The organism is Nocardia sp. NPDC050718, assembly GCF_040654235.1.
In the GTDB taxonomy this organism is placed as follows: domain Bacteria; phylum Actinomycetota; class Actinomycetes; order Mycobacteriales; family Mycobacteriaceae; genus Nocardia.
Genome location: NZ_JBFAHQ010000006.1, coordinates 56,256 through 99,027 on the forward strand (window position 1 = coordinate 56,256; position 42,772 = coordinate 99,027).

The window sequence follows — 42,772 nt, forward strand, 5'->3', positions numbered from 1 at the left end:
CGGATCATCCGGTCGAGAATGTAGGTGCCGGTGAGCATTCCGGCGCAGGCGTTGGACACGTCGAAGGTTATCGCCGCGTCGGCGCCGAGTGCCTGGGCGATCGTCGAGGCGAACGAGGGCTCCATGTACATGCGGGTGCCCTGGTTGCTGCGGGTGATCGAACAGGAGATGATCACGTCCAGTTCGCTCGCGGCGTAGCGCGACCTGGTCAGGCAGTCCTGCGCGGCGTGCACGGCCAGCGCGAACGAGTCCTGCATGGCGTCGGGCGCGGTGTCGCGCACGCGCCGTTCCTTGATCCCGGTGATCCGCTCCAGGTCGAACGAGGGCGGTACTTTCAAACGGGAAATCAATTCGGCGGTGGAGACGATATTCGACGGAAGATATGCGCCGATCGACTCGAAACGTGAATGCAACACGTGAACTCCTCCAACGTCTGTAAGTGCGCCTGGGATCATTTCCGACCGTCGGTGGGACGGAACCCTACCGGAGAAAAAGCATTCGCCCGGAAGCGATCTGAACGGCTGTGGACGGACGCACGACCATCGATGCACCTATGTGTGACCGAAAGTCTTGGCTATGTGGCTATCGCTGGAGAAGTGACGTCGACCAGCGGTGATGCAATCGTTTACGGCGTATGGGCCGAGGGTGGCTATCGCTCCGGTGCGCGGTCGCGGGCGGGTCGGGTGCCGCGTCGGCGAGGGTTCGGAGTGAGGGACCTCACGAATGAACTCCGGACGGAATGTATCGCCGGGACCACACCTTTTGTCACCGGGGCAAAATGGCGGCCGGTAAGTTTGTCGCGAGAGGAAAACCCGCCGCGCCGACAAACTCTGTGGCCCAGCACACCATCGGCGGCGTAGCCTCGTCGGCACCGTACGGGCGCGGCCCGGTGGCAGCTGTCCTGACCATCGGCCGCGCGATCAGGAAGGGGCTGCCGCGTGACCGGGTCGCTGCCACAGGTCATCGTTCTTCTCACCGGGATCCAGGCCGCGGGGAAGTCGACCATCGCGCAGATGCTGGCCGAGCGGCTACCCCGCTCGGTGCATGTGCGCGGGGATGTCTTCCGGCGCATGGTGATCAACGGCCGCGAGGAGATGGCGCCGGAACCGTCCGAGGAAGCCGTGCGGCAGTTGCGCCTACGGCACCGGCTGACGGCGGCGACCTGCGACGAGTACTTCCGGGAGGGCTTCACGGTGCTGGCCCAGGACGTCGTCCTCGGCGAGCACCTGCCGGAGCTGATCGAGCTGATCCGGCATCGGCCTCTGCTGGTCGTGGTGCTCACGCCACGGCCGGACGCCATCGCGGCCAGGGAGGCGGCCCGGGGCAAGGACGCGTATCACCGGTGGACCATCGACCTGCTCGACGATGGTCTGCGCAACCACACGCCCCGGCTCGGGCTCTGGCTCGACACCTCCGAGCAGACGCCGGAGCAGACCGTCGAGGAGATACTGGCGAGGGCGTGGACCGAGGCCGCGGTCGGCTGATCAGTGGGCGGCGGAGCGCAACCCCGCCAGCCGCCGATGCGAATCCAGCCGTGCCGTCCGATCGAAAGTGCTCGTGTGGACGAGGATTTCCTCGGCGCCGGTCTGGGTAATCAGTTGTCCCAGCGAGTCGGCGACTTCGGCTTCGGAACCGTGGATCTGGTCGTCGAGTGCCCGCTCGAAGAGCTCACGCTGCCGGGCGGTCATCGTCGTGGCGTCGATCTCCTCGGGGGAGAGCAGCGCCGGGAACTCGCCCCGGGTGCGTGCGTACGCGCTCGACCACGCCTCGGGGAGCAGGAGCCGGTGTGCCAGCGCGGTCGTGTCGGCGATCATCACGGTCGCCGACACGATCACATAGGGCTGCTCGGCTCGTGCCGACGGCCGGAACTCGGCGCGGTAGCGCTCGATCGCCCGCACCATCGCCGCCCGGTCGCCGACCTGCGCGATGACCAGCGGCAGCCCGAACCGGGCCGCCCGCTCGGCGCCCGAACCGGTCGCCAGCACAAAGGTCGGCAGGTGCGCGCCCTCGGCCGATCCGGCGTGCACGCCGAAGCGGCCCGCGTCGAAATAGTCGAGCAGTTCGCCCAGGTCGGCGTCGAAATCCTCGGCGTCGGCCCGATCGTGGGCGAGCGCCCGGCGCACACCGTCGGTGAAGCCCACCGAGCGCCCCAGACCCATATCGATCCGCCCGGGGAACAGCGATGCCAGCACACCGAACTGCTCGGCGACGACCAAGGGCTGATGATTGGGCAGCATGACACCGCCGGTCCCGACCCGGATCCGAGCGGTGGCCGCCGCGACCGCCGCGACCAGCACCGTCGGGGCGGTGCCTGCGACACCGGGCACGCTGTGATGTTCGGCGACCCAGAACCGGTGATATCCCCACCGCTCGGCCAGCTGGGCGAACTCGACGGTGTCGCGCAGCGCGTCGGCGTGAGACTGGCCACGCCGGACACGCGAGCGATCCAGGATCGAGAGGCGGGTCGCCTCGGGTATCGGGGTCATATCCCTGTCAACGCCGCGTGTCGCGGGGGATTCCACGGCGGGTCGCGGCTTCGCAAGATTCGATCGGCACCAACGTTGGACCAACCTTGCCCACCCATAGTGTCTGGCGACCCCGACAACCGAGATCTTCCCGAGGAGTGCACCATGCCTTACCAAGCCGGGTCCGGACGCCGTGAGCGGCCTCCGCACGTTCATGCCGCGAACCACCGTCATCGAGCCATCGACACGACCGAGGACGCCCGTCACGTGCTGCAACTGCTGACCGCCATGCACGGACCCGTCGTCCTGTACCTCCCGCCCGACTCCGACGGTCACACCCCGATCTGTGTGCGCCGCACCGACTTCCACGCCGGCGACGGCGACGTCCTGGCGGGCCAGACCGCCTGGCACACGGAATTCTGGCTGGCCGAACGCTTCCACGTCGGGCTGGAGGACCTCGACGTCGGCATCGATGTCCGCAGCGCGCCCGCCGCCGATCGCCGGAGTGCCTCGCTGGAATCCTCGTGCGGCTTCCGCTTCACCCTGCGCATCGAGAGCGCGCAGGCGACGACGGACCTCGTCGAGGAGGCCTCCTAGCACTGCGACGACCGACGGGGGGTTGTCGGTGGGTGTGGTTACCCTGCCGGGATGGTCGGACTGGACCCGGCGTTGCGCCGGTTGACGCGGGATGTGGGAAAGCTGCTGCAGCCGTATGGTTTTCGTGGATCGGAAGCCAGATGGACGCAGGTGGCGGCGGGTGGGGTGGCGTCGGTCGGCCGCGGCCGGGTCCAGCGGAGCTGGACCGACGGTCAGCAGGAGGTCCGATTCGGGCTGGAGGTGAACGCGACGCCGACGGCGTGGTGGGAGTTCGGCGACTGGTGCAGGCAGCGGCTGGGTGGTCCGCCCACGACGCTCGCGGACGCGACCGGGCCCGGACTCGTCGAACTGCGGGGGATACCCGCCGAATGCACCGAACCGTGGTCGCTGCGCGTCGATCCCACGGTCGACGGACAGCAGGTACGGCAGTCCGACATCGAGGCGCTGCGCGCGGAACTGCCCCGCCGGGTCCACGTCTACGCGCGCCGGGCACTGCGCTTGCTGGAGCCGGACCGCTATCTGGACGAGTTGCTCGCCGACCCCGATCCGGGGCTGCGCACCTGGGAAGCGGTCGTGGTGTTGCTGGCCGAGCGCGGCCCGGGGGACCGGCTCGACGAGGCGCTGGCGCGGTACGAGACGTGTCTTCGGGCCGAGGACGCCCAGCTGGCGCCCGTGAATGCCCTTGCCTACGTGCGTGATCGCGTCGCCACCGCCTGAATGCCGCTGTCGCCGAGTCCCTGCGACCTGTCGGGTGTACCGGTAGCATCGCTAACCGAATCGGAAGGTTCAGTCCAGCAGTATGTTTCGATGCGATCGCCTGCATTGGGGTCCGGGAAACACCGGTGATCGAGAGGTTCATGGTGGAATCGGTAGCGAGTCGGTTGGTAATCGATACAACAGGGGAAGACATCCAGGGGGAGAGCGCGCGCATCCGGGAGCAGGGCCCGGCGGTGCTGGTCGAGCTGCCCGGCGGGGTGCCGGCGTGGTCGGTCACCGACCAGGCGCTGCTGGAGAAGCTGTTGACCGATTCGCGGGTCTCCAAGGACGCCTCGCAGCATTGGCCGTCGTTCGTCGCGGGCGAGATCCCGCCCGACTGGCCGCTGTTCCTATGGGTCGCGGTGTCGAACATGTTCACCGCCTACGGCGCCGACCACCGCAGGCTGCGCAGGCTGGTGGCGCCCGCGTTCACCGCACGCCGCACCGAGGCCATGCGCGAGCAGGTCGAGCGGATCACCACCGACCTGCTCGACGCGCTGGCCGAGACCCCGCCGGGTGAGGCCGTCGATCTGCGGGAGCACTTCGCCTATCCGCTGCCGATCCAGGTGATCTCGGAGCTGATGGGCGTGCCCGAATCGCTGAACCCGGGCCTGCGGACGTGTGTCGACGGCATCTTCGACACCACGCTCACCCCGGAGCAGTCCCAAGCCAACTACCTGGAGATGTACCGGATCCTCGGTGAGCTGGTGGCCTTCCGCCGCGAGCACCCCGGCGACGACATCACCAGCCTGCTCATCTCGCAGCGCGATGAGGACGAAGGCGGCGCGCTCACCGAGGAAGAACTGATCGGCACCCTGCTGCTGGTCATCTCGGCCGGTCACGAGACCACCGTCAACCTCCTCGATCAGGCGATCATCGCGCTGCTCACCCGGCCCGCGGTGCTCGCCGAGGTCACGGCGGGCACGATCACCTGGGCCGACGTCGTCGAGGAGACGCTGCGCTACGAATCGCCGGTGGCGCACCTGCCGTTGCGGTTCGCGGTGTCCGACATCGACATCGACGGCGTCCACATCGCCCAGGGCGAGGCGATCCTGGCGAGTTACGCGGGCGCGGGACGTGACCCCAAGCGGCACGGCGAGACCGCCGACGAGTTCGATCCGACCCGGGCCGACAAGTCCCACATGGCGTTCGGCTACGGCGTGCACCACTGCCTCGGCGCGCCGCTGGCCCGGCTCGAGGCGCTGGTCTCGCTGCCCGCGCTGTTCGAGCGTTTCCCCGCGATGAGTCTGGCGGCGCCGGTCGGCGAACTCGGCACCGTGCCCAGCTTCATCTCCAACGGGCACAAGCACCTGCCGGTGCGCGTGCACGGCGAGTAGCCGGCGCTGGTCCCTGCTCGGACACCCGAGCAGGGACCACGCTCACCGCGTCGGCGTCGCGAGCGGCGGCGTCCTCGGGAATCGCACCGGCAGGGCGGCCAGCGCGCGGTGGAACGGCCCGGGACGCCAGACCAATTCGGCCTCGGGCACCGCCAGCTCCAGTTCGGGCAGGGCGTCGAGCAGCTGATCGATCGCCTCCTGCGCGATCAGGTAGGCGGGGGACTTGGCCGGGCAGCCGTGCGGGCCCGTGCTCCACGCCAGATGCGCCCGGTTGTCCAGGAAGTCACCGCTGCCGATCGAGGGATCGTTGTTGCACGCGGCCATGCTGATCACCACCGGCTGGTGGGCGGGCAGCCACACATCGTCGACCAGGATGGGCTGGCGCGGGTAGGTGGTGCAGAAGTTGGCCATCGGCGGATCTGTGTAGAGCACCTCGTCGAGCGCGTCGCGGGTGGACAGGCTGCCACCGAGCAGGCTGCCCGCGAAGCGGTGATCGGTGAGCATCAGCCGGATCGTGTTGAGGACCAGGTTGAGCATCGGCTCGATCCCGGCGCCGTACATGGTCAGCAGCTGGTTCATCAGCTCTTCGTCGTTGAGCTGCTGCGGGTGCTGCACGAGCCGGGTGGTGATGTCGTCGCCGGGGGTGGCCTGTTTGAGCCGCACCAGGTCGTAGAGCGCGTCCTCGAGCATCTGCGCGCCGCGCACCGCGGTGTCGCCGCCCTCGAACATCTGGGCCATCCCGGTGGCGACCCGTCCGCCGATCTCCTCGGGGACGCCGAGCATGGCGTTGATCGTCGCGAAGACGACCGGGAACGCGTACTGGCTCAGCAGATCCGCCGTGCCGTCGGCACAGAAGCCGTCGATCACCGGCATCGCGATCTGTTCCACGGTCCGGTGCAGCCGATACAGGTCGACGCCCGCCAGCCCGGCCACGGTCACCTGCCGGTACCGGACGTGTTCGGCGCCGCTGGTGCGAATCGCGTTGGGGCGGTAGCGCATCATCGGATACACCGGGCAGTCGACGGGGATCTCGCGCTGCCACATCCGCGGATCCGCCGGGAAATGATCGGGATCGTTGAGAATCTGTACCGCCGTGCGATAGCCGATCACCAGGGTGGCCGGCACACCGGGCACGAGATCCACCGGCACCAGCGAGCCGTAGCGGTGCCGCATGGCGCGATAGGCGCTCTGCGGGTCGGCCGCGAATTCCGGCGAGTACAGCGGGACGCGATCCTGGCCGTCGCGCGAGTCCGGTGACACCGGGCAGCGGGCCGGGGCGAGGTCGAGCGGAACGTCGAGCGGCACCGCGGGTTCTCCTCTCGGTGGTACCAGGAAGGGCGTCGGGTCGGCCGTCACGCGGGCGACCGATCGCCGCGGCGCGGTGCCGTGCCCAGTTCGCGGCCGACCCGGGCCGCTAGCTCGTTCATCCGGTGCGCGACCAGGGCTAGGTCGACGTCGCTGCTCGTCGCGACCCCGAGCAGGGTGCCGGCGCCACCGGCGGTGATCAGCACCATGCCCTCCTCGTACTCGGTCATGTTCTGGCGCACCGGATTTCCGGGCTTGCCGCAGAACTCGCCGAGCGCCTTGCCCAGGGACCGCAGTCCGGAGGCGGCGGCAGCGAAACGCTCGGCCTCGTCGCGGGTGACACCGGCGGAGTGGGCGATGCGCAGCCCGTCGTCGGACAGCAGCACCGCGAAGCGCACACCGTCGAGCTCGAGGTCGTCGAGTAACCAGGCGAGCCGGTTGGTGCTGTCTGCGAGGGGAGTGCTCATCGGATGTCCTGCCCTTCCGTCGATTGCGCGGCCGCGGCGCGGCCGTGTCGGGAACCGCTGTGCCAGGCGGCGGCGAGTTCGGGCCTGCCCGGTGTGTCGGCGGTGTTCGCGCGGTCGTCGAGCGGGGCGACGTCTCGACGCCTGCGTTTGGGGAGCCCGCCGGTGGTCCGGCTGTCGGCGAGATCGTCCGGCGCCGGCGCGGCGGGCAGCGCTGCGGCGGGCCGGTGCCGACCGGTCGTCTCGGTCGCGGCGGCGAGCGCGGGCTGTTCGCGCACCACGGGTTCCGGGTCGATGGGGCGTGGCTCGGCGACGACGAGCAGCGCCGCCGGGATGAAGACCATCGCCCGCGTTCCGCCGTAGATGTTGGGCCCGTCGACATAGGCGGCGAAGCCGTAGCGTCGGGCCAGCGCGGCGACACCGGGGAACCCGACGCGGGGTGACGGGCCGAGCGAGTTGATGTCGACGGCGCGCTCCCCGGAGAGCACCTGACGCGCCTCCTCCATCTGCTCCTGGCTCATCCGCACGCCCGCGTCGTCGATGATCAGCGTGACGCCGTGATGCCCCTCCTGGAAGGAGATGTCGACGAACGAGGACGGCGGCGAGTAGCGCAGCGCGTTGTCGAGCAGCGTGGCCACGGTGTGGACCAGCGGTTCGACGGCCCGGCTCACGATCACCTGATCGCAGTTGCCCGACCGGATCCGCAGGTAGTCCCGCACCCGGCTGGTCGCGCCGCCGATCACCTCGTCGACGGTCTGCTGCGGCCAGCGCCTGCCGGGCAGGCCGCCGGAGACGATGACGTAGGACTGCGCCTGCCGGATCATCTGCTGCACGGTGTGGTCGATCCGGCTCAGGATCGCGTAGACCTCGTCGTTGCGGTTCTCCCGCAACGCGTTGCTGACCACCTGGCCGACATCGGCGCCGAGGCTGACGACGGTGGTCCCGAACGAGCGGACCGCGCTGTTGGTCGCCGCGCGCGCGTCGCCGGCGACCTGTGCGCGGGTCGCCGCCTCGGCCGCCTCGACCCGCGCGGTGGCCCGTTCCTCGGCGGCCGCTTCGACGGCGGCGGTGGTGTCGTGGCGGACCTGGCGCAGGTCGGCGGCATGACCGACCGCGATCCTGGCCACCTTCTGCGCGAACGGCGAATCCTGGAGCAGGGCGGGAACTTCCGCGGTGACGATCGGTTCGGTGTGCTGGCGGATCGCGTCGGTGATGCGCGGCAGGGTGAGCTCGGCCAGCCGCGTCATCGCCTCCTCGTGGGCGTAGAGCTCACGTTCGGCCGCGTCGAGGCGATGGCGGACGCGGCGTTCGTTGCGCAGCGCCAGGACCGCGACGGTCACCGCGCCCAGGAGCACCAGAGTGGCAAGAGAGAACAGGAGCACCGCGATTGTCGGAGTCATCGGTTCCTTCGTCGTCACCGACCGAAGAGCCCACGTGGCCGGCACCCCGCCGGTCTCTCCGGCGAGCCGCGTCGCCGACGTTCACTGTCCGAAGTGGTTGTACCGCTGCACCATTCGAGACGAACATGTGCGAACTCGGTTCCTGCCCGAGCTCGCTGCCCTGCGCTGTCCGGCGATCCCGGACACCCTAGCAGTGCTTTGTTGGACTATCGAAATGTGTTGACGGCGGCGGGTATTCAGCGCACCGGCCAGATCGGCAGGCGCAGTGCGGCAGCGGCCGTGGCGGGTACCACCGGACGCTCGGGTGCGATCGGCGCGATGCGCTGGTAGGGCGCTCCGGCCGGTGGCCGCGGGTCGGGCTCGCCGTTGTTGGGCCACAGCGCGGCCGCGCGCTCGGCCTGGGCGGCGATCGTGAGCGAGGGGTTGACCCCGAGATTGGCCGAGATGGCCGACCCGTCGACGATGCTCAGGGTGGGATAGCCGTGCACGCGGTGGAACGGGTCGATGACGCCGGTCGCCGCGTCGGCCCCGATCACGCACCCGCCGAGGAAGTGCGCGGTGACCGGAACGCCGAACACGTCGGGCCAGGTGCTGCCCGGGGTGGCGCCGAGTTTGCCCGCGACGCGGCGGGTGGCCTCGTGGCCCGCCGGGATCCAGGACGGATTCGGCTCGCCGTAGCCCTGTTTCGAGGTGAAGCGGCGGCCGAACAGGCCGCGCCGGGTGTAGGTGGTGATCGAATTGTCCAGGCTCTGCATCACCAGCAGGATCAGGGTCCGCTCGCTCCACCGGCCGGTGCGCAGCAGACGCGGCGTCAGCAGCGGATGCCGCAGGGCGGTGAGCAGGACCCGGGCCCAGCGCGGTGCGCGATGACCGCCGTCGACGAGGTAGGTCTGCAACAGGCCCATCGCGTTGGACCCCTTGCCGTAGCGCACCGGCTCGACGTGGGTGTCCGGGGTCGGATGGAACGAGGAGGTGATCGCCACGCCCGTGGTGAGTTCGCGCTCCGGGTCGACGGTGGTCCGGCCCGCGCCGAGAATGGCCTCGGAGTTCGTCCGGGTCAGCACGCCGAGCCGGTCCGACAGGCCGGGCAGGACGGCCTGGTCGCGCATCCGGAACAGCAGGTTCTGGGTGCCCCAGGTGCCCGCCGCCAGCACCACCTGCCGCGCCGACAGCGTGCGGCGATGCTTGCGTACCCAGGCGCCGGTGCGCCGGGTGTCCACGCGCCAGCTGCCGTCGGGTCGCGGGCGGATCGCGTCGACGGTGGTCAGCGGAAGTACCTGCGCGCCCGCCTGTTCCGCCAGCCCGAGATAGTTCTTGACCAGGGTGTTCTTCGCGCCGTGGCGGCAGCCGGTCATGCACTCGCCGCACTGGAGGCAACCGGTGCGGTCGGGTCCGGCGCCGCCGAAGTAGGGATCGGCGACGGTGCGGCCCGGCTCGCCGAAGTACACGCCGACCGGCGTCGGGACGAAGGTCTCGCCCACGCCCATCTCCTCGGCCACCTCCCGGATGACGGTGTCGGCGGGGGTGAGATGCGGATTGGTGACGACCCCGAGCATCCGGCGGGCCTGGTCGTAATGCGGGCTGAGCTCGTCGTCCCAGTCGGTGATGGCGGCCCACTGCCGGTCACCGAAGAACGCCGCTCCCGGCTTGTAGAGGGTGTTGGCGTAGTTGAGTGAACCACCGCCGACCCCGGCGCCCGCCAGAATGAAACAGTCGCGCAACCGATGCACGCGCTGGATGCCGAAACAGCCCAGCCGCGGGGCCCACAGGTAGCGGCGCAGATCCCAGTTCGTCGCGGCGAAATCGGCATCGGCGAAACGGCGGCCCGCCTCGACGACCCCGACCCGGTAGCCCTTCTCGACCAGCCGCAGCGCGGTGACGCTGCCGCCGAAGCCGGAACCGACGATCAGCACGTCGAAGTCGAACCCGGCCGCGGTGCCGTCGGTGGTCTGTTCCAACACCGTCCAGACACTAGGGCCCGGATGTCCGCGGAATGGAAACGTCACAGGTCGTTGGACGAATTCACCATGGCGGGCCGGCCGATCTGTCACGTGGAACAGCGCGCGCGGCCACCGCGCGATGGACGGTTCTCCTATTCTGGGGAGCGCTTCAGCTCCCGGGCGTGAAAGGGGGAGGTCGAGGAATGCCGCCCAAAGGAACCCACCGACGGAAGCAGCCCGGTCAGCTTCGCCGCCAGCCCTCGCAGGATCGCGCGAAGGAGACCCGGGATCTCATTCTCGACACCGCCGCGGAACTGTTCGGCTCGCTCGGTGTCGCGCAGACCTCGACCAATCGCATCGCGGCCGAGGCCGGGGTCAGCATCGGCACCCTGTACCGGTACTTCGCGGACCGCTCGGTCATCGTCGACGAACTGCTCGATCGCCTGCTGGCCGATCTCGAACAGGGCTTCACCGCCCGGGCTTTCGAGTTCTCGGGCTCGGGTGGCGACGCCACGGCCGAATACTGCACGCGGATCGTCAGCGAGATCCTCGGCATCTTCAGCGACATCCTGGTCGCGAATTCGGCGTTGCTGCGGGCCTTGATCGGCGGCGTGCAGTTCTACAGCACCGGGCTGCCGCAGTTCGAACAGCGGCTGCGATTGCTCGTCAAGGTGGTGCTGATCCAGGGACTCGGGCCCGCCGATGACGGCTACCTCGACACGGTGACCTTCGTCTTCATCAATACCGGTTTCGCCGCCGTGGTGCGGGCCGCCGCGGTGGAGGTCTCCGCGCCGGAGCGCGCCGACGCCATCGCGATGACGGCGCGCATGATGGGCACCTGGCTGGCGGCCGAGGTCGCCGAGCGGGACCGGGCGGACGCTCAGGCCGCGCGCATGGCGCGATAGACGGCCGCGCCGACGAAGGCGCCCAGCTCGTCGGGCTCCCACCCGGATCCGTCGGTGAACAGGGTCCGCACCGCGCCCTCGCCTGCCGAGACCCACAGTTCCACCAGGGCGGGGAGCTTGTGCTCGGCGTCGGCGGTGCCCCAGGCGTGCAGCGTCGGGCGCAGGAGTTCGGTGCAGCGCGCGATCGCCAGGGTCCGGCCCCGGCCGAAGGACGCGGCGACCGCGGGATCGGGATTGCCGTAGAGCAGCCGCCACGCGGCGGGCCTGCTCGCCACCTTGTGCAGCAGCGCGCGGTAGCCCTCGACGAAGACGGTCTCGTCGGCGTCGGTCGTGCGCGGCGGCAGGACATCGAGCACACCGGAGACCAGGAACGCCTCCTCGCGCTCGATCAGCGCGTCGATCAGCTGGACCCGGTCGGGGAAGCAGGCGTAGACGACCGGCCTGGTCACGCCCATGTGTTCGGCGATCGCGCCCATGGTCACCGCGGCGATGCCCTCCTCGGCCGCGATCGCCAGCGCGGCGTCGAGGACCTGGGGGCGCCTGCGCTCGGGCCCGAGATGTGCCGCCCGTTCTCGCCGCTGAACGGCCGACTCGCTTCCCATCGGTCCACGATAGCAACCGCCGACAGGTTCCTACACTGTTGTAGAAAAATGCTACATTGATGAATGAAGCGCCCGACAACGCTGGACGCCCGCACGAGGAGCCGACGATGCCCCAGGTCCTGTTCAACCCGAAGAACTGCGATTTCGCCCAGTTCGACCCGGAGACCCGCAGGCTGCTGCACGCGGTCGTCGACTGGTTCGAGGCCCGCGGCAAGGCCCGGCTGCTCCAGGACGACAAGGAACAGGTCTGGCCCGCCGACTTCCTGGACTTCGTGAAGCGCGAGCGCCTGTTCGCGACGTTCCTCACCCCGGCGGCCGAGGCCGACGGCGATCCGGACAAGCGCTGGGACACCGGCCGCAATGCCGTGCTCAGCCAGATCTTCGGCTTCTACGGCATGACCTACTGGTATGTCTGGCAGGTCACCATCCTCGGGCTGGGCCCGATCTGGCAGAGCGGCAACGCCGCGGCCAAGAAGAAGGCGGCCGCGCAGCTCGATTCCGGCGAGATCTTCGCCTTCGGGCTCTCGGAGAAGGAGCACGGCGCCGACGTGTACTCCACCGACATGATCGTCGACCCGCAGCCCGACGGCGGGTACTCGGCCACCGGTGGCAAGCACTACATCGGCAACGGCAACCTGGCCTCGATGGTGTCGGTGTTCGGGCGCCGCTCCGACAAGCCCATCATCGACAGCGCGAAGGCGCTGACCAGCAAGCCGACCGAAGCGGATTACGAGGGGTATCTGTTCTTCGTCGCCGACAGCCAGCACCCGGCCTACAAGCTCCAGCGCAATGTGGTCAACAGCCAGATCTACGTCGCGGCCTTCGAGCTGGACAACTACCCGGTCGCCGAGGCCGACATCCTGCATCGCGGCGAGGACGCGTTCCACGCGGCGATGAACACGGTGAACGTGGGCAAGTTCAACCTCGGCTTCGGCGCCATCGGCGCCTGTGAGCACTCCTTCTACGAGGCGATCGACCACGCGGAGAACCGGATCCTGTTCGGGCACAAGGTGACCGAATTCCCGCAGGTGCGTTCGCTGATCGCCGACTCCTACGCGCGCATCGTGGCGATGAAGCTCTACAGCGAGCGCGCGATCGACTACATGCGCTCGGCCTCGCCGCAGGATCGCCGCTACCTGCTGTTCAACGCCATCGAGAAGATGTCGGTCACCCGGCAGGGGCAGCGCGTCATCGAGGATCTGGCCGACGTCATCGCCGCGCGCGGCTTCGAGAACGACATGTACTTCCCGGTCGCCATGACGGCGATGTTCGGCCTGCCGCGACTCGAGGGCACCGTGCACGTGAACATGGCGCTGTCGCTGAAGTTCATGGCCAACTACATGTTCCATCCGGCCGACGCGGGACTGGCCGCGCTGCAATCGATTCCCGGCGCCGCGGTAGCCCCCACCGGTGCCGCGCGGGCGGTCACCGGCGCGCTGAGCTGGTCGAGCCGCAAGCTGGCGCCGCGACTCGGCGCGGTGGTCAAGCCGCTGCGCGCCGAATTCGCCAGTGCCAGTTACGCTCCGGTGCCGACCCGGCGCGACACCGCCGACGACGAGTTCCTGTTCCGGCAGGGTCCGAGCAGCGGCCTTGGCCGGATCCGGTTCGCCGACTGGCGCCCGGTCTTCGAGAGCTTCCGTGCCGTGCCCAACGTGGCGGTGTTCCTCGAGCAGGTGCTCGCGCTCCAGGGCCTGCTGGCCGCCGCGGCGCCGACCGCCGCCCAGCAGCAGGACGTCGACTTCCTCTTCGCGCTCGGCGAGCTGTTCACCGCGGTGCCCTACGCGCAGCTGATCCTGGAACAGGCGCGCATCGACGGCACCGACCCCGCCGTGCTCGACCAGATCTTCGACGGCTTCGTGCGCGCCTTCTCCGCGAACGCGGTGACCCTGCACAACAAGCCGACCGCGACCCCCGCCCAGCAGCGCCGCGCCCTCGACCTCGTCCGCAGGCCCGTCCACGACGGGACGCGCTTCGACCGAGTGCTCACCGAGGCCCGCGCACTGGCGGGCACCTACCGGATGAACCCCTAGCCGGAAGGCGCTGTCCGCGAACGTGAATTATGTTGCTGTGCAACATTATTGCTAGGGTTCGTGGTGGTGGTGTGGCCGATGGATCCCGCAGACCCGTTGCGCCGCACCACCTCTGGGGAGACAAGGATCAGGAGCCGGTGGGGACCGGGTCCCAGTGCCGCAGGATCCAGCGGTTCTTGCCGAGGGCCTTGGCCGTGTAGAGACAGTTGTCGGCGGCGGTCATCAGGTCGCGGGGCTCGGCGCCGGCGATCCGGGAGACGATCGCGCCCAGGCTGATGGTGATCTCGATCTCGTGGTCGGCGACGACGAAGGGTTCGTCGACGGCGGCGTGCAGCAGGTCGACGGTGCGCTGGATGCGCGCCGCGTCGGCCGGGGGCGGCAGCACCGCGATGAACTCGTCGCCGCCGATGCGGGCGAGCAGATCGGTCTCGGGATCGAGGCAGGCCTGCAAGCGGGCGGCGACCTCGATGAGCAGGCTGTCGCCGACGGTGTGGCCGAAGGCGTCGTTGATCTCCTTGAAGCCGTCCATGTCCAGCGCGCACACCGCGGCGACGTCGTCCGGCGCCGCCGCGGTGATCAGCGTGTCGAGATGGGCGAGCAGGTGCCTGCGGTTGGCCAGCGCGGTGAGCGGGTCGTGGTGGGCCTGCCAGTGCAGGCGCTCGGTGGTGGTGCGGCGCTCGGTGGTGTCCTCGCCGAAGCCGAGCAGATAGAGGCCGCCGGAGGCGGACACGCATCGGGTCACCGTCCAGCTGGCCCAGCCCTCGGTGCCGTCAGGGCGCTCGTACTCGCCTTCGATCCGGATGGTGCCGGTCTCGGAACGCTCGAGTTCGCCGTGGACGCGTTCCCTGGCGTGGTGCACCTCCTCCTCGGCCAGGTCGAAGCCCGAGGTGCCCTGGAGTTCGGCCAGTGTCTTGCCGGTCAGCCGTTCGAAGGCGGGATTGGCGTTGATGATGTTGCCGTGCGCGTCGCCGATGGAGATGGCGATGGACGCGTGCCGGAACGCCGTCTCCAGCCCCTCCGTGGCCGGGGCGGCCGCGTCGGCCAGCGTGCGGGCGAAGCCCTGCCCGAAGCCGCCCGCGACGATGCCGAATGCCGCCGGGCCCGCGCTCGCCGCCTCGCTCATCGCCTGCAGGATCGGCATCGACCGGGCGATGGCCACCGGGTCGGCGCAGCCGAGGTCGTGCACGGCGGCCCCGGCCCGCTGGGCGACGACGGGGTCGGGATGTCCGGTGGCGAGGGTGGTCAGCAGCCGCTCGGTCCATGTCTCGAGCGCGGTCACGAGGCACTCCGGCGGTGCGGCGTCGACAGTGGCGGTCAGCTGCGCGGCCCAGCGCGCGGCGAATGCGCGGGACATGTCGGCTGACCACCTCCTGACCGAGTGGGATCGGCTACCAGCTATGGGCTGGCAATCGAACCTACCACCTGCGGAAAGTGCCGAGGCCGAGGTTGGCGAACTCCAGGTCGATCGTCCGACAAGTTCGCCCGGACGGCCGGTCGACCGCCGGTCGGCGGCCGCCCGGCGGAGTGCCCGGTACCGGTCGGATCGGTATCCGATCAGCCCAACCGGCGCAGGGCGCGCTCGGCCGCGTTGACGCCACACATGCCGTGCGCGCCCGGTCCGGGCGGGGTCGCCGCCGAGCACAGGTAGTGGCCGGGAATGCCGATGTCATACGGCTGCAGGGTCTTTCGTGGGCCGAAGAGCAGCTGGGGGATGTCCTTGGCGCCGGTCATGATGTTGCCGCCGACATAGTTGGCGTTGTAGCCGGCGAACTCCGTCGTGGTGCGGGTGGTCGAGCCGACCACGCGGTCCCGGAACCCGGGCGCGAAGCGTTCGATCTGGGCGATGATCGCCGCGGTGGCGTCTCCGGTGTAGCCGTGCGGGACGTGGGCGTAGGTCCACACGGGGTGCACCGAGCCCACCGACCGCTGCGGATCGGCGAGATACTGCTGACCCACCAGGACGAACGGGCGCCGGGGCAGCCGACCCGCGTGGATGTCGCGTTCACCCGCGGCGATCTCGGCGAACGAGCCGCCCAGATGCACAGTGCCGGCGCGCCGCGCCGCCTCGGCGGTCCACGGGACGCCGCCCTCGACCGCGAAGTCGACCTTGAACGCGCCGGGCCCGTAGCGGAAGCGCCGATAGGCTCGGGCGATCCGGGGCGGGAGGCGGTCGCCGACGATCTCGGCCACCGCCGTCGGCGCGACGTCCCAGACGGTGATGTCGGCGATCGGCAGATCGGCGAGCGAGCGCACCCGCACGCCGGTCTCGATCTTGCCGCCGTGGTCGGCCAGCGCCGCCGCCATGCTGTCGGCGATCCGCTGTGATCCGCCGACGGCCACCGCCCAGCCGTAGCGGTGACCCGCGGTCAGGATGCCCAGCCCGATACTGGCGCTCAGCGGCCGCTCGAGCGGATGGAACGCGTGCGCGGCGACCCCGCCGAACAGCGCCCGGCCCGGCTCGGTGCGGAACGCCTTCGCCAGCAGCGCGGCGGGCGCCGTCGCGGGAATCCCGAAGCGCGCCAAGCGGAGTGGATGCCGGGGCAGCCGCAGCAGCGGCCGCATGATGTCGGTGCCGGTCTCGTCGTAGCCGGCGACCGTCCGCTCGAACAGGGTGCGCCACAGCCGTTCGTCCGCGCCGAGGCCCGCGGCGGTCTCGGTGACCGACCGGTGCAGGACGCCCGCGCTGCCGTCGTCGAGCGGATGCACGCACTCGAGGTCGGCCCACGCCCAGCGCAATCCGTATCGCTCCAGGTCGACGCGTCGCAGGAACGGCGACCCCACGGCCATCGGATGGATGGCCGAGCAGTGGTCGTGCAGCAGGCCGGGCACGATCGCCTCGCTCGAGCGGGTGCCGCCGCCGATCGTGTCGGCGGCCTCGACCACCGTCACCGTCACGCCGGCCATGGCCAGGGTGACGGCCGCGGCCAGGCCGTTGGGGCCGCTACCGACCACTGTCGCCGTTGTCATCGACTCGTCCTCTCCTACTCGGCCGACTGGGCCACGGTGTCGTGCTGCGGGGCGATCGTGGTGACGTCGTCGCGTCGCCAGGTCACCCGGTGCGGGATGGGGCCGTCGGGCAGCCACGGCAGCGCCGCCACCGCGTCGGCGACCTCCCAGGTGCCGCGTTCGAGGACCCCGAGCGCGGCGTCGACCACCAGGTACCGCTGCGTGCCGCGGTGGATCGGCTGCGACTCCACCCACACTACGATCCATTCTCCCGGCGCGAACCCGACCCGGGCCTGCACCGCGGCGATCAGGTCGAGACCGTGCAGGTGACCGTCGCCGAAGTTGAACCCGATCAGTGAGTTGCAGGCGAACTCGGCCTCGCGCACCGTCCAGCTGTCCAGCGCCGGAATGTGCTTGTACAGCAGGGAGAACAGGCCGCGGCCCTGACTGTGCATCGACCGCCAGGCGATGGTCTGCTGCATGGTGATCTCGGCGACCGCCGCCGGGTAGCCCATGGCCAGCAGCTGGTCGATCTGGTTGTCGGCGGGCCGGTGCGCGATGGTGTTCAGCTTCGCCTCCGCGCCGGGGGCGAAGGCCCACAGCGCCGAGGCCCAGTTGCCCGCGTACTGGCGCATGGACGGCAGGAACGAGACCAGATCCGGGCGCAGATTGCCCAGCACCGGGAAGAACGCGAGACCCGCCGCGATCGCCACCGTCAGCCACGGGGAGGACATGTCGAACACGCCGTAGCCGTCGGCGTTCGGGAACCCGAGGAACAGGAACACGGTCAGGTAGGCGAACAGGATGTTCCACTCCAGCGGCACCGCCAGCGGGAAGGTGGAGGTGATGAACAGGTGGAAGATCACCATCATGGCGACACCGGCCAGGTTGAGCCAGTGGTTGGTGGTGAACAGCAGCACGATCGGGGTGACCACCTCGACGGTGGTGCCGCCGACGTGGGCCATGAACGAGGCCAGCCCCGACGGGCGGATGTCGTGCGGGAAGTCGCGGTAGTGCGCGCGCTTGAGCGAGCGGAACGGCATCGCCGGGCTGTTGGACACCATCGGCGGCACCACATTGGTGAAGTGCTTGCCGAACTTGGACACCCCGGCGCCGACCCACACGATCACGATCAGCAGCTTGGCCGCGATGATCATGTCGGTGAACGGCAGCACCGCGAAGAACAGCAGCGCGGGCAGGTACTGCTCGCCCCGGGCCGCCAGGAAGATCGTCTTGTCGCGCAGGCCGCACAGCACGTACAGCACGATCGGGGCGACCAGCAGGGCGGGAGCGACCAGCCCGGACGTGTTGTCCGGCAACGCCGCCAGCAGCGAGGCGGTGGTCTTGCCCGGTGCCAGCAGCGCCACCAGCAGGGACGCGAGGAAGCCGAGGTAGAGGGCCACGTCCAGCAGGGTGCGCGAGTCACCGTCGGTGAACGGCACCCGATGCCACGGCCGCAGGCGGATGGCGCCGCGCCGGGCGAAATACAGCGCGCCGCCGGTCATCGGCTTGAACTTGCCCGCCAGCGGCCCCCACGAGCCCGCGACGCCGATGGCCTCGAGCAGGACCGTCCACAGCACCAGCTTCTGGTAGACGATCGGCTGGTTCCACCACTGCGCGACATCCCAGAACGGCCCTGTGCCCGAGGTCGCGGTCGCCAGCACGACCCCGCCGAGGACATAGACCACCAGCAATTTCAGGATGTAGATGGTGTGGATCATCTTCGGCGTGCCGAAGCCGTATTCCGCCCAGTGCAAGGCCAGCGTCCGAACACGGTCGCGCAGTGGCAGATCCAGAAATGTCTCCGTATCCACCGGCGGGAAATCTCCCGTCTTGAAGCCCATGGCCCGATTCCTTTCTTCCCGCTCGCGGACGCGGCGGACCGCGACCGAAAGTCCGACTTTCGTTCGAATTGATGTGTGGCGCAGTGGTGTTCAGACGCGCGTAGCGAGTGCCCGCAATTGCTTCTTGTCGATCTTGCCGACCGGATTGCGCGGCATCTCGGCCGTGAGCACGATCGCGACGGGCACCTTGAACGCGGCCAGTTCCGCCCGGCAGTGCTCGGTCAGCTCCGCGGCGGTGATCCTGGCCCGCGGCGCGGCCACCACATGGGCCACCGGTACCTCGCCGAGCACGGCGTCGGGTACCCCGACCACCGCGGCCTCGTGGACCGCCGGGTGCCGGTAGAGCGCGTTCTCGATCTCCTTGGGGTACAGGTTCTCCCCGCCGCGGATGATCATGTCCTTGATCCGGTCGACCAGCACCAGGTAGCCGTCGGGGTCGAAGTAGCCGACGTCGCCGGTGTGCAGCCAGCCGTCCACCACGGTGGCGGCCGTCTCGGTGGGTTTGCCGAGATAGCCCCGCATGACATTCGGTCCGCGGACGACGACCTCCCCGGGTTCACCGGGCGCCACCAGCGCGCCGTCGGGGTCCATGATCGCCACCGCCTGGCCGGGCAGCGGCAGCCCGACCGTGCCCGGTTTGCGCTGTCCCGCCACCGGATTCAGGGTCGACGCGCAGGTGCCCTCGGACAGGCCGTAGCCCTCCACGATCGGCACGCCGTAGCGCTGCTGGAAGCGGTCGATGAGCTCGGCGGGGGTGGGCGCCGCGCCGCAGATCGCCAGTCGCAGCGAGGACGCGTCGGGGCGCTCGCCCTCGGGCTGGGCCACCAGCATCGCGTAGATCGCGGGCACCGCCGAGAAATAGGTGGGCCGGATCCGTGCCACGGCGTCGAAGAATCCCGACGCGGAGAACTTGCCGGCGACGGTGGTGCGGCCGCCCGCCAGCAGCGGCGACAGCACGCTGACCACGATGCCGTTGACGTGGAACAGCGGCAGGATCAGCAGGCTGTGGTCGCTCGCGTCCAGGCCGAGCGCGCCGATGATCATCGTGCACATGGCGGCCAGGTTCTCGTGCCCGAGCAGCACGCCCTTGGGCCTGCCCGTGGTGCCGCTGGTGTAGATGATCAGCGCCAGGTTGTCGACGGGCGCCGCGGCGGCGACCGGGCCCGCGGACCGGGCGAGGTCGTCGACCGCCAGGGTGACCCCCGCGCGCCCGGGTTCGCCGATCACCACCCCGGCGCCCGAATCCTCGATCTGGTACCGGATGTCGTCGTCGGTCAGGCCGGGGTTCACGGGCGTGACCGCGGCGCCGAGCCGCCAGGCGGCGAACAGGACCACCACGAGCTCCACCCGGTTGGGCAGCACGACGGCGACGACATCGTCGGCCCGGACACCCGCCCGGTGCAGGATCGACGCGGCGGCCTCGACCCGCGCGTGGAACTGCGCGTTGGACAGCGTGGTCGAGTCGTCGGCCAGCGCGGGTCCGTGCGGGTCGGCGGTGGCTCTGACCTCGGGCAATTCGGCGATGTGTCGCATGATTCCTCACCGGAGACTGATGTGATCTGGATTACATGTCTCAAGGTAGGGCGCGGATCCGGCGCCGCCTACGGGCCCGCAGCCCAGCAATGCGACGCGGTGTTGTGCCCCGGGCACAAACGGCGCCGTCCGCCCCGGCACCGGGGGTACTGTCTGCGCCCATGGCCCCTGACAACGACCCCCTCGTGCGGACGGTGGCGGGCCGGATCAAGGCGGACCTGGACCGGCTGGCCCCGACGATGACCTCGATGTTCACCGAGGTCATCCCCGAATTCCGGCACGACGACGAGGTGCGCAGGCTGATGGTGGCCAGCACCGAGTCCAACCTCGCCGCCATCCTGGACATGCTCACCCTGGCCATCGGCATCGACGACGTCACCGTGCCGCCCGCCGCCGCCGAATACGCCCGCCGCTTCGCCCAGCACGATCTGTCGCTGGAGGCGCTGCTGCGGGCCTACCGGCTCGGCGAGCACATGTTCGTGCAGTGGACGATGACGCTGCTGACCGAACTGAACCCGCCCACCGACATCGCTCTGGCCGCGGCCGCCCGCATCGCCGACATCGTCAACAGCTATATCGACCAGGTGATCGAGGGCCTGATCGACATCTACGAGAGCGAACGCCGCCGCTGGGACGCGCGCACCGACGCCGCCCGCGCCGCCCAGGTGCGCGCGGTGCTCGACGCCGACGATCTGGACCTGGCCTCGGCCGAGCAGATGCTGGGGGTCTCGCTGCGCGGCTGGCAGCAGTTCGCGGTGCTGTGGACGCCACCGGGCACCCGCGATCCCGGCGCGATCCTGCGGGCGGGCATCGCGCTGATGGCCGCCGCGACCGGCAAGACCCCGATGACCGTCGAGGTCGACGACTACAGCCGCTGGGTGTGGATCTCCTCGGCCGGGAAGCCGGTGCTCGACACCGACGGGCTGGTCCGCGGTCTGCGCGCGCAGCCGAAACTGTCGGTGGCGCTGGGGGATCCGGCCACCGGTCTGGACGGCTTCCGGCAGACCTGCCGCGACGCCCAGCGGGCCCGCACCGTCGCCCTGGCCACCCGGACGCACGGGCTCACCGGATACGCCGACGTGGCGCTGTCGGCGCTGTTCACCGACCGGGTGCCCGAGGTGCAGGAGTGGGCGAGCCGGGTGCTGGGCGGGCTGATGGGGAAGGACGAGACGGCCGCGCGGTTGCGCGACACCGTAAGGGCGTTCCTCGACGCGCGCGGCAGCTACACCGATGCCGCCGCCCGGCTGCACGTGCACAAGAACACCGTGCACTACCGGGTGCGCAAAGCCGAAGAGCTGCTTGGTCATCCGCTCACCGAGCGCAGACTCGACCTCGAGGTGGCTCTGCGGGCCTGCGCTCAGCTGGGTCTGCCGAAGTCGTGATCCGGGCGTGATCCGCTGTGAATGCCCACAGCGTTGGGCCGATCCGCGGGCGGATTCGGTCAGGGGCGCCGATGGTGGAGGGATGGGAACGCGATTCCCCTAACCGAACGACGCACTACTGGAGTATCGGAATGAACGCACCGGACGACCATCGGAAAAGAACAGCGCGGGAATGCCTGCCGAGCGCCACGCGCCGGAATATCGACTCCTATATCCGGTCGGAAGTCGCGAGAATTCACGAGAATTGGCTCGACGACGCCGAATTCACGACATCGGCCGCCGATCGCGCCGCCCGCGTCGACGCCGAGGCGGCCGAGCTCACCGGCCGGGTGGCCGTCGCCGAAGCGGCCATCCTCGACGACCTGCGGGCCGACTGGCGCGCGATCCACGGCAGCGGGCTCCCCGCCGCCCGGACCGTCGCGGCCCTGCGCGGCACCGCGCGCGAGGACGCCCGCCATGCCGTGCTGTGCGAACACCTGTATCCGCGGGTGTCGCACGAGATGCTCGCGGAGCGCCGCCGCGCCGAATACGCGGCGGCCGACCGTCGCCTCAACGCCGCGGTCCACACCGACCTGCACCGGTGGCGGCGCCGGGCGGTCCACCCGACCGCGCCGACCCGCGCGATCGTGGCCAGGACCTGGGGCACCATCCGGTCCGCGGAGTTCCTGGTCCTGGCGCACGCTCTCGTGCAGACGCGCGTCGAGGACGGGCTCCCGGTGCCGGTGACACCGCTGGATCCGCTGACCGAACAGCTCACCGACGCGATTCGTGATCAGTTGATGGCCGACGGTCTGCTGCCGGTCTGAGGGTTCGCCGGGATCGGGCGGCGGGCTCGAGTTACCGTGACCACACCACGACGAGGTGGTGTGGGGAAAAGGAGGCATCGCGGATGCCACGTCTCGATATCGGTGGAACGTCGATCGCCTACGACGAGGCGGGATCGGGGCCACCGGTCGTCTTCCTGCACAATCTCGGCGGCGATCGCACCATCTGGCGGGCACAGTACGACGCGCTGCGGTCCGCGCACCGGGTCGTCGCCGTCGACCTGATCGGCTACGGCGAATCGGAGGCCCCCGACGCGGGGTACACCCTGGAGAACTACCTCGCCATGGTCGAGGCGGTCTTCGCCGAACTGGATCTGCGCGAGGTGACGCTGGTCGGGCACTGCTTCGGCAGCGCGCTGTCGCTGCTGTTCACGCAGGCGCGTCCGGACCTGGTGCGGTCGCTGGTGCTGAGCAGCCCGCTGACCCCCGCCACCGTGAAGCCGACCAGGACCGGCTGGGCCGCGCTGCTCGGCAAGCATGTGCGCCTGGACTCGCTGCTGTCGATGGTCCGCATCCCGGGTCCGCTCGCCGGGCTCATCGTCGCCGAGCAACTCGGCGCGGGTGGCGCCCACACCGACGCGACCGCCCGGCATCTGCGGGCGAGCTGGACCGAGCCGCGCAGGCTGATGGTGACCGCCGCGATCGCCCGCGAGATCCCGCGCCTGGCCACGCTCGACGAGTTCGTGCCGCCCGAGGATTTCCCGCCGATCACCACGATCTGGGGCGCGCGCAACCGGGTGCTGTCGGCGCGCGCGGGCGCGGAGCTGAACCGGACGCTGCGGCCGGTGCGCGAGATCGTCGTCGACGATGCCGGGCATCTGGTCATGGTGGAGGCGCCCGAGACGGTTACCGCCGCGGTGCTGTCGGCGATCGAGCACGCCGACCAGCAGGGCTGAGGAGTTTCGCCGGTGGCAGCGCCACCGGCGAAGACCCACTGACTCAGGCGATCTCGGCGGGCGCGGACAAGGCGGCCTGCATGGCGACGCCGTCCACGTAGGTGTGCTTCTCCTTGACCGCGCCGTCCTCGACGAGCACCATGTCCGCGATATCCACGTCGACGGTGCCGCCGGTGACGGAGGTGCCCGACAGCTTCCAGCGCACCACCCAGAAGTCGTCGCCGACGCGCAGGTCGACCTGGGTGAAGGTCAGGTCGGGGACCAGGGCGAAGGTTTCCGCCGCGGCGACGCGGATCTCGTCGCGTCCGTGCGCGGGCGCGCCGCCGGAATGCAGGTGGAAGATCGAATCGGTGGTGTGCAGAGCGACGATGCGATCGGGGTCGCGGTCGGCCCAGCAGGCGTGGTAGCGCTCGAACAGATCCTTGGTGGCATCGGACATGTGGCCGGCCCCTTCCGAGATACAAACAGGATGACTGTATGTTCCCGGAGCGGGGGTGCCCGGTCAAGGGGGCGAAGGGCCTCGATCCGCCATGGCGGCGGTGCTGCCCTAGACTTCGACGTCGCCATGAACCCTGATCGCCGAACCCAAGCCGAGCGCTCGGCCGCCACCCGCGCCGCGGTCGTCCGCGCCGGGCGAGAACTGTTCGGGCAGTTCGGATACGGCGCGGTGAGCACCATCGCGGTCGCCGAGGCGGCGGGGGTCAGCCGCGGCGCGCTCTATCACCAGTTCGCCGAGAAGAAGGATCTGTTCGAGGCGGTCTTCGAGGACCTCGAACGCAGCCTGGTGGAGGTGATCGCCACCGCGGTCGCCGCGGCGCGGGCCGCGGATCCGATCGCGAGCCTGATCGTCGGCTGCCTGGCCTGGTTGCAGGCCTCCACCGCCACCGAGGTGCGGCGGATCGCGCTGCTCGACGCACCGGCGGTGCTCGGGTGGAGCCGGTGGCGCGAGATCGAGTTGCGGCACACCATCGGCCTGGTGGAGAACGCGCTGGCCGGGGCGATGGCCGCCGGGCGGATCAGGAAGCAGCCGGTGCGGCCGCTGGCGCTGGTGGTGGTCGGCGCGCTGGACGAGGCGGCGCAGTACCTGGCGAACTCCGACGATCCCGAGGCGACGACGGCTGTCCGGGGCGTCATCGAGCAGCTCATCTCGGGCCTGGCGGTCGACTAGGGGAGTGCCGCCCCGGGGGTTGATAGGTTAGCCTTGCCTAATGGCTATCGAGACTGTGTCCCGTCCGACCATGGTCTACGCGCCGCTGCGGGTCCGCCGCGCGGTGCGGCTGACCCCGCGCATGGTGCGTGTCACCCTGGCCTGTCCGGACCCGGCCGCCCTCGGGGACACGGGACCGGATCAGTACACGAAGCTGTTCTTCCCGCTGCCCGGTCAGCGGCGTCCCGTCGTCCCGCCGCCGCTCGACGACGCGGGCAGCGTGATGAGCTGGTACCAGCGGTATCTCGCCATGGCCGACGAGATCCGCCCGCCGATGCGCACCTACACCATCCGGGCGCAGCGGCCCGAGATCGGTGAGCTGGACATCGATTTCGCGCTGCACGCCGAGCACGCCGGACCCGCGTCGGAGTGGGCGACGACCGCGGCGCCCGGCGACGAGATCGGCCTGCTCTGCCCGCCGCACGCGCTCTACACCCCGCCGCCGAATCCCGCCTGGCAGTTGCTGATCGGCGACGAGACCGCGATTCCGGCCATCGGCGCGATCGTCGAACGCCTCGACGCGGGCGCGGCGGTCCTGGCGTTCATCGAGGTCGCCGGTCCCGCCGACGAGCAGCGGTTCGACACCCGCGGTGACGTGCGCGTCCGGTGGGTACATCGCGGTGATCGCCCGCACGGCGCGGCCGTGGTGGACGCGGTGTGCGCCGCCGAATTCCCGCCGGGCGCACCGTACGCGTGGATCTCCGGCGAGGCCGAACTGGTGAAGCTCACCCGCCGCAATCTCGTGCGCGACCGCGGCATCGACAAGCGCGCCATCACCTTCACCGGGTACTGGCGGCAGGGGCGCACCGAGGAGGACAACGGCCGCGAGAAGGTTCGTCGCGCCGCCGCCGGGGAGCCGCTCGTCGACGAGGAGTGATCCCCGGCCGTTCGGCCTGTGATGCCACTAATAGTTATTGCACTAACTATTAGTGGCATAATAGTGTGTGGACGAAGGAAGGCGGTGGATCATGCAGGAGCTCGACGACCCGTTGCGGCTCGACCGGCAGGTGTGTTTCGCCCTGGCGGTGGCCAACCGATCGGTGCTGGCGGTCTACCGTCCGCTGCTCGAACCGCTCGGGCTGACCCATCCGCAGTACCTGGTGATGCTTGCCCTGTGGGGTGAGGCGCCGATGTCGGTCAAGGCGGTCGCCGAGGCGATCCAGCTCGACTCGGCGACGCTGTCGCCACTGCTCAAGCGGCTCGAATCCGCCGGCTTGATCACCCGCCGTCGCGATCCGCACGACGAACGGACCCTGCACATCGATCTCACCGAGGCGGGTCGCGACCTGCGCAGGCAGGCCGAGGAGATTCCGCCCGCGGTCGTCGAGCGGCTCGGCGTGAGCCTGGCGGACCTGGAAGAATTGCGCGATGTCCTCGGCCGGGTCAACGCGGCCGCGCGGCGCGCATCGGATGTGAGGGAGCACCAATGACCGCCTCGACCCCCAATCTCTGGCAGCGCGTGCGCTACGTCACCGGCGGCACCCTGCCGCCGGAGATGGCGGACTGGGTCCTCGCCGATCTGACCGGTCCCGGCGCCACCCGCCGCTACCTGATGCGCTTCCTGCTCCCGGTGCTGCCGATCCTGTGCCTGTTCCTGCTGGTCCCCGGCCCGCTCTGGATGGGCCTGTCGATGATGGCGCTGCTCTACCTGCCGCTGGTCTACTTCACCGTCGCCCTGGTCTACGTCTACCGGCGGCACCGCCTGGTCAGCCACGGCTTCGACCCCGAACTGGCCGACGAGGCCGAACGCCGCCGCGCCGACGCCGAGCGCGCCGCCTACGAGAGCCGTCACCAGCGCGGCTGAGCGCCGCGTCAAGCCTGGGGGAGACCCTGGGAGATCGCGGCGAGGGTTTCGACCACGGGTTGATCCGGGTCGACGGTGACACCCTTGCCGCGCAGGAAGCCGTCCAGGAGCTGGCAGACCGAATCGGTGCTGCGCTCGATGAATTCCCTGGTGGCGGCGGGATCCGGCGTGCCGGGCACGTCGAGCCAGAGATCGGTGACCGCGACGAGGAAGCCGACGATGCCACGCGCGAGGTGCTCGACACCATCGGTGTCGAGACCGACCGTGGCGAACAGCGTGCTGGTGCGTTCGGCGAGATCGCCGGACAGGCGCCTGCCCACATCGAGCGGGCGGGCCGTGCCGTCGCCGGTCGGGACGCTCTGGGTGATCGCGACGTAGCGGAACACGTTCGGGTAGGTGAGCACGACCTCCGTGGCCGCGGTCAGGAACTGGTGCACGGTCGTCCGGCGGGTCTGCATCATCAGCGACAGATCCGGCGCCACCGCCCGGTAGATCTGATCGACCAGCCAGTCCGCGACGGCCCGGTCCAGGTCGGACTTGTCGGTGAACATGCGGTACAGCCGTGGTTTCGCGACGCCCACCTCGGCCGCGATCGCCCCCATCGTCACCTGCGCGCCGTCGCGGCCGATGGCGCGGATCGCCCCCTGGACGACATCGTCGCGCGAGAGGATCCGCGCGGCCGAACGCCCCGATGTCATCGACATGTCCCTGTTCTTCCGCGTCGCCCCAAGCCGTATCGGCAGCATACCGGCAGTTCCGGTGGTGATTGCCCGGTCGTGCTTGACAGGGTCGCCACCGGCCCGGGAAACTCTCCACCGGTACCAGCGGTACCGTGTAAGCGAACTCGGAGTACAACGTGCAGTGGCGCACGCGTCCAGAAGGAATTCCCATGGCGGCTCACCTCGACCATCAGCCCAGTGTCCGGCCCGAACCACGGCGACAGCACCGGGTCAGCAACGGTGAGATCGAGCTCGCCGTCTTCGAGTACGGACGGCCCGACGGTGTACCCGTGGTACTGGTCCACGGCTGGCCGGACACCCACCACCTGTGGGACGGCGTGATCGCGCTGCTGGCGGACGACTACCGGGTGCTGGCCTACGACACCCGCGGGTACGGGGAGTCCAGCGCGCCGCGCCCGGTGTCGGCGTATCGCCTGGACCGGCTCGCGACCGACTTCTTCGCCGTGATCGATCAGCTCAGCCCGGAGCAGCCGGTGCACGTCGTCGCGCACGACTGGGGCTCGGTCCAGGTCTGGGAGGCGGTGTGCGAGCCGGGCGCCGAGGAATTCGTCGCGTCGTTCACCTCGATCTCCGGCCCCAACCTCGACCATCTCGGCACGTTCCTGCGGGCACCGCTGCGCAGGCCGACGCCGCGCGCGGTGTGGAACACACTGGCCCAGACCCTGTCCTCGGCCTACACCGGGTTCTTCATGCTGCCGGTGCTGCCCGGCCTGTTCTTCCGGGTGGCCGGTTCGGCGCGGCTGTGGCGGCTGTTCCTGCGCCTGGTCGAGGGCATCCGGCCCGAGCAGGTCACCGTCGCCGACAGTCTGCGCCGCGACATGGTCTCGGGCCTGCGCTTCTACAAGGCCAACATCATTGCGCGGATGGTCGCGCCGCGGGACCGCCGCACCGCCGTGCCCGTCCAGCTGATCGTCAACACCCGCGACATCGCCGTGCGTCCGGCCGGCTACGACGGCTACGCGGACCGGGCCGACGAGCTGGTCCGCTACGACCTGCCGCGCGGCCACTGGCTGCCCTTCGCCGACCCCGGCGCGATCGCGGACTACGCGGAGAAGTTCATCGCCGCGCACTCGACCGACACCGGAAAGTAGTTCTCCCATGACCGATTTCGATCTCGTCATCACCGGCGGCACCTGGTTCGACGGCACCGGCGCCCCCGCGCAGCGCCGCCATCTCGGCATCACCGACGGCGTGGTGCGGCGGGTCTCGGCCGAGCCGCTGCCCATCGGACCGAACACCGAGGTGATCGACGCCGACGGCAAGTGGGTGCTGCCCGGCTTCGTCGACGTGCACACCCACTACGACGCCGAGGTGCTGATCAAGCCGGAGCTGTCGGAGTCGTTGCGGCACGGTGTCACCACCGTCGTCATCGGCAACTGCTCGCTGTCGACGGTGCTGGCCTCCAACACCGACTGCGCCGACATCTTCAGCCGGGTCGAGGCGGTGCCCCGCGACGCCGTCTACGACACGCTCGACCGCACGCGGACCTGGTCGGGTCCGGCCGAATACGCCAAGGCGATCGACGAACTGCCGCTCGGGCCGAATATCGCGGCGTTCCTGGGGCATTCGGATCTGCGCACCCATGTGCTCGGCCTCGGTCGCGCCGTCACCAGGGACACCAAGCCGACGGCCGCGGAGCTAGAGCGGATGCGGGAGCTGCTCGGTGAGGCGATCGCGGCGGGCTTCCTCGGCCTGTCGTCGATGTCGAACCCGCTCGACAAGATCGACGGCGACGAGTACCGCTCCCGCTCGCTGCCCTCGACCTACGCCCGCGGCAAGGAGGTCCGCGCGCTCAACCGCGTGCTGCGCCGCCACCGCCGCATCCTGCAGAGCGCGCCCACGGTGAGCCTGCGCCCGAACATCGCGAAGTTCTTCCTGGCCAGCGCCGGGATCGGACGTCGTCCGCTGCGCACCTCGCTGCTCTCGGCCGCCGACTCCAAGGCCTATCCGCCGCTGGTGTGGTTCATGCTGACGGTCGCGCCGCTGCTGAACCGCTTCGCGCGCACCGACTTCCGCTGGCAGCACCTGCCCGTGCCGTTCACGGTGTACGCCGACGGCATCGATCTGGTGGTCTTCGAGGAGTTCGGCGCCGGTGCGGCCGCGCTGCACCTGAAGGACCAGGTCGAGCGCAACGAACTGCTGCGCGACGAGTCCTACCGGCGCTGGTTCCGCAAGCAGTACGACAACAAGTTCACCCCGCGCATCTGGCACCGCGACTTCTTCGACGCCGAGATCATCGCCTGTCCCGACACCGCCGTGGTCGGCAAGACGATCGGCGGGGTCGGCGCGGACCGTGGGCTGCATCCGGTCGACGCCTACCTCGACCTGGTGGTCGAACACGGCTCCGCGCTGCGCTGGCGCACCACCATCGCCAACGACCGGCCCGGCTACCTGAACAAGCTCGCCGCCAGCAGCGGGGTGCAGATGGGCTTCGGCGACGCGGGCGCGCACCTGCGCAACATGGCCTTCTACAACTATCCGCTGCGCCTGCTGGAACGCGTGCTGCGCGCGCAAGAAGCGGGGAAGCCGTTCCTCAGCGTGGAGCGGGCCGTGCACCGGCTCACCGGTGAGCTCGCCGACTGGTTCCGGATCGAGGCCGGTCACCTGCGCGAAGGCGATCGCGCCGACCTGCTCGTCCTCGACCCCGCCGGCCTGGACGCCCGGGTGCACGAGCTGCACGAGGCGCCGCTGCCGGAATTCGGGCTGGACCGGATGGTCAACCGCAGCGACGACGCCGTCCTGGCCACCGTCGTCGGCGGCAAGCGGGTGTTCACGCGCGGCGAGTTCGCCGACGGGCTCGGCGCCACCTGGGGCGCCGGCCGTTTCCTGCGCGCCGGTACCCCGGCCGCGGAGGAGGTCCGATGAAGCTGCCCCGTCGCCGCCGGAGCGCACCCGCGCCGGTCGCGCTGCACGCGCGCAATGTGCGGTTCGACTGGACCGACACCGCCCTGCGGTGGATGCCGGACGAGCCGGTCGCCTCGCACGTCGTCAACTCGCTGAATCTGCTGCTGCCCGAAGGGGAGCGGATGTTCTGCGCGGCCTACAGCGAGGCGCTGCCGTACGTGCGCGACGCCAAGCTGCGCGAGGACATGCTCGGCTTCATCGGCCAGGAGTCGATGCACGCCGAGACGCACCAGAAGGTGCTGGCCGGGGTGCTCGCCGCGCACGGCATCGATACCGCGCCGTATGTGCGGCAGATGGAATTCGTCTTCCGCAACACCCTCGGCGCCCGGGACGCGGGGACCGCGGCCACCGAGGTGCGGATGGTGGAGCGGTTGACCTTCATCGCCAGCCTCGAGCACTTCTTCGCCTGGCTCGGTGACTGGATCCTCAACGCCGACTTGGAGAAACACCACGCCGATCCGCGCATGCTCGACCTGTTCCGCTGGCACGGCGCCGAGGAAGTGGAGCACCGCAATGTCGCCCACGATGTCGCGATCTACTTCGGCGCGGGCTATCTGCGGCGCGCGGTGATGATGATGATCGTCATCCCGATCCTGCTCGTGCTGATCCTGCGCGGCACCCGCTACCTGATCAACCAGGACCCCGGCATGCCCGACATCGGCTATCCGATGCTGCTGTGGCGGATCCTCGGCGCCATGCGGCGCGGTGCGCTGCCGCGCCTGCGGGCGCTCGCGCTCAGCGCGCTGTCGACGTTCGATCCGCGCTATTCGCCGAACAGTGTGGGCTCGACCGAGCAGGCGATCGCGTATCTGGCGAAGTCGCCCGCGGCCAGGGCGGCGCACCCGTGACCGGGCCCGGTGTCCCCGCCACGCTGCCGCCGGACCTGTACGGCAAGCACGACCACGACCCGACCACCCGGGTGATCGACCGGATCGCCACCGCGAAGGTGAGCCTGTCGACGCTGATCAACCGGCGCAGGCTCGAATCCGGCGTGGACGACCGCCGTTTCCCGGTCGTCGTGACCGAGCGGACGATCGTCGCGGCCGACGCCGACGTGGTGAGCCTGCGCCTGGAGTCCCCGTCGGGGCGTGCCCTGCCGCGCTGGCAGCCGGGCGCGCACATCGACCTGGAACTGCCCTCGGGGCGCGTCCGCCAGTACTCGCTGTGCGGCGATCCGGCCGACCGCGGCGTCTACCGGATCGCGGTGCGCCGCATCCCCACCGGTGGTGGCGGGTCGATCGAGGTGCACGACGACCTGCCGGTCGGCGCGGAGCTGACCGTGCGCGGTCCGCGCAACGCCTTCCCGTTCGCCCCGCCCGGGCGCGGATCCACCGCGCGCCGACTGCATTTCGTGGCCGCGGGCATCGGCATCACCCCGATCCTGACCATGGCCAGGGCCGCCGACCGGCTCGGGGCGCCGTGGACGATGGTCTACTGCGGGCGCACCCGCGCGACCCTTCCGTTCCTCGACGAGATCGCCGAGTTCGGTGACCGCGTCACGGTGCGCACCGACGCCGAGCACGGCATCCCCACCGTCGCGGAACTGCTCGCCGGTGTCGACACCGACACCGCGATCTACTGCTGCGGACCGACCGTCCTGACCGCCGCCCTGCTGGACGCGGTCAGGCAGCGCGACGGCATCGAATTCCACGCGGAGCGTTTCTCGCCCGCGCCCGTCGTGGACGGCGCGCCGTTCACGGTGCGACTGGCGAGCAGCGGTGAGTCCGTGGATGTCGGCGCGGACGAGACCATGCTCGCCGCGCTCCTGCGCGTGCGGCCCGACCAGCCGTACTCCTGCCGTCAGGGCTTCTGCCGGACCTGCGTGGTGCGGGTGGTGGCCGGTGACCCCGACCATCGCGACACCGTGCTCACCGACGCCGAGCGGGCCGAGGGCAAGGCCCTCGCCTGCGTATCACGGTGCGACAGCGGGACTCTCGTCCTCGATCTGTGAGGCCGCGCGGCCGGTCGCGGCGCCGAGCATGGTCTCGAGCTCGGCGAGCACCTCGTCGAGCGGCTCGGTGGAGCCGTCGACCCGGCACAGGATGACCGCGCCCTCCACGGCCGCGATCGCCATCGTGGCCAGCCGGCCCGCCCGCGCCGGGTCGACGCCGTCGGCGGTCAGGGCCGCGTCCAGGGCGCGATGCCAGCGGCGCAGGATCTCGGCGATCTCCGGCCGCAGGTGCCGGTCCTCGGAGGAACCGCCCACCGCGACCGAGACCACCGGACAGCCCGCCTCGTATTCGGAGGAGCGCAGGATCGCGGTCCAGAACTCGCCGATGCTGCGCAGCGCCGTGCGTGATCCGCGCGCCGCCGCCTGATCGATGATCGTGCCGATCGTGTCACCGGCGAGGGTGAGCGACTCGGTCATGATCTGGGCCCGGCCACCGGGGAAGTGGTGGTAGACCGACCCGCGGGGCGCGCCGCTGCGGGCCAGCACGGCATCGACGGTCACCCCGGCCGCACCGCGTTCGCGCAGCAGTTCCACGGCGCTGTAGAGCATCTTCTGCCGGGTGTTGGTGCGGGCTCCCACGGGGACGGTCTCCTTCGGCGATCTCGGGTCGGGCAACTGTCATGGTAGGCGCCCGCTCTCTATGTTATGTTGCATAGCATACTACTCGGGTGTGACGGCGATCTCCGTCACCGCGGCGAAGGATGTCCCATGGTGGAAACGCAGCCGAAGGCGACCGCGTGCGTCCTGTGTGAATGCAACTGCGGCATCACCGTCGAACTGGACGGGCGCAGGCTGGCGAAGATCCGCGGCGACAAGGCGCACCCGGCGTCGGAGGGCTACACCTGCGAGAAGGCGATGCGCCTCGATCTGTACCAGAACGGCCCGCATCGCCTGACCACCCCGCTGAAGCGGCAGGCCGACGGCAGCTATCGCGAGATCGACTGGGAGACCGCCCTCGACGAGATCGCCGCGCACCTGACCGCGCTGCGCGACGCGCACGGCGGCGACACGATCTTCTTCTACGGCGGTGGGGGACAGGGCAATCACCTCGGCTCGGCCAACGCCCTCGCGCTGCGGGGCGCGCTCGGCTCGGGGTATCACTCGAATGCGCTGGCGCAGGAGAAGACCGGCGAGATCTGGGTCGACGGGCGCCTCTACGGCGGCCACACCAAGGGCGACTTCGAGCATGCCGAGGTGCTGGTCTTCGTCGGCAAGAATCCGTGGCAGTCGCACAGTTTCCCGCGGGCGCGGCCGATCCTCAAGCAGGTCGCGGGCGATCCGGCGCGATCGATGGTGGTGATCGATCCGCGCGTGAGCGAGACCGCGGCCATGGCCGACTTCCACCTGCGGGTGGCGCCGGGCCGCGACGCCTGGCTGATGGCGGCGCTGGTCGCGGTGATCATCCAGGAGGACCTCGTAGACGCCGAGTTCGTCGCCGCGCACACCGCGGGCTACGACGAGGTGCGAGCGGCGTTCCTGGACATCGACATTCCCGCGTTCGCCACGATCAGCGGCGTCGAGGTCGACCGGATCAGGGCCGCCGCCCGCCGGATCGCGACGGCGTCGAGCGTGTGCGTCTACGAGGATCTCGGCATCCAGCAGGCGCCCAATTCCACGCTGGTGTCGTATCTGAACAAGCTGTTGTGGATCGTCACCGGCAATTTCGGGCGGCCGGGGACGATGTTCCTGCACTCGTCGTTCGCGCTGCTGGCCGGGGGCTCGGGGACGCCGTCGGGCCCGCGCAAGCCGCCCAGCGCGCTGGACAAGGTGCGCAAGAAGGCGATGGCCCGCACCGTCACCACGATGGCGGCGGCGGTCGGGACGACCCTGCCCGCGCTGGCCCGCGTCGGCGCGCTGCGGCCCGGCCTCGAGGCGGGCGCCGCCGCGCTGCTCGACGCTGTGGTGCCGCTGGCGGGTGGACTGCTCGCCGGAGGCGGCGGTGGTGGCGGTGGCGGTGGCCGGGTCACGCCGGTGACCGGGGCCAAGATCATCGGCGGGCTGGTGCCGTGCAATTCGATCGCCGACGAGATCCTCACAGATCATCCGAAACGGTTCCGCGCCTTGTGGATCGACTCGTCGAACCCGGCGCACTCGCTGCCGGACTCCCAGCGTTTCCGCGCGGCGATGCGGGCCACGGAGCTCTCCGTCGTCATCGATGTGGCGTTCACCGAGACGGCCAGGCAGGCCGACTACGTGCTGCCCGCCGCGAGTCAGTTCGAGAAGCCCGAGGCCACGTTCTTCAATTTCGAGTTCCCCCGCAACGTCTTCCATCTGCGCAAGCCGCTGCTGGAACCGCTCGCGGGCACCCTGCCCGAACCGGAGATCTACGCGCGGCTGCTGCGCCGGATGCGGGTGGTCGACGACGCGACCGTCATCCGGCTGCGGCGCGCGGCCGAGACCGGCCGCGACACCTTCGGCGCGAGCTTCCTGGCGACCGTGGCCGCCGACCCCGCACTGGGCAAGGTCGTGCCGTTCCTGCTCTACGAAACACTCGGGGCCACCCTCGATCCCGCGGTCCGCGGGGCCGCGGTGCTGTGGGGCGTGAGCCAGCTGTGCGCGCTGTCGAACCCGAAGGCGGTCGGTCGCGCCGGATTCACCGGCGGCGGCCTGACCCCGGGGAACCGGCTGTTCGACACGATCCTCGCGTCACCGTCGGGAGTGGTGTTCACCGAGGACACCTGGGACGACGTCTGGCACTACGTCAAACGCAAGGATCGCCGGTTCACCCTCGACGTCGACACCCTGCTCGACGAGGTGCGCGCGCTGCCCACCGCGCGCGCGGCCTGGACCACGCCCGAGTTCCCGCTGGTCCTCGCCGCGGGCGAACGCCGGTCCTTCACCGCCAACACCATCTTTCGTAACCCGGATTGGCGCCGCCGCGATCGCGACGGGCACCTGCGGATCAGCGCCGACGACGCCGCCGCGGCGGGCGTGTCCGACGGCGACCTGGCCCGCCTGGTCACCGAGACCGGAACGGCCACCGTGACGGTCGAGATCAGTGACATGATGCGGGCGGGCAATATCGCCCTGCCCAACGGGCACGGTCTCGACTTCCCGGCCGGCGACGGCACCATGACCAGCGCGGGCGTGTCACCGAACGAACTGACCAGCACCACGCACAAGGACGCCTTCGCGGGCACCCCGTGGCACAAACACGTCCCGGCCCGGCTGGAGGCGCTGTAGCGGAATCTCTTGTGTGGCTAGGGGATCCGGGCCATGCCGCACAGCATCGAGACCGCTTCCTTGCGTGGATGCGGACGCCATTCGGTGGGGCGCCAGTCGATCACCGAGGTGATGCCCGGCGAGACGAGTTCCAGGCCGTCGAAGAAACGGGTGAATTCGGCGGTCGAGCGGAGACGGAACGGGACGCCGCTGCGCTCGTTGGCGGCGATGGTCGCCTCGAGGTCCTCGGCCGAGAGGTGGTCGTCGGTGGCGTGGGTCATGGTCAGGTAGCTGCCCGAGGGCAGCGCGGCGCACAGCTCCCGCACTACGTCGTAGGGGTGCATCTCGTCGGTGAGGAAGTGCAGTACCGCGCAGAGCATCAGGGCCACCGGCTGCTCGAGGTCGAGGGTGCCGCGCAGGGCCGGATGCTCGAGAATCGAGGTGGGCTCGCGCAGGTCGGCGTCGATATAGGCGGTCGCGCCGGTCGGGGAGCTGACCAGCAGGTCACGCGCGTGGTAGAGGACGATCGGGTCGTTGTCGACGTAGACCACCCGGGATTCGGGGGCGATCGCCTGGGCGAGTTCGTGGACATTGCCCGCGGTCGGCAAACCGGTGCCGATGTCGAGGAACTGGCGGATGCCCACGGTATCCACCAGGTAGGGAATCGCCCGGCGAAGGAAACTACGGTTCTCCAGAACGGCGAAATGGATGGACGGGAATGCCTCGGCGACCGCGTCAGCGGACTTGCGGTCCGCTTCGAAGTTGGCGCTGCCGCCCAGCCAGTAGTCGTACCGGCGGGCGGGGTGTGGTTTGGTGACGTCCACCCGGTCGGCAGCGGCGTCGAAGTCCACGGCGCACTTCCTTTCTCTCGACTACGGTCGTCCCTGTCAGCCCGACTCGAGACCGGTGGTGGCGTGGCTGGTCCCGCCGCCGCGAAAGGCACGGCCATGCCCCTGCAGTTCAGCCCCTACGACTTCGCTGTCCATGCCGATCCGTATCCGTACTATGCCAGGTTGCGCAGCGAGGCCCCCGTCTACCGCAACGAGACCGACGACTTCTGGGCGCTGTCGCGGCATGCCGACGTCCGGGCGGCGTTGCGCGATTCGGAGCGCTTCTCCAGCGCCAACGGCCTGCGCATGGAGCCGGCGTTCTGGGGTCCGCAGGCGGAGAAGTTCTTCTCGTTCGTGGCGATGGACCCGCCCAAGCACACCCGGATGCGCGAGCTCGTCGTCCGGGCGTTCACCCAGCGCCGGGTACAGGGCCTCGAGCCGCGCCTGCGCGAGATCGCCCGCAACACACTGCGACCGCTGCTCGAGCAGGGCAGCTTCGACCTGATCGCCGACTTCGCCGGGCCCTTCCCGACCGATGTGATCTCCGAGCTGGTCGGCGTGCCGGAGGAGGACCGCGAGCTGCTGCGCAAGCTCGGCATGGAGATCATGTACACCGACGCCGAGTCGACCGATCTGCGCCCGGAGGCGATGGCCGCGATCGGGGCGCTGGTCGGGTACTACACGGAGCTGACCATCGCCCGCAGTCAGCACCGGACCGATGATCTGCTCTCGGGTCTGCTCGACGCCGCCGACGGCGACGACCGGCTCACCCCCGAGGAAATCGTCGGTGTGCTGATCCTGCTGGTCGGGGCGGGCATCGAGACGGTCATGCTGACCCTCGGCAACGCCTGGCACAGCGCCGCGCTGCACCCCGATCAGCGCCGCGCCGCCTTCGACGGCCGGATCGACGACTGGATCGCGGAGTCCATGCGCTACGACCCCGCCACCCAGTCCCAGCTGCGCACCACGACGACCCCGATCGAGCTGCACGGCGTCGAGATCCCGGCGCAGGCCCGGATCCTGCTGCTGAGCGGCTCGGCGCACCGCGACGAGGCGGTCTTCGCGAACCCCGACACCTTCGATCTGGACCGCGACACCAGCGCCTCGCTCGCCTTCGGCGCGGGCCGGCACCACTGCCTCGGCATGAACCTGGCCCAGCTGGAGCTGCGGGTGGCGTTGCAGGAGATCGTCGCCGCGGTGGCCGACTACGAGATCGATACCGACAACCTCGTGCGCGTCCACTCGTCCAACAACCGGGGCTTCGCCGCGCTGCCGACCACCGTCACGCTGCGCTGATACCGGAATCCGGCCGTCGCGGCGGCCGGATCGTACCGGTTGTCCCATGCTCGATCCCGCGGTTGTGTGATCGGTCCCAATATCGGGGTCAGGTGGTTGCGCCGTGCCGGGAAGACGTCGAGGGTGAATACCTGGGAAGAGCAGTCTCACACACCAGTCGGTCGGGTTCTGTGGCGGCCGAGTCGGCGGGAATCGACATCGGAGTCGGTATGAATGCTGTGTTCGAGTGTCATCACGGATGGGTCGTCGACATCGTCGACGGCGACGACGCGCACGAGCCGATCGGCTGGCGCGCGCAGTGCTCCTGCGGCCGATGGCGTGGGCAGCCGTGGCGACGCTCGGCGCACCCGCTCGGGCACGATCCCGCCGAGCGCCGCCTGCACAGCCCGTCCGGCCGGCTCGACCCCACGCTGACCCGGCTGGTGCTCGAGGACTGGGAGTGCCATCAGTTCGAGACGCGGGCGCTGATGCCGGTGCGGCTGGCCTTCCAGGATTCGGAGTCCGCGCGGCAGCGGCTGGTCGAGGCCGTCCGCTTCGTCCGGGCGACGGGCGCGTCCTGGGAGTCGATCGGGCACGCGCTCGGTACCGACTCGGCGGAGCTGGCCGAGCAGTGGTTCGGCACCGGCGCCACGGTCTGAGTCAGAACCCGGCCAGACCTGAGGCGAGATCGCTGATGTCGAGGGTGGCCAGTACCTGGTCCCGGACCTCCGGGCAGCGCTCGATGGTGACGGTGTCGATCGCGCCCCGGTTGAGCGTGATCGCGGTATTGATGGCGCCGTTGCGTAGCGCCCAGTTGTGCACGGTGCCGTTGTAGGACACCCGGGCGATAGCGGGCCCCTGCTGCTGCCAGTTGCCGATCTCGGCGGCCATCATGTCGCACAGCTGATCGGCGGCCGCGGTGCCGATCTCCGGTATCTGGGTGGGAGTGGGGCGAGTCGGGTCGACCGGCTCGGTACTGGTGCCGCACGCGGCGAGCGCGGCGGCGGTGAGAACGATGAGAACGAGGCCGGTGTGCCGCCGGGAACGTCGTCCGGATGATGAGCTGGACATCAGAACCTCCTGATCGGGACGATCCGGATAAATCCAGGGTGCCACATCCGGCCGGGCGAAACGCGGCGCGGCCTACCCTCGAAGTATGGCCGCCCAGGTGCGCCGGATCAGCGGATTCGTGGTGCTGCCGCCGGAGTGTCCGCGGACCACGGCGCGGATCGTCGTCGAGGTGCGGGACGTGACCTACCTCGACGCCGCGGCCCCGCTCGTCGCGGAGGTGGTAACGACGGGCGTCGCGATCGGGCCCGGCGTGCGGTGGCCGTTCACGGTGGACGCGCCCGCCGGGACCGGGCTGGGGTTGGCCTGTCACGTCGACCTGGCCGGTGACGGTGTGCTCGTGGCCGGGGACCTGGTGTCGGTGCAAGCGGTCCCGGTGCCCGCGCAGGGAGCGGTGTCGGACATGAGCATTCCCGTTCGCACCGTCTGACCGGCCCCGTCATCGGGTAGCGCGCTACGCGTGTCGTGCGAGCGCGCGCGGCCGAGACTTCCTGCACGGCCACCGAACATCCGAGGAAGTGCAGCCATGATCATCGACGACACCGTCCCGGCCACCGTCGAACAGGACGACACCGGTGAGTTCCGTTCCGGCCCCGAGGCCGGGACGACCCTGATCCCGAGCGCCACCCGCGGACTCCGGGAAGTGCCCTACGCGGCGGTCGACGACCTCGCCGTCTTCGAGGGCGACATCGTCCTCGGCACCCTCGCCGAGATCGCCGCCCGCCGCGAGCAGGAGGGCATCGTCATCTCGGGGGCGGGTTTCCGCTGGCCCAACGCGGTGGTCCCCTTCGAGATCGACCCGGCGCTCCCCGGGCAGCAGCGGATCACCGACGCGGTGGCGCACTGGAATTCGCGCACCCGGCTGCGGTTCATCCCGCGCACCGCCCAGCACGCCGACTTCGTGCGGTTCGTGCCGAGCACGGCCAGCCGTTCCCCGGTCGGCAGGCAGGGCGGGATGCAGACGATCGAATTGACCAGTGGCGCACCGACCGGCACCGTCGTGCACGAGATGGGCCACGCGATCGGCCTCTGGCACGAACAGAGCCGGGAGGACCGCGAGACGTTCGTCGAGATCCGCCTGGCCAATGTGAGCGCGGACAACCGGCACAATTTCGCCCAGCACATCACCGACGGCGACGACGTCGGCGGCTACGACTTCGGCTCGATCATGCATTACCCCGCAACGGCTTTCAGCACCAATGGGCAGGACACGATCGTCCCGCGTGTCGCGCTGCCGCCCGGGGTGACGATGGGTCAGCGCACGGCGTTGTCGGCCGGGGACGTCGGCGCCGCGCACGCGATCTACCCGAACTGGTCCGGGGCGGGCGACCGCTGGCGCGGGATCGGCGGGTTCTTCCCGCGGACCGCGCCGGTCACCGCGACCGCTCGCCGCACCGACCACCTGGATCTGTTCATCACCGGCAACGACGGGCGGGTGTACACCTCATGGTGGCACGCGGGCTCGGAATGGTCGGGCTTCGGCGACCGGTGGCGGAATATCGGCGGCGTCTTCCCGGCGGGGGCGGCGGTGGCCGCGGTGGCGCGCACGTCGACCACTCTCGATGTGTTCACCGTCGGCAACGACGGCCGGGTCTACACCTCGTGGTGGCAGGCCGGGTCGGACTGGTCGGGGATCGGGGACCGGTGGCGCAATATCGGCGGCGTCTTCCCGCGCACCGCGCGGGTGTCCGCGACCGCTCGCCGCACCGACCACCTGGATCTGTTCGTCACCGGCAACGACGGGCGGGTCTACACCTCCTGGTGGCATCAGGGTGGTGACTGGTCGGGCATCGGGGATCGGTGGCGCAATATCGGCGGGGTGTTCCCGGCGAGCGCGCGGGTGACCTCGGTCGCCCGGACGGCGAACAACCTGGATCTGTTCATCACGGGTAACGACGGGCGCGTGTACACCTCGTGGTGGCAGGCCGGGTCGGACTGGTCGGGCATCGGGGACCGGTGGCGCAATATCGGCGGGATCTTCCCCGCGGGCGCGCCGGTGACGGTGGTGGCGCGCACCGCCGATCATCTCGATCTGTTCATCACGGGCAACGACGGCTGCGTCTACACGTCCTGGTGGCATCAGGGTGGTGACTGGTCGGGCATCGGCAACCGGTGGCGCAATATCGGTGGCGTCTTCCCGCCCGGAGCGCCCGTCGCCGCCGTCGCTCGCACCTCGAACAATCTGGATCTGTTCATCACCGGCAACGACGGGCGCGTGTACACCTCGTGGTGGCAGGCCGGGGCGGACTGGTCCGGCATCGGCAACCGGTGGCGCAATATCGGCGGGGTCTTCCCGGCCGGCGGGCCCGTCGCCGCCGTGGCCAGGACCGCCGGGGAACTCGACGCGTTCACCACCGGCAACGACGGCCGGGTCTACACCTCCTGGTGGGAGCAGTAGCCCTCGAAAATCGAGTGGTCCGCTACTCGTGTCCGGCACCCGGTCACCCGCCCACGCTGAGGAGACCAGCAGCATCCTTCTCCGGGCGAGGTGACCCATGGATACCGAGAGCGAAACCCGCACCGCCGCATGGCGCGAACAGATGGACGCCGCGTCGCGCCGGTTCGCCGACAGCGCGGCCGAGCGCGACGAGGTGACCCGTAAGCGCCGGGTGGCGGAATCCGATGTCGTCGACACCGAGGAACAGATCCTCGCCAGGGCCGACCGGCTGCTGGTCACCGGCGAAGTGCCCGCCCAGGCGGTCATCGAACTGGGCCGACAGGACCCGCTCGACAGCATCGGCTCGCTGGAGCGGGTCATCGGCTTCGCCAACGACCTGCAGGCCGTCAACTTCCTGACCCGCGGCACCCGCGCGGCCGCCGCCGTCGCCCGGATCTCGCTGACCGACCACGGTCGCCAGGTGCCGATCGGCACCGGGTCGCTGGTCTCGCCGCAACTGCTGCTCACGAACAATCACGTGCTGCCCAACGTCGACGTCGCCGCCTCGGTGCTGATCGAGTTCGCGGCGGAAGCGGGCATCGACAACGTGCCGACCCAGACGGTGCGTTTCGATCTCGCGCCGGGCGACTTCTTCGTCACGAGCAAGCATCTCGACTACACCCTGGTGCGGGTGAAGCCGGGCGCCGACGGCACCGCCGCGGGCGACACGTTCGGCTGGAATCCGCTGATCGCCAAGCCGGGCAAGATCGTGATCGGCGAGGCGATGAACGTCGTCGGCCATCCGCTGGGCAGGCTCAAGGAGATCTCCATCCGCGACAACCGGCTCGACCTGCAGCTCGACGACTTCCTGCACTACACCTCCGACACCGAGCCGGGGAACTCCGGCTCGCCGGTCTTCAACGATCAGTGGGAGATCGTCGCCCTGCACCACGCCGGCGTGCCCAAGAAGGACGACAAGGGCCGGGTCCTGCGCAAGGACGGTAAGCCGTGGCAGGGCGGCGACGGCGACGACGCGATCGACTGGGTCGCGAACGAGGGTGTCCGGGTGAGCGTGCTGCTGGCCGATCTCGGCTCCCGCGCGTTCGATCCGGCGCAGCGTGCGCTGCTCGACCAGCTCGGCCCCGCCGCGGGCCTGTCCGCCGAAACGGTCGTCGTCGACACGACCGCCGCTGCGCCGCAACCGGAGTCGGCGGCGGAGACGATCGTGCGCGGTACGCACGGCAGGCCGACCGCGTTCGGCGGTAAGCGCAGCGTGGTGTTCCTGCACGGCCGCAGGCAGGAGGGTCGCGATCCGGCCGACCTGCGCCGCGTCTGGACCGCGGGCCTGAACAAGGGCCTCACCCTCGCGGACCTGAGCCCGATCGATCCCGCCGACGTCTATTTCCCGTTCTACGGCGATCAGCTCGTCGCGAGCCTGAGCGCCCGCGAAGCCGCCGTCGAGACCGGCTCGGAGCTGTACGAGAGCCTGGTCGCCGAAGCGGCCCAGCGCTTCGGGATGCCGAGTGCCGAGGAGGCACCCGCCGACCCGATCGCGCAGGAGCGCTTCGGCTTCGGTTCGGTCGTGTTGGGCCGGGTGCGCGACCAGCTCGGCTGGATCGCCGCGCGCAGCGGCCTGGACTCGCTGCTCATCGGGGCGATCTTCAAGGACGTCGCGGCCTATCTCGACGACGAGAAGGTGCGCAAAGGAGTGCTCGACACCGTGCTCGCCGACATGCCGACCAGCGGTGAGCTCGTGCTGGTCAGCCATAGTCTCGGCACGGTGGTGGCGATGGATCTGCTCACCCAGCTGCCCCGGGAGGTGACCGTGCGCCTGCTCGTCACCGCGGGCAGCCCGCTCGGGCTGGACGGGGTCTACGGCAAGCTGCTCAGCGGTGGGCCGCACCGGCCGGACAGGGTCGGCGACTGGCTCAACACCTGGTACGCGGGCGACCCGATCGCCATCGGCTGCCCGCTGCGCCAGGCGTGGGGACAGCGGCTGCGCGATCTCCCGGTGGAAAACCCGAAGGAGCGGGCGCACGACATCGCCGAGTACCTCGCCCACCCGGCGGTGGCGGCGACGATCGGCCGCACGCTGACCGACTGAGGACACCCCGGGGCGGGGGGGGGGGGGGGCGGGCCCCCCCCCCCCCGCCCCCCCCCCCCGGGGGGGGGGGGGGGGGGCTCCCGGGGGGGGGGGGGGGGGGGGGTCAGTGTGGGGGGCGATGGGG

Annotated in this window: 39 protein-coding genes (1 of these 39 running past the window's edge); 23 read left to right on the plus strand and 16 right to left on the minus strand. The window is 70.2% G+C overall.

Features of this window, described 5'->3' with window-relative positions; all coding sequences use genetic code 11:
* A protein-coding gene (locus AB0H54_RS25900; protein ID WP_355281107.1) for a 3-oxoacyl-[acyl-carrier-protein] synthase III C-terminal domain-containing protein crosses the window boundary here: on the minus strand, positions 1 to 416 show its 5' end (the start). The gene continues 634 nt to the left of window position 1, outside the view; the window shows 416 of its 1,050 coding nt (coding positions 1–416); its start codon is at positions 414 to 416; its stop codon lies beyond the left edge, outside the window.
* Positions 417 to 938: 522 nt separating this feature from the next.
* Between AB0H54_RS25900 and AB0H54_RS25905 the strand changes: the two genes are divergently transcribed.
* Positions 939 to 1,484 carry an AAA family ATPase gene (locus tag AB0H54_RS25905; RefSeq protein ID WP_357348584.1) on the plus strand — a complete coding sequence of 182 codons (546 nt, stop codon included), beginning with the start codon at positions 939 to 941 and terminating at the stop codon, positions 1,482 to 1,484.
* Here AB0H54_RS25905 and AB0H54_RS25910 read toward each other — a convergent pair whose 3' ends face one another.
* Positions 1,485 to 2,486 carry an LLM class flavin-dependent oxidoreductase gene (locus tag AB0H54_RS25910; protein ID WP_357348586.1) on the minus strand — a complete coding sequence of 334 codons (1,002 nt, stop codon included), beginning with the start codon at positions 2,484 to 2,486 and terminating at the stop codon, positions 1,485 to 1,487. It lies immediately after the preceding gene.
* Between the two features lie 246 nt (positions 2,487 to 2,732).
* On the opposite strand from AB0H54_RS25910, the gene AB0H54_RS25915 reads away from it, so the two are divergent.
* The 3 genes from AB0H54_RS25915 to AB0H54_RS25925 all read left to right on the plus strand — a co-directional run bounded on the left by AB0H54_RS25915 (position 2,733) and on the right by AB0H54_RS25925 (position 5,155).
* Positions 2,733 to 3,062: a DUF779 domain-containing protein gene (locus tag AB0H54_RS25915; RefSeq protein WP_357348588.1), complete on the plus strand. Its 330-nt coding sequence runs from the start codon at positions 2,733 to 2,735 to the stop codon at positions 3,060 to 3,062.
* A gap of 51 nt (positions 3,063 to 3,113) precedes the next feature.
* Entirely contained in the window at positions 3,114 to 3,779 is a 666-nt protein-coding gene (locus AB0H54_RS25920; RefSeq protein ID WP_357348589.1) for a hypothetical protein, read from the plus strand.
* A gap of 140 nt (positions 3,780 to 3,919) precedes the next feature.
* Positions 3,920 to 5,155 (plus strand): cytochrome P450, encoded by a 1,236-nt coding sequence (locus tag AB0H54_RS25925; RefSeq protein ID WP_357348591.1) that lies wholly within the window; start codon positions 3,920 to 3,922, stop codon positions 5,153 to 5,155.
* A gap of 42 nt (positions 5,156 to 5,197) precedes the next feature.
* Here the strand turns inward: AB0H54_RS25925 and AB0H54_RS25930 are convergent, their stop codons facing one another.
* The 4 genes from AB0H54_RS25930 to AB0H54_RS25945 all read right to left on the minus strand — a co-directional run bounded on the left by AB0H54_RS25930 (position 5,198) and on the right by AB0H54_RS25945 (position 10,285).
* A complete protein-coding gene (locus tag AB0H54_RS25930; protein WP_357349086.1) occupies positions 5,198 to 6,415 on the minus strand; it encodes a cytochrome P450 in 1,218 nt (405 codons plus the stop codon).
* Between the two features lie 92 nt (positions 6,416 to 6,507).
* A complete protein-coding gene (locus AB0H54_RS25935) occupies positions 6,508 to 6,927 on the minus strand; it encodes a roadblock/LC7 domain-containing protein (RefSeq protein ID WP_355281117.1) in 420 nt (139 codons plus the stop codon).
* Entirely contained in the window at positions 6,924 to 8,324 is a 1,401-nt protein-coding gene (locus AB0H54_RS25940; RefSeq protein ID WP_357348593.1) for an ATP-binding protein, read from the minus strand. Before AB0H54_RS25940 ends, AB0H54_RS25935 begins: the two co-directional genes overlap by 4 nt.
* A 236-nt stretch (positions 8,325 to 8,560) precedes the next feature.
* Entirely contained in the window at positions 8,561 to 10,285 is a 1,725-nt protein-coding gene (locus AB0H54_RS25945; protein WP_357348595.1) for a GMC family oxidoreductase, read from the minus strand.
* Positions 10,286 to 10,467: 182 nt separating this feature from the next.
* Here AB0H54_RS25945 and AB0H54_RS25950 point away from each other — a divergent pair, with 182 nt between their 5' ends.
* Positions 10,468 to 11,169 carry a TetR/AcrR family transcriptional regulator gene (locus AB0H54_RS25950; protein ID WP_357348597.1) on the plus strand — a complete coding sequence of 234 codons (702 nt, stop codon included), beginning with the start codon at positions 10,468 to 10,470 and terminating at the stop codon, positions 11,167 to 11,169.
* Here AB0H54_RS25950 and AB0H54_RS25955 read toward each other — a convergent pair.
* Positions 11,145 to 11,771: a TetR/AcrR family transcriptional regulator gene (locus tag AB0H54_RS25955; RefSeq protein ID WP_355281125.1), complete on the minus strand. Its 627-nt coding sequence runs from the start codon at positions 11,769 to 11,771 to the stop codon at positions 11,145 to 11,147. The genes AB0H54_RS25950 and AB0H54_RS25955 overlap by 25 nt on opposite strands.
* A 107-nt stretch (positions 11,772 to 11,878) precedes the next feature.
* Between AB0H54_RS25955 and AB0H54_RS25960 the strand changes: the two genes are divergently transcribed.
* Positions 11,879 to 13,801, plus strand: coding sequence for an acyl-CoA dehydrogenase family protein (locus tag AB0H54_RS25960; protein WP_357349088.1), 1,923 nt, complete (start codon positions 11,879 to 11,881; stop codon positions 13,799 to 13,801).
* Between the two features lie 127 nt (positions 13,802 to 13,928).
* Here the strand turns inward: AB0H54_RS25960 and AB0H54_RS25965 are convergent, their stop codons facing one another.
* From AB0H54_RS25965 to AB0H54_RS25980, 4 genes are all read right to left on the minus strand, one after another.
* Positions 13,929 to 15,155, minus strand: coding sequence for a sensor domain-containing diguanylate cyclase (locus AB0H54_RS25965; RefSeq protein ID WP_357348599.1), 1,227 nt, complete (start codon positions 15,153 to 15,155; stop codon positions 13,929 to 13,931).
* 200 nt (positions 15,156 to 15,355) lie between these two features.
* Positions 15,356 to 16,768, minus strand: a complete 1,413-nt coding sequence (locus AB0H54_RS25970; RefSeq protein ID WP_357348601.1) for an NAD(P)/FAD-dependent oxidoreductase — start codon at positions 16,766 to 16,768, stop codon at positions 15,356 to 15,358.
* Between the two features lie 14 nt (positions 16,769 to 16,782).
* Complete coding sequence (locus AB0H54_RS25975; RefSeq protein ID WP_357348603.1) at positions 16,783 to 18,591, minus strand: DUF3556 domain-containing protein; 1,809 nt, start codon at positions 18,589 to 18,591, stop codon at positions 16,783 to 16,785.
* Between the two features lie 90 nt (positions 18,592 to 18,681).
* Positions 18,682 to 20,124, minus strand: coding sequence for an AMP-binding protein (locus tag AB0H54_RS25980; RefSeq protein ID WP_357348605.1), 1,443 nt, complete (start codon positions 20,122 to 20,124; stop codon positions 18,682 to 18,684).
* A 161-nt stretch (positions 20,125 to 20,285) separates the two neighbouring features.
* Here AB0H54_RS25980 and AB0H54_RS25985 point away from each other — a divergent pair, with 161 nt between their 5' ends.
* From AB0H54_RS25985 to AB0H54_RS25995, 3 genes are all read left to right on the plus strand, one after another.
* Positions 20,286 to 21,506 (plus strand): helix-turn-helix domain-containing protein, encoded by a 1,221-nt coding sequence (locus tag AB0H54_RS25985; RefSeq protein ID WP_357348607.1) that lies wholly within the window; start codon positions 20,286 to 20,288, stop codon positions 21,504 to 21,506.
* Positions 21,507 to 21,637: 131 nt separating this feature from the next.
* A complete protein-coding gene (locus AB0H54_RS25990; protein WP_357348609.1) occupies positions 21,638 to 22,312 on the plus strand; it encodes a hypothetical protein in 675 nt (224 codons plus the stop codon).
* An 83-nt stretch (positions 22,313 to 22,395) separates the two neighbouring features.
* A complete protein-coding gene (locus tag AB0H54_RS25995; RefSeq protein WP_357348611.1) occupies positions 22,396 to 23,226 on the plus strand; it encodes an alpha/beta fold hydrolase in 831 nt (276 codons plus the stop codon).
* Between the two features lie 43 nt (positions 23,227 to 23,269).
* On the opposite strand, the gene AB0H54_RS26000 is transcribed toward AB0H54_RS25995, so the two are convergent.
* Positions 23,270 to 23,665: a nuclear transport factor 2 family protein gene (locus AB0H54_RS26000; protein WP_357348613.1), complete on the minus strand. Its 396-nt coding sequence runs from the start codon at positions 23,663 to 23,665 to the stop codon at positions 23,270 to 23,272.
* Between the two features lie 126 nt (positions 23,666 to 23,791).
* Between AB0H54_RS26000 and AB0H54_RS26005 the strand changes: the two genes are divergently transcribed.
* The 4 genes from AB0H54_RS26005 (at position 23,792) to AB0H54_RS26020 (ending at position 26,237) form a co-directional block, all read left to right on the plus strand.
* Positions 23,792 to 24,394 (plus strand): TetR/AcrR family transcriptional regulator, encoded by a 603-nt coding sequence (locus AB0H54_RS26005; RefSeq protein ID WP_355281142.1) that lies wholly within the window; start codon positions 23,792 to 23,794, stop codon positions 24,392 to 24,394.
* Between the two features lie 40 nt (positions 24,395 to 24,434).
* The gene (locus AB0H54_RS26010; RefSeq protein ID WP_357348615.1) at positions 24,435 to 25,310 is read left to right on the plus strand and encodes a siderophore-interacting protein; all 876 of its coding nucleotides are present in this window, start codon (positions 24,435 to 24,437) and stop codon (positions 25,308 to 25,310) included.
* A 91-nt stretch (positions 25,311 to 25,401) separates the two neighbouring features.
* Positions 25,402 to 25,863, plus strand: coding sequence for a MarR family transcriptional regulator (locus AB0H54_RS26015; RefSeq protein ID WP_357348617.1), 462 nt, complete (start codon positions 25,402 to 25,404; stop codon positions 25,861 to 25,863).
* Positions 25,860 to 26,237, plus strand: coding sequence for a DUF5313 family protein (locus AB0H54_RS26020; RefSeq protein ID WP_355281148.1), 378 nt, complete (start codon positions 25,860 to 25,862; stop codon positions 26,235 to 26,237). The genes AB0H54_RS26015 and AB0H54_RS26020 overlap by 4 nt, the downstream gene beginning before the upstream one ends.
* Positions 26,238 to 26,245: 8 nt before the next feature.
* On the opposite strand, the gene AB0H54_RS26025 is transcribed toward AB0H54_RS26020, so the two are convergent.
* Entirely contained in the window at positions 26,246 to 26,935 is a 690-nt protein-coding gene (locus tag AB0H54_RS26025; RefSeq protein ID WP_357348619.1) for a TetR/AcrR family transcriptional regulator, read from the minus strand.
* A gap of 191 nt (positions 26,936 to 27,126) precedes the next feature.
* Between AB0H54_RS26025 and AB0H54_RS26030 the strand changes: the two genes are divergently transcribed.
* Genes AB0H54_RS26030 through AB0H54_RS26045 form a run of 4 tightly spaced genes read left to right on the plus strand, consistent with a single transcriptional unit; the run spans position 27,127 to position 31,832 of the window.
* A complete protein-coding gene (locus tag AB0H54_RS26030; protein WP_357348621.1) occupies positions 27,127 to 28,068 on the plus strand; it encodes an alpha/beta fold hydrolase in 942 nt (313 codons plus the stop codon).
* Between the two features lie 7 nt (positions 28,069 to 28,075).
* Positions 28,076 to 29,842, plus strand: a complete 1,767-nt coding sequence (locus AB0H54_RS26035) for an amidohydrolase family protein (RefSeq protein ID WP_357348623.1) — start codon at positions 28,076 to 28,078, stop codon at positions 29,840 to 29,842.
* Entirely contained in the window at positions 29,839 to 30,729 is an 891-nt protein-coding gene (locus tag AB0H54_RS26040) for a metal-dependent hydrolase (protein WP_357348625.1), read from the plus strand. Before AB0H54_RS26035 ends, AB0H54_RS26040 begins: the two co-directional genes overlap by 4 nt.
* Positions 30,726 to 31,832, plus strand: coding sequence for a PDR/VanB family oxidoreductase (locus AB0H54_RS26045; protein ID WP_357348627.1), 1,107 nt, complete (start codon positions 30,726 to 30,728; stop codon positions 31,830 to 31,832). Before AB0H54_RS26040 ends, AB0H54_RS26045 begins: the two co-directional genes overlap by 4 nt.
* Here AB0H54_RS26045 and AB0H54_RS26050 read toward each other — a convergent pair.
* Complete coding sequence (locus tag AB0H54_RS26050; protein ID WP_357348629.1) at positions 31,794 to 32,411, minus strand: TetR/AcrR family transcriptional regulator; 618 nt, start codon at positions 32,409 to 32,411, stop codon at positions 31,794 to 31,796. The two genes, AB0H54_RS26045 and AB0H54_RS26050, sit on opposite strands and share 39 nt — an antisense overlap.
* Before the next feature lie 129 nt (positions 32,412 to 32,540).
* Between AB0H54_RS26050 and AB0H54_RS26055 the strand changes: the two genes are divergently transcribed.
* Complete coding sequence (locus tag AB0H54_RS26055) at positions 32,541 to 35,015, plus strand: molybdopterin-dependent oxidoreductase (RefSeq protein WP_357348631.1); 2,475 nt, start codon at positions 32,541 to 32,543, stop codon at positions 35,013 to 35,015.
* 17 nt (positions 35,016 to 35,032) lie between these two features.
* Here AB0H54_RS26055 and AB0H54_RS26060 read toward each other — a convergent pair whose 3' ends face one another.
* Complete coding sequence (locus AB0H54_RS26060) at positions 35,033 to 35,845, minus strand: SAM-dependent methyltransferase (RefSeq protein WP_357348633.1); 813 nt, start codon at positions 35,843 to 35,845, stop codon at positions 35,033 to 35,035.
* A gap of 96 nt (positions 35,846 to 35,941) precedes the next feature.
* On the opposite strand from AB0H54_RS26060, the gene AB0H54_RS26065 reads away from it, so the two are divergent.
* Positions 35,942 to 37,120: a cytochrome P450 gene (locus AB0H54_RS26065; RefSeq protein ID WP_357348635.1), complete on the plus strand. Its 1,179-nt coding sequence runs from the start codon at positions 35,942 to 35,944 to the stop codon at positions 37,118 to 37,120.
* A gap of 209 nt (positions 37,121 to 37,329) precedes the next feature.
* A complete protein-coding gene (locus AB0H54_RS26070; RefSeq protein ID WP_357348637.1) occupies positions 37,330 to 37,758 on the plus strand; it encodes a hypothetical protein in 429 nt (142 codons plus the stop codon).
* A gap of 1 nt (position 37,759) precedes the next feature.
* Here the strand turns inward: AB0H54_RS26070 and AB0H54_RS26075 are convergent, their stop codons facing one another.
* Positions 37,760 to 38,170 (minus strand): hypothetical protein, encoded by a 411-nt coding sequence (locus AB0H54_RS26075; RefSeq protein ID WP_357348639.1) that lies wholly within the window; start codon positions 38,168 to 38,170, stop codon positions 37,760 to 37,762.
* Positions 38,171 to 38,255: 85 nt separating this feature from the next.
* Here AB0H54_RS26075 and AB0H54_RS26080 point away from each other — a divergent pair, with 85 nt between their 5' ends.
* From AB0H54_RS26080 to AB0H54_RS26090, 3 genes are all read left to right on the plus strand, one after another.
* The gene (locus AB0H54_RS26080; protein ID WP_357348641.1) at positions 38,256 to 38,597 is read left to right on the plus strand and encodes a hypothetical protein; all 342 of its coding nucleotides are present in this window, start codon (positions 38,256 to 38,258) and stop codon (positions 38,595 to 38,597) included.
* 96 nt (positions 38,598 to 38,693) lie between these two features.
* A complete protein-coding gene (gene legP / locus AB0H54_RS26085; protein WP_357348643.1) occupies positions 38,694 to 40,565 on the plus strand; it encodes a Dot/Icm T4SS effector Zinc-dependent metalloprotease LegP in 1,872 nt (623 codons plus the stop codon).
* A 97-nt stretch (positions 40,566 to 40,662) separates the two neighbouring features.
* Positions 40,663 to 42,648 (plus strand): serine protease, encoded by a 1,986-nt coding sequence (locus AB0H54_RS26090; RefSeq protein ID WP_357348645.1) that lies wholly within the window; start codon positions 40,663 to 40,665, stop codon positions 42,646 to 42,648.
* Positions 42,649 to 42,772: the final 124 nt, after the last annotated feature.

What these genes read in the sequence shown, in the direction of transcription:
- AB0H54_RS25910 (WP_357348586.1), bottom strand. Translation starts at nt 2,486, where the DNA reads ATGACCCCGATACCCGAGGCGACCCGCCTCTCGATCCTGGATCGCTCG.
- AB0H54_RS25920 (WP_357348589.1), top strand. Translation starts at nt 3,114, where the DNA reads ATGGTCGGACTGGACCCGGCGTTGCGCCGGTTGACGCGGGATGTGGGA.
- AB0H54_RS25925 (WP_357348591.1), top strand. Translation starts at nt 3,920, where the DNA reads ATGGTGGAATCGGTAGCGAGTCGGTTGGTAATCGATACAACAGGGGAA.
- AB0H54_RS25935 (WP_355281117.1), bottom strand. Translation starts at nt 6,927, where the DNA reads ATGAGCACTCCCCTCGCAGACAGCACCAACCGGCTCGCCTGGTTACTC.
- AB0H54_RS25940 (WP_357348593.1), bottom strand. Translation starts at nt 8,324, where the DNA reads ATGACTCCGACAATCGCGGTGCTCCTGTTCTCTCTTGCCACTCTGGTG.
- AB0H54_RS25950 (WP_357348597.1), top strand. Translation starts at nt 10,468, where the DNA reads ATGCCGCCCAAAGGAACCCACCGACGGAAGCAGCCCGGTCAGCTTCGC.
- AB0H54_RS25955 (WP_355281125.1), bottom strand. Translation starts at nt 11,771, where the DNA reads ATGGGAAGCGAGTCGGCCGTTCAGCGGCGAGAACGGGCGGCACATCTC.
- AB0H54_RS25960 (WP_357349088.1), top strand. Translation starts at nt 11,879, where the DNA reads ATGCCCCAGGTCCTGTTCAACCCGAAGAACTGCGATTTCGCCCAGTTC.
- AB0H54_RS25965 (WP_357348599.1), bottom strand. Translation starts at nt 15,155, where the DNA reads ATGTCCCGCGCATTCGCCGCGCGCTGGGCCGCGCAGCTGACCGCCACT.
- AB0H54_RS25970 (WP_357348601.1), bottom strand. Translation starts at nt 16,768, where the DNA reads ATGACAACGGCGACAGTGGTCGGTAGCGGCCCCAACGGCCTGGCCGCG.
- AB0H54_RS25975 (WP_357348603.1), bottom strand. Translation starts at nt 18,591, where the DNA reads ATGGGCTTCAAGACGGGAGATTTCCCGCCGGTGGATACGGAGACATTT.
- AB0H54_RS25980 (WP_357348605.1), bottom strand. Translation starts at nt 20,124, where the DNA reads ATGCGACACATCGCCGAATTGCCCGAGGTCAGAGCCACCGCCGACCCG.
- AB0H54_RS25985 (WP_357348607.1), top strand. Translation starts at nt 20,286, where the DNA reads ATGGCCCCTGACAACGACCCCCTCGTGCGGACGGTGGCGGGCCGGATC.
- AB0H54_RS25990 (WP_357348609.1), top strand. Translation starts at nt 21,638, where the DNA reads ATGAACGCACCGGACGACCATCGGAAAAGAACAGCGCGGGAATGCCTG.
- AB0H54_RS25995 (WP_357348611.1), top strand. Translation starts at nt 22,396, where the DNA reads ATGCCACGTCTCGATATCGGTGGAACGTCGATCGCCTACGACGAGGCG.
- AB0H54_RS26000 (WP_357348613.1), bottom strand. Translation starts at nt 23,665, where the DNA reads ATGTCCGATGCCACCAAGGATCTGTTCGAGCGCTACCACGCCTGCTGG.
- AB0H54_RS26005 (WP_355281142.1), top strand. Translation starts at nt 23,792, where the DNA reads ATGAACCCTGATCGCCGAACCCAAGCCGAGCGCTCGGCCGCCACCCGC.
- AB0H54_RS26010 (WP_357348615.1), top strand. Translation starts at nt 24,435, where the DNA reads ATGGCTATCGAGACTGTGTCCCGTCCGACCATGGTCTACGCGCCGCTG.
- AB0H54_RS26015 (WP_357348617.1), top strand. Translation starts at nt 25,402, where the DNA reads ATGCAGGAGCTCGACGACCCGTTGCGGCTCGACCGGCAGGTGTGTTTC.
- AB0H54_RS26020 (WP_355281148.1), top strand. Translation starts at nt 25,860, where the DNA reads ATGACCGCCTCGACCCCCAATCTCTGGCAGCGCGTGCGCTACGTCACC.
- AB0H54_RS26025 (WP_357348619.1), bottom strand. Translation starts at nt 26,935, where the DNA reads ATGACATCGGGGCGTTCGGCCGCGCGGATCCTCTCGCGCGACGATGTC.
- AB0H54_RS26030 (WP_357348621.1), top strand. Translation starts at nt 27,127, where the DNA reads ATGGCGGCTCACCTCGACCATCAGCCCAGTGTCCGGCCCGAACCACGG.
- AB0H54_RS26035 (WP_357348623.1), top strand. Translation starts at nt 28,076, where the DNA reads ATGACCGATTTCGATCTCGTCATCACCGGCGGCACCTGGTTCGACGGC.
- AB0H54_RS26040 (WP_357348625.1), top strand. Translation starts at nt 29,839, where the DNA reads ATGAAGCTGCCCCGTCGCCGCCGGAGCGCACCCGCGCCGGTCGCGCTG.
- AB0H54_RS26055 (WP_357348631.1), top strand. Translation starts at nt 32,541, where the DNA reads ATGGTGGAAACGCAGCCGAAGGCGACCGCGTGCGTCCTGTGTGAATGC.
- AB0H54_RS26065 (WP_357348635.1), top strand. Translation starts at nt 35,942, where the DNA reads ATGCCCCTGCAGTTCAGCCCCTACGACTTCGCTGTCCATGCCGATCCG.
- AB0H54_RS26070 (WP_357348637.1), top strand. Translation starts at nt 37,330, where the DNA reads ATGAATGCTGTGTTCGAGTGTCATCACGGATGGGTCGTCGACATCGTC.
- AB0H54_RS26075 (WP_357348639.1), bottom strand. Translation starts at nt 38,170, where the DNA reads ATGTCCAGCTCATCATCCGGACGACGTTCCCGGCGGCACACCGGCCTC.
- AB0H54_RS26080 (WP_357348641.1), top strand. Translation starts at nt 38,256, where the DNA reads ATGGCCGCCCAGGTGCGCCGGATCAGCGGATTCGTGGTGCTGCCGCCG.
- legP (WP_357348643.1), top strand. Translation starts at nt 38,694, where the DNA reads ATGATCATCGACGACACCGTCCCGGCCACCGTCGAACAGGACGACACC.
- AB0H54_RS26090 (WP_357348645.1), top strand. Translation starts at nt 40,663, where the DNA reads ATGGATACCGAGAGCGAAACCCGCACCGCCGCATGGCGCGAACAGATG.